Consider the following 57,671-nt stretch of genomic DNA (forward strand, 5'->3'; position numbering starts at 1 on the left):
GACCCAAGGCTACTACAATCTGGCCGGCACGGCGCTGTGGCAATATGCCAAGGAGTTCACGCTGGCCGACCATTTTTTCCAGGCGGCTTACGGCGGCTCGTTTTTAAATCATCAATGGCTGATCTGCGCCTGCACGCCGCGTTTCGAAAATGCGCCGGACGAGATGTTGCACTGGCAGGCAGACCCGGCCACCGGCAAGCCGGTCGGCGATCCCAGCGTCACCAGCGACGGCTACGCGGTCGGCACGATACAACCGTTTTTCCCACCGCACGACGACAAACACCCCGAACGGCGTCTGCCGATACAAACCGCGCCAACCATCGGCGATCGCCTGTCGGACAAGGGCGTGAGTTGGGCCTGGTATGCTGGCGGTTGGGACGACGCCGTGGCCGGCCGCGACCTTGGCGACAACTTTCAGTACCACCACCAACCCTTTATCTACTACGCCAACTACGCGCCGAACGGCGCCGGCCGCGCCGAGCATTTGCGCGACAAACAGCGCTTGTTCGCGGACCTGAAAACTGGCTTTCCGCAAGTCGCGTTTTACAAACCGGTCGGGCGCAGCAACCAACACCCCGGCTACTCCAGCATCCTGGAAGCCGACCGGGATGTTCGCGACGTGGTCGAAGCAATTCGCGCCAGCCCGATCTGGTCCTCCACCGCCATCGTCATCACCTACGACGAATACGGCGGTTTGTGGGATCACGTCGCCCCACCCGAGGGCGACCGTTGGGGACCCGGTACGCGGATTCCGGCCGTCGTGGTTTCGCCGTTCGCGAAAAAACACTACATCGACCACACCCGCTACGACACGACGGCCATCCTAAAGCTGATCGAAACCCGCTTCGGCCTGGCGCCGCTCGGCGAACGAGACGCCAACTCGGAAGGCTTGCTGGGCGCGTTCGAATGAATCGCCGGATTAATAGGCCCGAAGCAAAACTATCGCCGACCTCGTGCCGATCGCTCGTTGTCGCCCCCCTGGGTAGCCGCGGTCGCTTTACAGACGAACACGGCTTTTTATATGCGGCCGATATTTGCACTCCGTTTTCGAGTGGCTTAAGCTCTGCCGCGTCCAGCTGATTCAGGCTTGCCGCCAGTCCGGCGGCTCGCGGCTCGCCCCCGCCTGTCGATGTCAAGGTTCGGCCGTTTCCGGGACAGAGACGGCGAATTTCCGGTTTTCAGTTAGTATTTGCAATCGTACGCCACCAAGCAGGGAGACCCTCCGATGAATCAAGCCTATCCACGCCAACCCGCCGAAAAATGGCGTTTCGCCAAACTCGGCGGTTTCGACCAAGTGGAACTGAAGCGCGCCAGCGATTTACTGGCGCTGCCGGAACTCGATCAGAAATTGTGGGCGGCGCTGAGTTGTCCGACCCACGGTCTGTACTTCGACGAACGCACGTTACAACTGCTCGACAGCGACGGCGACGGCCGGATTCGGGTACCGGAGGTGCTGGCGGCGGTACGCTGGGTCGGCAAGGTCTTGAAAAACCCGGCCGATTTGCTGCAACAAAAAGCCAGCCTGCCGCTCGCGGCGATCAACGACCACGATGAGGACGGCAAGCAGCTGCTGGCTTGCGCCAAGGAAGTACTGAAAAATCTGGGCAAACCGCAAGCAAGCGAAATCACCGACGAAGATTTGGCCGACATGGCGAAAATCTTTGCCGAAACCCGTTTTAACGGCGACGGCATCGTCCCGGCCAAAGCCGCCGACGACGAAACCGGCCAAGCGGCTATTAGCGACATCATGGCCTGCCAAGGCGAGTTGATCGACCGTTGCGGCGAACCCGGCATCGACGCCGAAAAACTGACGCAATTCTTCGCGGACGCCCAGGTCTATTACGACTGGTGGCGGGAATGCGACCGGGAAGCCGCCCAGGTGCGCGGCAACATCGCCGATCCGGAATCGGCGGCAGCCTCGCTGGACAAAATCAAGGCCAAGATCGACGATTATTTCACCCGCTGCCGGCTGGCGGCCTTCGACGAACGCGCCGCCACGGCCCTGAATCCCAGCGACGCCCGCTACGAACAACTGGCCGGATTCGATCTGGCACCGGAGCTGGAAGCGGTGGCGCAACTGCCGTTGGCCACCATCGCGCCCAACCGCGATCTGCCGCTGGGCGGCGGGCTCAATCCGGCCTGGAGCGATGCGTTGGCGCAATTACGCGCCGACGTGCTGACGCCCTTACTCGGCACGCTGGAAAGTTTGAGCTACGCCCAATGGCGGGACGTACTCGGCCGGTTTGCCGACTACCGGGCCTGGCTGGCGCAAAAGCCGGCCAGCACGGCCGCCGGCCTGCCGATCGCCAGCGTCAAAACCTATCTGGAAAGCGGCACCCAAGCCAAGCTGGCGGCGTTGATCGAACAGGATCTGGCCCTGAAGGCCGAAGCCGACGCGATCGACGGCCTGAGCCGCTTGCTGCACTATCACCGCGACCTGTACCGGCTGCTGAACAACTTCGTCTCCTTCCGCGATTTTTACACCGCCGAGCCGCACGCGATCTTTCAGGCCGGTACCTTGTATCTGGACGGCCGGGCTTGCCGTCTGTGCGTTAAGGTCGACGACGTCGCCACCCACGGCAAACTGGCCGAACTGAGCAAGATATTTCTGGCGTACTGCGAATGCCGCCGCCAGGGCAGCAGCGAGAAACTGACGATTGCCGCCGCGTTCACCGACGGCGACAGCGACAATTTGCGGGTCGGCCGCAACGGCGTGTTTTACGACCGCGCCGGACAGGACTGGGACGCGACCGTCGTTAAGATTATCGAAAACCCGATCAGCATCCAGCAAGCCTTCTGGGCTCCCTATAAACGGGTGGCACGGATGATTAACGAACAATTGGAAAAAAGTGCCAGCGCCCGCGACAAGGCGGCCCACGAAGGCGCATTCAAGGGTATCAACGAAGCCGGCGCTCAGGCCGGCGAAGGCAAGGCGCCGGCCGCGACCGCTTTCGACGTCGGCAAGTTCGCCGGGATCTTCGCGGCCATCGGTCTGGCGATCGGCGCGATCGGCACCGCGCTGGCTTCGGTATTTAGCGGCTTTTTGGCCTTGCAATGGTGGCAAATGCCGTTGGTGATTGTCGGCATCATGATGGCGGTTTCCGGACCATCGATGTTCATCGCCTTTCTGAAACTGCGCCAACGCAATCTGGCGCCGTTGCTGGACGCCTGCGGCTGGGCGGTCAACGCCAAGGCCTACATCAACATTCCGTTCGGCCATTTGCTGACCGACGTCGCCAAACTACCCAAGGACGCCGAAACCCATCTGGCCGATCCGTTCGGCGAAAAACCCAGCCGCTGGCCCGCGCTGTTGTTGCTGCTCGCGTTGCTGGCCGGCGCCGGCTGGGCTTGGCGACAAGGCTATATCGGACCCGCTACCGCCCCGCCGACCGCTGACGAAACCCCGGCAACCGCACCGGCGCCGGCGAACGGGCCGATTGCACCGCCAGGGCCGGCAACCCCAACACCCGCGCCGGAAGCCGCGAAACCGGCCGCGAAACCCGCCAAGTAAAGGGCGGCAGGCGGCCGTCTCGGCGGTCGCCGGCTAAGGCGCGATCATGCCGTTATGCAAATAGCTTTCTTCGTAGTTGAAAACGACATTACCGTCCGGCAAGATCAACTCCTCGTCGCGACCCTTGTAATCCAGTCGCGACAATAAATCCTTGATAATGTTGACGCGCGCCGCCTGCTTGTCGTCGGCGCGCACCACGGTCCAAGGTGCCGATAAATGATGGGTCCGGGCGAACATGATGTTGCGCGCCTCGCTGTATTGGCGCCAATGCTTTTGGGCGGCTTTGTCGATCGGGCTGATCTTCCATTGTTTCAGCGGATCGTCCAGCCGCGCCTTCAGACGCTTTTTTTGCTCTTCCTTACTGATATCCAGATAGTACTTAAATAGCTTGATGCCGGAACGCACCAGCAATTGCTCATAATGCGCGACGGTTTCGATGAACTCGTGGTAATCGGCGTCGCTGCAAAATCCCATGACCCGTTCCACGCCGGCCCGGTTGTACCAACTGCGGTTGAACAGCACCATTTCTTGCGCGGCCGGCAGATGCTCGGTATAGCGCTGAAAATACCAGCTCCCCAGGTCGCGATCCGACGGTTTGCCCAAGGCCACCACTCGAGTCTCGCGCGGGCTCAGATGCTGAATGATGCGCTTGATGGTGCCGTCCTTGCCACCGGCGTCCCGGCCCTCGAACAGGATCAAAATCTTATCGCCGTGCTTGATGATATGGCTTTGCAGTTTGACCAGTTCTACCTGCAACTGCCGCAGCACGTCCTTGTAATTCGGTCGTTCGGATTTGTTTTTGCCCATGGCTGCATCCTCGAAAGTGAATTGGCTGACTACCAGTGTAGCGGTTTCGCGGCGGCGCGTGATCGCACCGCACCACAAGCGTGCAAAATGTCGTAAACCGTACCGATTGAGTGCAACTTTGATCTCACTTGGCCACACACCGACAAGCCACACCGACAACCGCGACCGACCGAACTCAAGTCATATTATTGATTTTTAATTAAATTATCGCAAAGCGACTCAGAAATATCGGTTTTGGCATCCGAATTGCTTTCGGGCTAACGTGGCTCCGCGATAGGAGCCGACTGAATTTAGGCTCGACGTAGAGCCGACAGACAAAGGCGTCTAACTCTCGTTTCGGTAACGAAACGGGGTAGACGCCTTTTTTTTGGCCTGACTTTTTCAAACCCACGGGAATCCGCCATGACTTATCGCACGACATTCGCTCCGAAATCTCTGATCGCGGCCTTGGCTACGCTGATCGCCGCCGGCCTGGCCGGTTCGGCCTGGGCGGCCGGCAAGCCGGAAAAAGAAGACTTGAAATTCGGCTTCATTAAACTGACCGACATGGCGCCGTTGGCCGTCGCCGCCGAGAAAGGCTTTTTCGAGGACGAAGGCCTGTTCGTGCAACTGGAAGCCCAAGCCAATTGGAAAGTGGTAATGGACCGGGTCGTCAACGGCGAACTGGACGGTTCGCACATGCTGGCGCCGGCGCCGCTGGCGGCCAGCATCGGCTTCGGCACCAAGGCCGACATCGTGACTGCCTTCAGCATGGGTTTTAACGGCAACGCCATCACCATTTCCAACGACATCTGGAAGCAAATGAAGCCCAACGTGCCGATGGACGGCGGCAAACCGGTTCACCCGATCAAAGCCGACGCGTTAAAACCGGTCGTGGACAAATACAAAACCGAAGGCAAGCCGTTCAACATGGCGATGACCTTCCCGGCCGGCTCGCACAATTTGAAACTACGCTACTGGCTGGCGGCCGGCGGCATCCATCCCGGTTACTACGCGCCGCCGCAGGATATTTCCGGTCAGGTCAACGCCGACGCACTGCTGTCGGTAACGCCGCCGCCGCAAATGCCGGCCACGCTGGAATCCGGCACCATCTTCGGCTATTGCGTCGGCGAACCATGGAATCAGCAAGCGGTATTCAAAGGGATTGGCGTGCCGGTGATCACCGACGAGGAACTGTGGAAAGACACGCCGGAAAAAGTCTTCGGCGTCACCAAGACCTGGGCCGATAAATACCCAAACACCTATCTGGCGGTGACCAAGGCGCTGATCCGCGCCTCGATCTGGCTGGACGCCGAGAACAACAAAAACCGCAAGGAAGCCATCGAAATGCTGTCGCAAAAACAATACGTCGGCGCCGACGTCGAGGTACTGGCGGCCAGCATGAACGGCAGCTTCGAGTACGAGAAAGGGGACAAGCGTTCGCTACCCGACTTCAACACCTTTTTCCGCCACGGCGCCAGCTATCCATCCTACGGCAGCGCGGTCTGGTATCTGACCCAATTGCGCCGCTGGGGCATGATCAACGAAGCCAAACCGGACAACTGGTATCTGGAAACCGCGAAAAATGTCTACCGCCCCGACATTTATCTGGCCGCGGCGAAGGAGCTCGTCGCCGAAGGCAAGGCCAAGGCCGAGGACTTTCCGGCCGACACCGCCATCAAGCCTTCGCAAAACTTCTTCATCGACAAAGTACCGTTCGACGCTAATAAGCCCAACGATTATTTGGCCAAGTTCGCGATCGGCTTGAAAGGCAAACAAACAGTTTCCGGCGGCAAGGTCGTCGACTAAGAACCTTTGGTGGGTGCTCAAAAGCAGGGACGCGATTTGATGCAGGGAGGCATCTTTTTTACCAACCGAAATTTTGCAGCAAGCGCAGGGTACGCACCGCGTACCTTGCCAACCGATCCGATTGTCAAGACCGAAAAAAGGTACGCGGTGCGTATCTACGACATCACATACAGAGGTATCCAGATGACTAACAAACTCATCAAATTCTTCAACATCACCGGCCTGACCTGGTTCGTGCCGCTGGTCAAAATAGCCGCCGGCGAAAACCCGGCTCAACAACTGCGGCAATTGTTCTTGGTGATGGGCGTGCCGATGATTGCCTTCGCGCTGTTCTTGGGGCTGTGGAGCGTGTCGGCGTCCGGTGTCAATACCAGCCTGGGCACGATTCCAGGTCCGGTCGCGGTGTGGGACGAAGTCGGCGGTCTGATAGCCGAACACACCGCCGAACAGACCAAGAAAGCCGAGTTCTACCAGCGCCAGGAACTGCGCAATAAGGAAAAACTGGCCGAAGACCCCAAGGCCGAGATTAAATCCCGGCCCTACACCGGTAAACCAACCTACCTCGACAAAATCCTGACCAGCTTGCGCACCGTGTTCGCCGGCTTCGTCATCGCGACCTTGATCGCGGTGCCGATCGGTATCCTGTGCGGCATGAGCCCGGTGCTCAATACCGCCTTCAATCCGTTGATCCAAATCTTCAAACCGGTATCACCGTTGGCCTGGCTACCGATCGTCACGCTGGTGGTCAGCGCCGCCTACGTGACGACCGACGACTCCTGGTTCGAGAAATCCTTCATCACCTCGGCGATTACCGTGACCTTGTGCTCGCTATGGCCGACGCTGATCAACACCGCCGTCGGCGTGTCGTCCATCGATCGCGACTTGGTCAACGTCGGCAAGGTATTGCGGCTGGACTGGATGACCCAGATCAAGCGCATCATTCTGCCGTCGGCCCTGCCCTTCATTTTCACCGGCATGCGCTTGTCGCTGGGCGTGGGCTGGATGGTGCTGATCGCCGCCGAAATGCTGGCGCAGAATCCGGGTCTGGGTAAGTTCGTTTGGGACGAGTTCCAAAACGGCAGTTCCAATTCGCTAAGCCGCATCATGGTGGCGGTGTTCACGATCGGCTTCATCGGCTTCGCGCTGGACCGCATCATGCACTCGTTGCAAAACCTATTCTCTTTCCAAAAAGTGTAAGGCCGCCGCCATGAATGCCCCCGCCAAAATCATCGAACTTTCCATGCAAAAAACCGCGACCAACCAACCCGCCAACGACGCGCGCGCGCCGCTGGTCGAATTGAAAAATGTCTGTAAATCCTACGGCGAGGGCCGGAGCAAGACCTCGATCCTGAAAGACATCAATCTGGACATACAAGAAGGCGAATTCATCGCCATCGTCGGCTTTTCCGGCAGCGGCAAAACCACGTTGGTGTCGCTGATCGCCGGCCTGATTCAGGCCGACGCCGGCGAGTTGCTGAAAAACGGCGCGGCGATCCGCGAACCCGGACCGGACCGGGGCGTGGTGTTTCAAAACTATTCGCTGATGCCGTGGCTGACCGTTTACGAAAACGTGGCGTTGGCCGTCGATGCGATCTTCAAGGACTGGACGCCGGCGCAACGCCGCGCCCACGCCGAAAAATACGTCAAGATGGTCAATCTGGGCCGAGCCATGGACAAGCGCCCGGCCGAACTGTCCGGCGGCATGCGCCAACGGGTCAATGTCGCCCGCGCCTTGGCAGCCAACCCCGATATTTTATTGCTGGACGAACCGCTCAGCGCGCTGGATGCGCTAACGCGCGGCAACTTGCAGGACGAGATTCTGCAAATCTGGGAGCAGGACAAGAAGACCGTCATTCTGATCACCAACGACGTCGACGAAGCCATCTACATGGCCGACCGGGTGATCCCGCTGAAACCCGGCCCTGACGCCACCTTCGGCCCGGATTTCGTCATCGATCTGGAACGGCCGCGCGATCGCGCCGCGTTGAACCACGATCCGGAGTTCAAACGTCTGCGTGCCGAAATCACCCGCTATCTGATGGACATCGGCCTGCAAAAAGCCCAAGCCGAAGTCGGCGACCGGGTCAAGCTGCCGGACGTGCGTCCGAACACCAGCAACGACTGGAAACTCGATACCTCGGCGCTCAAGCCCAGCCAAACCGATCTGGGTAAGGCCCGCTATCTGGAGTTCGCCAACCTGTCGAAAATCTATCCGACCCCGGACGGCAACAGCACCGTCAAGGTGGTCGACGGTTTTGACTTGCGGATGAAAAAAGGCGAGTTCGTGTCCATCATCGGCCATTCCGGTTGCGGTAAATCCACAGTGTTGTCGATGACCGCCGGCCTCAACGATATTTCCGAAGGCGGCATCATTCTGGATAACCGCGAAATCGACGGCGCCGGCCCGGATCGCGGCGTGGTGTTTCAGGCGCCGAGTTTGTTTCCGTGGCTGACCGCGTTCGACAACGTCATGCTCGGCGTCGATAAGGTTTATCCGCACGCCAGCCAGGACGAGCGCGACGACATCGTCGAATACTACTTAACCCGAGTGGGCCTGGCCGACTCGATGTTCAAGAAAGCCGCCGACCTGTCCAACGGCATGCGCCAACGAGTCGGCATTGCCAGGGCCTTCGCGCTGTCGCCGAAACTGCTGTTGCTCGACGAACCCTTCGGCATGCTGGATTCGCTGACCCGCTGGGAATTGCAGGAGGTGTTGATGGAAGTGTGGGAACGCACCCACGTCACCGCCATCGTCGTCACCCATGACGTCGACGAAGCGATTCTGCTGGCCGACCGGGTGGTGATGATGACCAATGGCCCGCACGCCAAGATCGGCAAGATACAAGACATCGATCTACCGCGGCCGCGCAGCCGCAAGGCGCTGCTGGAGCATCCGGACTACTACCGTTACCGGGAAAGCCTGCTGACCTTTCTGGCGGAGTGCGACCACACCCATTAGATATTGTTGGGTACGCATCCCGTACCTTTTCAAGCCATGAACAAACCGAATGCAACCAGGTACGCGCTGCGTACCCTACGACCTCTTTGTGCCGAAATTCCCGCCTTGCAGGCTTAGGCGGATGGCAAACCGACTTTCGACCGACCACAGACCAGGAGACATCATGTTCAAATCCACACACATCTTGCCGGCCGGCGTGCTGGCGATCGCCGGAGCCGGCACGCCGGCCCAAGCCGACATCACCAAGGAGGTGGAGGACGCGCTGAATTTTTACCACTACGGCAGTAACGGCGCCGTCAAAATGGATTTGAACTACCGCTGGGAAAACGTCGATCAGGACAAAGGCCCCATCATCCCCGGCAAGGCGCCGAAACGGGTGGAAACCGCGAACGCCAATACCGCCCGCTTGCGCTTGGGCCTGCTGTCGCCGACTTTTTACGATTTCCAAGCCTACGCCGAATACGAAGGCAATTACGCGCTACAGGAGGACTACGATCAGGGCGGCACGACGTTGAACCGTCACCGCGACTATTCGCTGATCGCCGACCCGGACCGTAGCGAGCTCAACCAGTTCTGGCTCAGTTACAAGGGCATCGCCGACACCTTAATCAAGGTCGGCCGGCAACGCATCAAATTCGACGACGACCGCTTCATCGGCAACGTCGGCTGGCGGCAAATGGAGTCGACCTACGACTCGGTGCTGGTTACTCACAACAACCAAACCCTGTTCGGGCTGACCGTCAACGCCGGTTACCTGGACCACGTGCAAAACATTTTCGGCGAAACCGACACCTTGAACGCGCCGGTGCTGAATCTGAATTACAAGGTCGGCGACTGGGGCAACCTGATCGGTTACGGCTACTGGCTGGACTTCCGCGAGCGCGCCAATTACGCCAAATCCTCGCAAACCTACGGCCTGCGCTTAGACGGCAAATCGCCGCAGTTCTTCGATACCGTGAATTTTCTGTACACCGCCGAATGGGGCAAGCAATCCAATTACGCCGACAACCCGAATCATTATCAAGCCGACCGCATCAACCTGATGGGCGGTCTATCGGCTTTCAACCTGACCTTGCAAGGCGCGATGGAACAGCTGAACGGTTACGGATTGAACAAGACCTTCAACACGCCGCTGGGCACCAACCACGCCTTCCAGGGCTGGGCCGATTTGTTCATCAATCCGTTGGGCAACGCCACCTTGGGCCAGGGTATCCGCGACGTGTTCGCCACCGCCAGCTATAAGGCGATGAACGATACATTGATCGTCACCGGCATGTACCACGATTTCTACGACGACACCGGCGGCGTCGAATACGGCAGCGAGTGGGATTTCTCGATTTTGAAGAAATTCGGCAAGCACTACTCGCTGCTGGCCAAGTACGCCAATTTCAACACCGAAAACGCCGCGTTTACCGATACCCAGAAAATCTGGCTGCAGGCCAACGTCAGTTTTTAACGACTTAGCACGGGAGCCGGCCGGTAGCGGCCGGCTCCCGTGGCGCAACGTTATCGAGGCAAGAACATGAAACCGAAACTCGTCGTCGTCGGCAACGGCATGGCCGGCATGCGGACCGTCGAACAACTGCTGCAAATCGCCCCCGACCTTTACGACATCACCGTATTCGGCGCCGAACCGCACGGCAACTACAACCGCATCATGCTGACGCCGGTGCTGTACGGCGCGAAAAACTTCGCCGACATCGTGATCCACGACTTCGACTGGTACCGGAGCCGCGCCATCACGCTACACTGCGGCCCCGCCAAAGCCGTGGTCGCCATCGACCGGACGCGACGCCAAGTCATCGCGCGCGACGGCACGACGGCGGACTACGATAAACTGCTGATCGCCACCGGTTCGCTACCGCTGCTGCTGGACATTCCGGGTCGCGACTGCGACGGCGTGATGGGCTTTCGCGACATCGCCGACGTCGAGACAATGATCGCCAAATCGGCCCGGCGCCGTCACGCGGTGGTGCTGGGCGGCGGCCTGCTGGGACTGGAAGCGGCCAACGGCTTGTTGAAACGCGGCATGCAAGTCACCGTGGTCAACCGCGCCGACCACTTGCTGAACCGGCAACTCGACGCCCAGGCCGGCGAATTCCTGCGCCGGCACCTGGCCGAAACCGGCATGGAATTCCAACTCGGCGCCACGATCGCGGCGATTGCCAGCCGCGCCGGCCACGTCGTCGAAGTCGAACTGGACAACGGCCAAAAACTACCCGCCGATTTGCTGGTGATGGCCACCGGCATCCGCCCTAATATCGCGTTGGCGGCGGCGGCTGGTCTGAGCTGCCGGCGCGGCATCGTTGTCGACGATGCGATGCAAACCAGCGATCCCTCCGTGTACTCGGTCGGCGAATGCATCGAACATCGCGGCGAATTGTTCGGCTTGGTGGCGCCGGTCTACGAACAAGCCAGAATCTGCGCCGACCAACTGGCCGGCGGCACGGGCAGCTATCGGACCGGTTTCGCCGCGACCATGTTGAAAGTCACCGGCATCGATTTATTTTCAGTCGGCGACTTCGACGGCGATGCCGACAGCGAAACCCTGCGCTTCGTCGATTATGGCCTCGGCATCTATAAAAAAGTGGTACTGCGCGGCGACGTGCCGATCGGCGTGATTCTGTACGGCGATACCGGCGATGCCAATGGCTATCTGCGCTTGGTCCGCGACGGCGTGCCGGTGAGCAACAGACGCCGGCGCTTACTGTTTGGCGGCGCGACAACCGCCGAGGCCGCCTGAGACAATAGCACCATGAGTCCAACCACCATCGTCAAGACCACTTGCCCTTACTGCGGTGTCGGCTGCGGCATCTCGGCCGAAATCGAGGATGCCGCCGGCCACCGCGTCCGGATTGCCGGCGATCCGGAGCATCCGGCCAATTTCGGCCGGTTATGTTCCAAGGGCGCCGCACTGGCCGACACCGTGTCCTTGGAAAACCGCCTGCTCTATCCGCGTATCGGCGGTGCCCGCACCGATTGGGACAGCGCGCTGGACCTGGTTGCCGAGCGTTTCCGAGCCGCGATCGCCGAGCACGGCCCGGATTCGGTGGCCTTCTACGTGTCCGGCCAATTGCTGACCGAGGATTACTACGTCGCCAACAAATTGATGAAGGGCTTCATCGGCTCGGCCAATATCGATACCAACTCGCGGCTGTGCATGTCGTCGGCGGTGGTTGGTTATAAACGGGCCTTCGGCGCCGACGCGGTGCCGTGCAATTACGAAGACCTGGAATTGGCCGATTTGATCGTGCTGGTCGGCTCCAACGCGGCTTGGTGTCACCCGGTCGCCTTCCAGCGCATCCGCAAGGCCAAGGAACGCAATCCGGCGTTGAAAATCGTCGTGGTCGATCCGCGCCGCACCGCCAGTTGCGACATCGCCGATCTGCATCTGCCGATTCAACCCGGCATGGACGCGCTGCTGTTCGACGGCCTGCTCGGTCATTTGGCGGCGATCGCCGCCACCGACGCCGCCTATATTGCCACTTATACCGAAGGCTTCGAGGCGGCCTTGGCGCAAGCGCGAAGCGCCGCGCCGAACATCGCCGCCACCGCCGAGAATTGCGGTCTGGCCGCCGCCGACGTCGGTTTGCTGTTCGACTGGTTCGCCGCGACCGAAAAAACCGTCACGGTGTACTCGCAAGGCATCAACCAATCCAGTTCCGGTTCGGACAAATGCAACGCCATCATCAACTGTCATCTGGCCACCGGCCGCATCGGCCGGCCCGGCATGGGGCCGTTTTCGTTCACCGGCCAACCCAACGCGATGGGCGGCCGCGAGGTCGGCGGCCTCGCCAACATGCTGGCCGCGCACATGGATTTGGACAATCCGGTCCATGTGGACCGAGTCGGCCGATTTTGGGGTAGCCAGCGGGTCGCCGACCGCCAGGGCCTGAAAGCGCTGGAACTGTTCGACGCGGTCGCGGCCGGCAAGATCAAGGCGATCTGGATCGTCGCCACCAATCCGGTCGCGTCGATGCCGGACGCCGACCGGGTCAGGCAGGCGTTGCAGGCTTGCGATTTCGTCGTGGTGTCCGATTGCATCGCCGATACCGACACCACTCGATTGGCGCACGTGCTGCTGCCGGCCACCGGCTGGAGCGAAAAAGACGGCAGCGTCACCAATCTGGAGCGGCGGATTTCCCGCCAACGCGCGTTGTTCGCGCCGTCCGGCGAGGCCCGCCACGACTGGTGGATCTTCAGCCAGGTGGCGCAACGCCTGGGCTTTGGCGAAGCCTTCGCCTACCGGTCCAGCGCCGAGATTTTCCGCGAACACGCCGCGCTGTCGGCCTTCGAAAACGATGCCGCTCACGGTCGTCGCGACTTCGATCTGTCCGGTCTGGCCGAGCTGAGCGATCCGGCCTATTCCAACCTGCAACCGCTACAATGGCCGGTGAGCGCAGCCGGCGGCACTGCCCGGCTGTTCGGCGACGGCCGGTTTTTCACGGCCAACGGCAAAGCCCACTTCGTGCCGGTGTCGCCCCGCCCTCCCCGCCACGTACCCGACACCAACTATCCGTTCACGCTGAATACCGGCCGCTTGCGCGACCAGTGGCACACGATGACCCGCACCGGCCTGGCCGCCAAACTGAATACCCACCAAGTCGAACCTTGCGTCGAAATCCATCCTGACGATGCCGCCCGCCTGCGGTTGCCGGCCGGTGCCATCGCCAAACTGACCAGCCGCTGGGGCGCGATGCTCGCCAAGATCGCGATCAGCGCCGAACAACGGCCCGGCAGCTTGTTCGTGCCGATGCACTGGACCGGCGTCAACAGCAGCCACGGCCGGATGGGCGCTTTGGTCAATCCGGTGGTCGATCCCTTGTCCGGTCAGCCGGAAAGCAAGCAAACGCCGGTCGCCATCGAAGCCTGGCCGGCCCGCTGGCATGCCGTACTGTTGTCGCGGCAAGCCTTGCCGCTATCGGACTGCGAATACCGGGTGGAGATGCGCGGCGACGGTTTTTACCGTTACCAACTGGCCGGCGGCCATACCGGCCGGGACTGGCGAACCTGGAGTCGCCACCGGCTGGCCGCCAATGCGGCCGAACGGTTGGACCGCCACTGGCTGGAATACAGCGATCCGCCATCCGGCGACTTTCGGACTGCTCTGATCACCGAAGCCGGCCTGCAAGCTTGTTTATTCGTCGGCGCCGGGCCGGAATTGCCGGAACCCGGCTGGATCGCGACCTTGTTCGGCAAAACGGCCTTGAGCCGGGGCGAACGCCTGAGTCTGTTGAGCGGCGCACCGCCCGCCGGCGAAGTCGATATTGGCCGAATCGTCTGTTCGTGTTTCAATGTAGGCGAGAAAACCATTCGGCAAGCGGTTCGCGACCGCAAGCTCGGCAATGTCGCCGAGATCGGCGCCTGCCTGGGGGCGGGTACCGGCTGCGGTTCCTGCCTGCCCGAGTTGAAGGTTTTTCTAGCGACCTGAACTAACAACGCGCATGCGAGCAGCCACCAGGGAACGATGCAAGCCAAACTACAGTTATTTCCGTATTTTCAACCTATCATTTCCACCGCCAGCGGCCAGATCGTCGGCTACGAGGCGCTGGCCCGCCAACACGACGCTAACGGCCGCGTGGTTTCGGCCGGCGCTTGGTTTTCCTCGGCCGACATCGACGCCAAGCAGCGAACCGAACTCGACCGCCAGGTGCGTTGGCAGGCCTTGCAAAAATTTGCCGAACACGCCGATCCCAATAGCTTTCTGGCCATCAATATCTCGGCGGCCTGGATAGACAATCTGCGCCAGCTGAACGCGGTGCCGACGGTGCGGATGCTGGAAGAACTGAATATCGACCGCGGCCGGGTCATCGTCGAAATCTCCGACGCACCGGCCGATCCGCAAAAGCTCAAGCAAATCGTCCAGCGCTACCGCAAACACGGCCTGAGCGTGGCGATCGGCGATTTCGGCGCCGGCTCCTCGCAACTCGAACGGCTGATCGCGGTCCAGCCCGACATCATCAAGATCGACATGCGCTTGTTCAAGCAAGCCGCCAAGGGCGGCATCGCCGGCGACATCATGCAAGTGTTGTCGCGACTGGGCAAGCGCACCGGCGCCCGGCTGACCTGCGAAGGGGTCGAAACCGACGAGGAATTCTGGTTCGGGTTGGACTGCGGCGCGCAATATATGCAGGGTTTTTTGTTCGGCAAGGCCGAGGCCGATTTCAAGCCTGCCCAGCAATATCAGCAACACATTGCCTCGCTGCGCGGCAAGTTTCTAAAACAAACCCTGGTCCGCGAAGAACGCAAAATCAACGCCATCAACACCCTCAAGAGCTTGGCCTATCGGCTGGCGGAGGCTTTGCAAGACGATTTCAATCTCAACGAACTGGTCAGTTGGAATTTCGCGGAAAGCGGCGTAATCCGCTTTTATCTGTGCAACAACCTGGGCGACCAGATTTCCCCCGACTTCAATTTCAGCGCCAACCGCTGGTTTACCGATCCGCGCAAAATCGGCTTCAATTGGTCGTGGCGACCTTATTTCTTTCAACTGTTGGCACTGGAACATTGCGGCGACCGCGACCGCATCGTCAGTTCCGAACGCTATCGCGATTTCGAGACCAACCTGCTCTGTAAAACGCTGGCATTACGGCTAGACGGCGACCGATTATTGCTGGTCGATACCGTCGCGGTCGATTAAGCGGTCTATACTCTTTCCAGCGGCGGCGCATCAGGAAGCGGTTTTAGGCCCGGGTCGGCGCTTTTCGTGCGTCCGTTCCCGCGATTGAAAGCATTCCGGGTTTTTTTAGGCGTGTAGGCGACCAAACCTCCCCGCGCCGAAAACCGGTGATCGCAACGCTTTACGGCGCGTACCTACCGAGCTTACGGAATGACCAAGCCATCGCGCATCCCCACTTCACTTTCATTCGCTATCCTGGCCGCGGGCCTGGGACTGTTGTTCCCACTGGGTACTAGCGCCTTTCTGTTGAATGGCGAGGACTTCCAGCTTGATCTGACCACTCTCGCCTCCTTGCACAGGCTCCACCCCGAACTGTGGGTCATCTGGGGCGCTCCGCTGGTTCTGGGACTAGCCGGCTATCTGCTGGGCCGTCAAAACGAAACACTGCAACAAAAAATGCGCAGTTTGGAGCGGCAAACCAGCCAACTGAACACAATTCTGGATACCGCGCCGAGCGCGATCATCACCATCGATCAAACCGGAGCGATCCGAAGTTTCAATCGCGGCGCGGAACGCATTTTCGGTTACTCCGCCGGACAAATGGTGGGCGAAAACGTCAAACGGCTGATGCCGGCCGACATTGCAAGCCGACACGACGGTTATTTGGCGCACTACATCGCGACACGGGAAAGCCGCGCCATGAACCAGCGCCGCGAGTTCCAGGGCCGCCGTGCCTCCGGCGAAATTTTTGCAGTGCAATTGCACATCAGCCCCATCGAAATCGACGGCGAGACGCTGTTTTGCGGCATCCTCGACGACGTCAGCGAAACCAAGGCACTGCAAACCCAACTGACCCAAGCTCAAAAACTGGAAGCCATCGGCCAACTGGCGTCCGGCGTGGCTCACGAAATCAACACGCCAATTCAATATATCGGCGACAACCTGGCCGCGTTGCAAAACTACTTCGCCGACCTGAGCGCCTGGCAGTCGGCGGTTTACCAACAAGCCGACCCGGCCTCGAAAACCCGGCTAGACGATCTCGGCGAGCAATTCGATCTGGCCTATATTCTGGACGACAGTCCCAAAGCCATCGGCCAAGCGCTGGAAGGCGTGACCAGGGTCGCCGAAATCGTCAAGGCCATGAAGACTTTTTCGCACGTCGAACCTAGCCAATCCCGGCAAGCGATCAACCTGAACGACACCGTCGCCGGCGCGATCACGATCAGCCGAAACGCCTGCAAATACATTGCCGACGTCGAAACCGACCTCGCCGCCGATTTGCCTGCCGTGCCCTGCTACGCCAACGAACTTAGCCAGGTCCTGCTCAACCTGATCATCAACGCCGCCCATGCCATCGAAGAAAAAGGCGGCGAACGCGGCGTGATCCAGATTGCCACCCGCAAGCTCGGCGATATGGCGGAAATCCGCATCCGCGACAATGGCGCGGGCATTCCGGCCGAGATTCGGGAGAAAGTCTTCAACCTGTTTTTCACGACCAAACCGGTCGGCAAGGGCACCGGCCAGGGGCTGAGCCTGGCCCACAACATTATCGTGGAGCGACACCGAGGCAGACTATACTTCGAATCCGAGGCGGGACTCGGCACCACCTTCCACGTACTGTTGCCGCTCGACCCGCAGGCACCGGTTACCGAAAATGACTAAGAAGCACATACTGTTTGTCGACGACCAGGAATTGGTTATTCAAGGCATACAACGCCAATTGCGGCCCTACCGCGAGCAATGGCGGCTGTATTTCGCGACGAGCGGCGCGCAAGCCCTAGCCATCATGGCGGCGGAGAAAATCGACTTGGTGGTTAGCGATATGATGATGCCGGGGATGCACGGCTACGAATTGCTGAAGACCGTCGCCGAGCGCTATCCCGGCGTGGTTAGAATCATGTTGAGCGGCTACACCGACGAAAACAACCTGAAACAGAGCCTGGAAGTCGCCCACCAGTATTTGAGCAAGCCTTGCAGCGCCGAAACCTTGCGGGAAGCGCTGAGCCAAATCTTCAAAATCCAAGATTGCATCAACGATCCGCTGATCGCCGGCACGCTCGGGGATGCCAACGCCCTGCCCAGCCTGCCCGCGATCTACCGGGAGTTGAACGCGGCGATCGCCGACGAAAACACCACCACCAAGGACATCGCCGACATTTTCGCCCGCGACATGGTGCTATCGGCCCGCTTGCTGCAACTGATCAACTCGCCCTATTTCGGACTGAACCGGGTGGTCTCCAGCCTGACCGACGCCATCAACCTGATCGGCATCAAGCGCCTGAACAATCTGGTCTTGTCGGTACATGTGAAGACTGCGTTTCCGATCGCCAGTCCGGAATTGGAGCGAAAAATGGAATATTTGTGGCAAAACGCCGGCCGGGTCGGCGAGTTGGCACGCCTGATCGCGCTAGCCGAACATCAGCGGGAAGACCGTCCGGACCAAGCCTACCTGGGCGGCTTGCTGCACAATATGGGCTTGCTGCTTTTTCTGTCGCGCGGCGGCGGCAAAACTCTGGAATTGTTGGCGCGCGCCAAACGCCACGAGCAACCGATAACGGCCTTGGAAACCGAGATTTTCGGCTTCAATCGCTGTCAGGCGGCGGCCTATGTGTTGAGCCTGTGGAAAATCCCGCCGCGCATCATCGAAGCGATTTTGTTGCATTACACCCCCAACGAGACCGATTACGACGGCGTCAACGCATTAACCGCCGTTCACGTCGCCGCTTGCCTGTTGCAGCCGGCGAATCCGAACGACTACAGCCATTTGTTCGAAATGCAATTGGACGAAGCCTATCTGCGGCGTTTGGGCAAATGGGAACGTCTTGCGGAATGGCGGGCGTTGGCGGAAAAAGTCGCGGAACAAGCCGGAGGCAGCCGATGACCTTACCCAGCAATCCGACCGCCGAGCCGGCCGCCTTACCCGAGATCAGCCGGAAAATCCTGTTCGTCGACGACGAAATCCTGCTGTTGGAGGGCATCAAGCGCCAATTGCGCCGCGATTTCGACCTGACCGTCGCCGACGGCGGCGCGGCCGGCTTGCGCATCCTGGCCGAGCAGGGACCGTTCGCGGTGGTGGTGTCCGATTACAACATGCCGGATATGGACGGCATCGCCTTTTTAAATGCGGTGTACCGGCAGTATCCCAATACGGTCTTGGTCATGTTGACCGGGCGGGCCGAATTGGACATCGCCGTCAACGCGCTACACAGCGCTCATATCGCCCGCTTTTTAAACAAACCCTGTCCGCCGGAAATTCTGCGCGAGACCTTGAACGACGGCCTGGAGCAATATCGCCTGAAAATGGCCGAGCAAATCCTGCAAAACCAATTGCAGCAAGCCAACCATCAACTCGGCCAACTCAACGCGCACCTCGAAGACTTGGTGGCCAAGAAAACCCGCGCCCTCGCCTTGCAATATCGCTACGTGGCCAACATGACCCGCTTGAACGACTCAAGAGGCGTGGTATCGGCACTGATCGCCACGTTGACCGAGCTGATCGGTAGCAATGCGATCGGTTTGTGGTTGAGTCCGGGGGCCGATCAACAGTTTCGCTGCTTCCATCCGCAAAACGGCGAACCGAACCAGTTCGCCGTCGCCGATCTGCCCGAGGGCGCGATTCGCCGCGCGATCGCCGAGAACCGGCGTTGGCAATTCGGTTCTCCTCTGGACGGCGGCGGCATCGCCTGGTTTACCGGCCAGCCGCTGGCCTGTCTGCCGATGGTCAGTTCTCGCGGCGTCATCGGCCTGGTCACACTGGCCGGCGACGGACCTTCCCTGACGGCCGACACCTTGTCGACATTGATCGGCATGCTGAACGTCACCGCCACCGCGTTACAAAGCCACTGGCACCGAGAAGCCTTTATCGAAGCTCAAGACGCCATCATCACCGCGTTGGCTAAACTGTCCGAATACCGCGATCCGGAAACCGGCTCGCACCTATTGCGTCTGAAGAAATATTGCGAGCTGATTTGCCGCCACATGAGCCGCACCGAGCGTTATGCCGCCAGCGTGACCGCCGAATTCACTCAGGATCTGGTGCGCTCGTCGCCGCTGCACGACATCGGCAAGGTCGGCATCCCCGACGCGATTTTGAAAAAGCCCGGCCGGCTGACGCCGGAAGAATTTCAGATCATGAAAACCCACGCGGCGATCGGCGGCGATACGCTGCGTTCGGTTTACGAGCAATATCCGTCGCAGGGCTTCATTAAATGCGGCATGGACGTCGCCTACGGCCACCACGAGCGCTGGGACGGCAGCGGCTATCCGCTGGGCTTGCGAGGCGAGGACATTCCACTGGCCGCCAGAATCCTAGCCTTGGTCGATGTATACGACGCGCTGACCAGCCGCCGGGTTTACAAAGCACCGATGCCGCGCGGCGAAGCGATGAACTTGATCGTCGAAGGTAACGGCAGCCACTTCGATCCCGACATCGTCGCGGCCTTCCAGGAACTCGAACCGCAATTTCATCGCATCGCCGAAACTTACGCCGACCACGTCGAGGTACTTGCACCCGACGACCAATAGCGGAGACAATGCCGACAACGCTAGCCACCGCCTCGAGGAACCGAGATGAATTATTGGTTGATGAAATCCGAACCGGACACTTTCGGCATCGACGACTTGCAACGCAAACCCGAACAAACCGAGCATTGGGACGGCGTCCGCAATTATCAGGCCCGCAATATGATGCGCGACGACATGCAGCCGGGCGACCTGGTGTTTTTCTACCATTCCAACTGCGCCGAACCGGGCATCGTCGGCATCATGCAGGTCGTCAAGGCCGGCTATCCGGACTTCACCGCCTTCGATCCGGACAATATCCATTTCGACCCGAAAAGCCGTCCGGACAATCCGACCTGGTTCATGGTGGACGTCAAATTCGTCCGCGAATTGGCGCGTAACATCACCCTCAAGGAGTTGAAGGAAAAGTCCGAACTGGCCGAATTGGCCTTGCTGCGCCGCGGCAACCGCTTGTCCGTGATGCCGGTCGGCGCCGCGCACTGGGACTTCATCCTCGGCCTGGAATAGCCGGCCGGCCGTGCCATGGCTGACATCACGGCATCCGGATCGGCGCCGCCGGCTTACGCCGAACTACCGGCCCTCGCCGAGGCGGTACGCATCATCCTAAACCTGACGGCTGCCGGCCAAGGGGAAGTCATGGATATCAACCTGCCGTTGGACGCCCGCTTGCAAGCCAGCTTGAACAAGGTCGCGGAGGAACTCCCCGAACTCAAGCTCAATCAATTGGTGGAAGCGAAAATCACGCTGGTGGATAGCCCAAACCAGGCCGTGACGGTGACAATCGGCGAGCGCAACCTGCTGTTGCAAAACCCCGCGCGAATGCCGGTCCAAGTCGGCCAGACCCTGCAACTCCAAGTCGTCAAATTGGCGCCGACCGCCGAACTGCGCCTGGTGGCGGTCAGTCAGCCGAATCGAAACGAATTTTTGCCGGTAGCCGGCGCTAGCAACGGCGGCGTTTTCAAACTGCCAACCGCGCCGGCGAATTTAGGCGCGGCGACCTCAGCGAACCCCGCCAGCTCGGCGACTTCCTCTCCCTCCGCGACCTTGGCGGCCGGGGCCGGCGGGGCGGTGCCCGCCTCTGCTCCGGCGAACTCGAACCCGGCCGCCAGCGTGACGGCGGTCGTGGTTAAGGCCGATGCCGGTCGATTGACCTTACAATTGCTGCCCGCCGCCAACCCGGCATCGCCGATGCCACCATCGCCAACGCCAACGCCACTGCTTTCGCCATCGCCATCGTTTTCGCCACCGCTTTCGGGCAATCCGACGGCCAGCCCGCCAAACCCGCGCGCCGATCTGATTACGCTGACCGACAAACAATGGACGTGGTCCCAGCCGGCCAGCAGCACCGGCAATGCGCCGACCAGCGTCTCCGCGCCACCCGCGCCGGGCCAAACCGTAACGCTACACATCGTTAAAAGCGCGGACGGACCGATGGTCGCGCTGTCGCCGCGCGGCGTGGATACCGAGGCCCTGATCGCCGCCGCCTACAAACAGCTGCTGCCGATGCAAATCCCGCCGGCCCAGTTCGCCGGCCACCTGGCGCGTCTGGTAACGACCGATTTCGCCGGCGCGAATGTCGGCGAAACCCTGAAACGCGCCGCCCTCAATCTGCTGGCCGCGATTCCGCCGCGCGCGGCCTTGCTCGAACCGGCGCCGCTGCGGCAAGCGATTCGTGGCTCCGGCCTGTTCATGGAAAGCGACTGGTTCGGCGGCCCGCATCCGCCGCCCGATCAAACGCCGCCGCCCGAGGACTTCAAGTTGAAGTTGAGCAAATTCGTCGCCTTGCTGCAGCGGGAACTGGCCGAACAAACCGCGCTACCCGCCGCCGAGCGCGAACCGCTCAGCGAAACGCTCCAAAAAGCCCAGGGCGGCCTAGCCAAATTGACGCTCGATCAACTGAATTCGCTACCCAGGGACGACGCGACCAAACAGGTCTGGTTTCTGGAACTACCCTTCTTCAACGCCGACCAAGCCGACAGCCTACGGCTGTGCATCGAACGCGACCAAACCGGCGGGAGCGAGGAACATAAGGATGCCTGGACCGTCAGCATTAGCCTTAGCCCGCCGCTTATTGGTACAATACATTGCAAAATTTCCTGCTACGACGGCAGCGTCAACACCCGCTTCTGGAGCGAGTCGCCCCGTACCGTCGAGCTGATCGACAGCCGCCTGCCCGAACTCAGGCAACAATTTGAACAAAAAGGATTAACGCCCGGATTTATGGACGCACAACAAGGCCGACCCGCCCAGCCCCAACCGCCCGCGTTACCGCCGCAAACGCTGTTAAGCGAAAAAGTTTGAACGCCCCGATGAAACCATTCCCGGCCACCCCTTCGCGCCGCGCGCCGACCGATTTCCGACCAACCATCGGTCGCGAGCAAGCGTTGCGCCTGAACACCTATTCGAATACCCGACGGAGAATCACCGCATGACCAACCAAGTCACCCTGACCCAGTTCATCATCGAACAGCAGCGCGGACTGCCGGAGGCCTCGGGTACCTTCACGCTGTTGCTGAACAACATCGTCACCGCCTGCAAGCAAATCTCCCACCGGGTCAATTGCGGCGCGTTGATCGGCGTGTTGGGCAGCGCGGAATCGGAAAACGTCCAGGGCGAAGTCCAAAAAAAGCTGGACATCATCACCAACGACATCATGGTCCGGGCGCTGGATTGGAGCGGTTCGCTGGGCGGCATGGCTTCCGAGGAAATCAACGACCCGATCCAGATTCCCAAGCAATATCCCAAGGGCAAATACCTGGTGTTGTTCGATCCGCTGGACGGCTCGTCCAACATCGACATCAATCTGACCGTCGGCACGATATTTTCGATCCTGCGCTGCCGGGAAGGCGTCGAGCCGGAACCCGAGGATTTTCTGCGCAAGGGTAGCGAACAAGTCTGCGCCGGCTTTGTGCTGTACGGCCCCTCGACGATGCTGGTGCTGACCACCGGCAACGGCGTCAACGGCTTTACCTTGGATCAGGACGTCGGCGAATTCATCCTGACCCACTGCAACATGAAGATACCCGAAGACGCCAGCGAATTCGCGATCAACATGTCCAACCAACGCTTCTGGGAAGCGCCGATCAAACGTTACGTCGACGAATGCGTCGCCGGCTCCGACGGCCCGCGCGAGCGCGACTTCAACATGCGCTGGGTGGCGTCGCTGGTCGCCGAGGTGTACCGGATTTTGAATCGCGGCGGCGTGTTCATGTACCCGTTCGACCTGCGCGACCCAGCCAAGCCCGGCAAGCTGCGGCTGCTGTACGAAGCCAATCCGATGGCCTTCATCATCGAGCAGGCCGGCGGCGCCTGCAGCACCGGCCGGGAACGGGTACTGGACCTCAAGCCCACCAGCATCCATCAACGGGTGCCGTTGATCCTAGGCTCGAAAAACGAGGTGGAACGCATCGTCGGCTACCACCGGGACATGGACGGAGCAGCCTAATGAACAACCTGCAACATTGCGACTCGGCCGGCAGCGACGCCAAGGTCGTCGCCCTTAACAAGCAAGTCAGTTGCGCTAATTGCAGCCTGGACAACATTTGCCTGCCGCGCGGCTTGTCGCAATCCGAGATCGCCAACATCAGCCAGGTAATCCGCGCCCGCAAAACCCTACAGCGCGGCGATTTCATCTACCGCGAGGGCGATAATTTTCGCGGCATTCTGGCGATCAAGTCAGGCAGCGCCAAACTGGTCGCCAACGACAACCACGGCAACGAACACATTCTGAATATCTTGTTGCCCGGCGAACTGCTCGGCTTCGACGGCCTGTCCGGCTCCAAGCACGGCTGCGCGGCGATCGCGCTGGAAACCATGAGTTTCTGCATCCTGCCGGCCGACAGCATGGAAGAATTGTTCCAAAACGTACCCAGCCTGACCCGCGAACTGTTCCGCCATACCGGCGAAAAAATGATAGAGGACAAGAACCAACTGGTCCTCAGCAAGCGTCCGGCCGAGGAAAGGTTGGCTTATTTCCTGATCAGCCTGTCCGAGCGCCTGAAGCGGCGCGGCTTCTCGTCGTCCGAATTCAAATTGTCGCTGACCCGCCAGGAAGTCGGCAATCACCTGGGTCTGGCGCTGGAAACCGTCAGCCGGATGCTGAAAAAATTTCAGGACGACGATCTGATCAGCGTGCAAAACCGTTTCATCGCCATCAAAAACCCGACCGCGCTCCGCAAACTGCTGCAATCGACCGATTGAGCCATCCCGCCGGCGGACCGCTCACCGCAGCCGCCACCGCCCGGCCTGATCCGCTCCGCGGGCCGGGCCGCGCCGGCTGGGTTCGCTACCGTGCCGGCTCAGGCCTGAACTCGGGCGCACCGGAAGCCAAGGAAGTTAACGCGGTAGTCGGGCTGGTCGCTGCTGCGACAAGCGCAGCGGCAGAAACTGGCGACGCTGTTCCACGAACCGCCGCGAACCACGCGGGCCGCGCCGGCTTCGCCGGACACCCAAGCACAGCCGTCAACCGGCGCACCGTTGTAATTCGGGTGCCAATCGTCTTGCACCCACTCCCAAACGTTGCCCAGCATGTCGTACAAGCCCCAGGCGTTGGGCCGTTTCAAGCCCACCTCGCGACTGCCGGATTTGGGGTTGGGATATTGCATGTCCTCCCAGCCTGTCGAGTCTTGGCCGTCCGCCAACTCGAAACCTTCGCCGCTGTTACCGCCGTACCAGGCAATGGCGTCCAGGGCCGGCGCGTGGTTTAAACCCATAATCTCGATCGGCCCCGAATACAGCGCGCTGTCGGTGTCGGCCCGGCAGGCGTATTCCCATCGAGCCTCGCTGGGCAGCGTCAAGTCCAGACCGGGAATCCGGGCGTTCAGGCGCTGGATGAACACTTGCACCTCGTCCCAACTGACTTGCTCGACCGGCCGGCGCGGGCTTTGGAATCGGCTGGGATTGCCGCCCATCACCGCCGTCCATAAGGCTTGCGTGCATGGGGTGTCGAACAACCAATAGCCCTGGCCGATCAGCACCGAATGGCGCGGCTGCTCGGCCTCGAACCAGGGCCGCTCGTAGTCTTTCCTAGCCAAGTCGCGGGTTTCGGACTCCGGCGAGCCCATCTCGAACCGCCCCGGCGGAATCCAGCGCAGGCGCTGGGTGACGTCGTCCAACGTAAAGGCGACCAACACGCCGTATCGGTCCTGCCCCCATTCGCTGGCCCAAGCCGGCGCACCGCCGTGAATCAACGGGTGCCAGGTGGGGTCGATGCCGCTGGAAATTTGCAGGGTTTTAGCCATGGATACCTTTCGCGCGTTAAATTGAGCCGCATCCGCTGTCTCGCCGGTCGGTGGCTGCCAAAAATCCAAATGTCGCTTGCCTTCCATGACCCCGGATGCCCGCTTCCCGGCGGGCGTGACGGCGCGGCTAAGCTGTAAACCAGCGGCGCCGCGATGACAGGCCTTGGACAAATACCGGCAAGCGGTGTCGGAGCGCCATCGATCGCGGCTGAAGCCGCTCCCACGCCCATCTTATGCGTTCGCCAGAACGAAAACCCGTTGACGACAATAGGCGTGACCAAGCAACGACGATGCGGCGGCAGCCACTGGCGACGGCGAGCTTGCCCGTGCCACCGCATACCGGCCACCGCCGCCCGGCCTGATCCGCTCCGCGGGCCGGGCCGCGCCGGCCGGTACGCTCCGCGCTTGGCCGGATTCACGCCTGAACTCGGGCGCACCGGAAGCCAAGGACGCTATCTCTGTCGCCTGGCTGGATACTGACGCGACAAGCGCAGCGGCAGTACCTGGCGTCGTAGAGCCACGAACCGCCGCGAATCACGCGGGCCGCGTCGGCTTCGCCCGACCCCCAAGCACTGCCATCGGCCGGCGCACCGACGTAATTGCCGTGCCAATCGTCTTGCAGCCATTCCCAAACATTACCCAGCATGTCGTAAAGTCCCCACGGATTGGCCGGCTTACCCTTGACCAAGCGGCTGCCGGCTTGGCGATTAGGGTACTGCATTTCCAGCCAATCCGAGGTGTCGTAGCCGTCCGTCAACTCGAAACCTTCGCCGCTGTTGCCGCCGTACCAGGCAATGGCGTCCAGGGCCGGCGCATTGCGTTCTCCCAGAATGTCAATCGGCCCGCTGTAAAGTGCGCTGTCGGTACCGGCCCGGCAGGCGTACTCCCATAGCGCCTCGCTGGGCAGCTCCAGCGCCAGACCGGGAATCCGGGCGTTCAGGCGCTGGATGAACGCCTGCACGTCGTTCCAACTGACTTGCTCGACCGGCCGGCGCGGGCTTTGGAATCGGCTGGGATTGTCGCCCATCACCGCTTGCCAGAGCGCCTGGGTACAGGGCGTATCGAACAGCCAATAGCCATCGCGTAGCGTGACCGTGTGTCGCGGACCTTCGTCGTTAAATCGGCCCGCTTCGTCGTCCGGAGACCCCATGCCGAAGCTACCCGGCGGAATCCAGCGCATGCGTTGCACGGTAGGCTGGCCTGGCCGGTCTTCGACGGTAAACTCCACCCACAGCCCGTAGCGGTCGCGGCCGATCGCGCTGGCCCAGCTCGGCTTGGCGGTTTGCTGAAACGTCAGCCGCGCGCGGTCGCTGACGATGCGCAAGCCGCCGCCGGTCGGCAATGCGATCGCGACCGGGTCGGCGCCGTCCTGACGCCACAGTCGCGGACGGCCGGCATCGGCCAACGGCTCGAACTGAACCAGGCCGTTCGCCGTGGTCAAATGCGCCAGCCAACTGCCCGCCGCCCGCTCCGCCGCGTCGGCTTCGAGCAGTTGCAGATTCGAACCGCTCTGTATCAGTTCCAGCCGCCGCTCCGGACGGTCCGGCGGCGGAGGAATGTCTCGGGGTTGAATGCCTTCCGGCAATTGTGCGCTCACCTCCAACAACAATTCGGCCAGGCGCACGCCGAACACTGGGTTGAAGCACAAATGCCGGGTGGCGCGGGCGGCGATGCGCGCCAGCCAGGCGCGGTCGTGGCCCGGCATCCTATCTAGCTCGCGCGCCGGGTTGAGGGCGCAGAACTCGGCGAAGTAGCGGCGGGCGTCGTCCAGGTCGTCGCGCAAATCCTGGTCGGCCGGTTCCCGCGGATCGCCGGCCACCGTGGCCGGATCGACATTGAGCAACTCGTCGAACCAGATTTCCGGCGGCAAATCGCCGCGCCAGGCCTTGATCGCGCGCAACAAACGGTGCCGCAACGCGGCCGGCTCGGTGTCCGCCAGTTCGGCGCGCAGGCGCTTGGCCTCGGCCGGATCCAGCGTCGCCCCGGCGGCGGAGTCGCCGATCAGTGCCGGGTGTTGCCAAACGTCGGCTTCGGTGCCGGCGTCGGCGGCCTCCGGCGGCAACAGCAAGCGGGCCGCCCGCAGCAGGCCGGGTTCGATTCTGGCGGCCGGCGACACCAGCCGCAACAGGCGCTCGGCCCGTTCCGCCGGGCTACGCCCGTCGTCGGCCAACCGGGGCCGCTCCCAGGCTATCACCCGCCAGACCGCCGCCAGCGCCGGCGGACAACGCATCGGCGGCGCCGGAAACAGCACCAACGGATGGCAACCGGCTTCCCGCAACGCCGTACCCAAGGCCAACCAACGTTGCCGGAGGCCGGCATCGCGCAGCGCCAGTCCGCCCAAGTCGCCCAGCACCAGCACCAGGCTGCCCGGCGGCGGCGGCCAGACTTCGGCATTGGCGGTCAACGGCAGCGGCAGCTCGGTTTGGTCGTCCATCAAGGCCCGCGCCAGGGCGTGCTCGGGCAGCAAGCGGCCGATGGCGTCGCGTATCAAACGCTTGTCGGCGCGATAGGGTATCAAGCGCCGGCTGTCGTCTTCGATCAGCAACAGGCTGGGACCCCATCGGCGGCGACGTTCGCGCGGAAAAGCCGGCAATACCTGGCCTTGGCCGATCAGGGTCAAGGTTTTGGCCAGGTCAATGCCGCGACCTTCCCGGTAATCCCCGAGCACCTGGCGCAGCCGGGGCGCCAGTTCCGCCCAGGTCGCCAGCGGCTGAACGCCGGGCGCCGCGCGCGGCCGGTTTCGCCAGACTTCGGTATCGGCGGTCGGATGAGTGAGCGGCACGGCCTCGGCCGATTCCGGCTCGCCCAAGCTTTCGTAGCCGGCCAAATACCAAAACAGCGCATCGCGCAACGGTTCGCGTGGCGTGTCGGCGGCCGCGCCGGAGTCTGATAGCGGTACGCCGGCCGGCGCCGGCCGCGCCGACTCCGGTTCCGTGCGTTGGGATTTGGGTGCTTTCCATTCCAGGCGCAGTTGGCCGGCCAGATAGGCCACGGCCGACGCAGGGTCCGCGCCGGCGGCTTGGGGCTGGGCAATCAGCGCATCCAGCAAATCGGCACGGCTCAATAGGCCGCGGCGCGGCGGGGTCATGTCGGCGGGTTTTCCAGAGCGGTCAAGCCGGCATCCTGCTCGCGGGCGGCATCGGGGTGCTTTTTCAATACAAACTGGCCGACTTGAGCAATCAAGGCTTGTTGAACTTCGAAATCGCCGCCGGCTTGCTTGACGACGCCTCTTACCAGGTCCAGATATTCGGCTTGCCCGGGCAGTGGCCGCCAATGCCGTTGCTCGGCGGCAGCGCGGTCGTCCGCCAGCATCTCGGCGGCGGCTTGCAGCACCTTCGGCGCGACGCCGGCGCCGAAGTGGGTTTGGCCGCGTTCGACCAGCTTGGCGATCAGTTCCGCGCGTTGGTCCGGCAGTTTCAGATGCAGCACCAGGCAACGCCGGACGAAGGCGTCCGGCAAGGCGCGTTCTTCGTTGGTGGTGATGATGACCAAGGGCGGCACGCCGACGGTTTTGACCGGCTCGTGGCAACCCTGCGGCGTAAAGCTGCCGGCGCCCAAGGCCTCCAGCAGGCCGTTGGGCACATCGGATTCGGCCTTGTCGATTTCGTCGATCAGCACCACGCAACCGTTGCGCGGGTCGCCGTTGTCGGTTTGCGGCGGCGGCGCCACGCCCACGTGATCGGCTTGGGTTTTGGCGCCAGGCCAGTCAAAGGCCCACCACAGCGCGCGCGGATGAATGAATTGCTTTAGCTCCAGGCGTTGGCGCAACGCGGCCAGCGCCAGTTCCGCCGGGTCGCGACCGTCCGGATGCGCCGGCGGCGGGCAGGCGACGTGCAAGGCGCCCAATACTTGCGCCTCGGCCAGCCGGCCGATGGCGTCGAAGTGCCAGAGCAGATCGCGGGATTCGGTCTTGGCATCCACCACACACTGCACGAAGGCCCGCCGCAGCGCCTTGGCGGCGGCGCGGGCCAGCTGGGTCTTGCCGATGCCTGGCTCGCCGCGCACCAGCAAGGGCCGGTTGGCGGACAGCGCGGCGTTGATCGCCATCAATTGGCGCGGCTCGAAATGGTGTTTGGGGCACGGATCGCCGTCGGCGGCGACGGGATCTTCGAGGGTCTCGACATGGTTCGAGCGTATTGGGAGGAAGTTCATGGGCGTGGTCCTGTGTTAGCGTACAACAGATCTCTGAGTAAGGAATAGTCCAGCAACTCCCGCCACATCGGATCGGGCGGCGCCAGGCGGATAAAGGCAATTTCGGGAAACCGCTCCGCCAATTCGCCCAGCACTTGGTTTTGGTCGGCCAGTTGGGCGGGGTCGGAATCCGCCGGTGTTTCGACTAAATAGTAATAGGTGTAACGGCGAACACCGTTGGCGCGCGCCTGACGTTTGGCATCGCGTGTCAAACCGTCGTTGATCCACGCAATCAGCGCTTCGTCGGTCGTCAGCGGCAAACCGGGGTCGGTAAAGCGGCCGCGCAAATAATCCACAAACTGATTCTTGAAACGGCCATCAATCCAAACTTCGGCTTTTTGCGCCAAATGCTCGGTAAAATCTCGTTGGAACTGCCGGCCGTCGACGTCGCGCCCCGCTTCCGGCGGGGTGGGTAAACAAGGCAAGGCGGACGGAAATTCGTTGGGGTGGCTGGGCTTGTGATAGGCGGCGGGCCTGCCGTCGGCCCTCGCCATCACCAATTCGGCCAGGGTTTTATGGCAAGCGCCGATTTCGTGCAATACGCCGGATTTGGCGGCGTGGTTCGAGCGGACGGCGTCGGCGTCGGCGGATTTGTGGAGCACAGGTAAAATCACTTGCACAAAGCGAGCGACGGCCTCGGCACCGGCGAAATCGCTATCCGCGAGCAACACATGTTGCGCGTCGACGGTAACATCGAATAATTCGTCCAATTCGGTGTTCAACGCCTTGCCTGCCACTTGCTCCCGACGCTGGTCGATGGTCCCGGTTGTGAACCCGAAACCCTCGGCCAGTTTTTCGGTCGCAGACCCGCAAGCTTGCAGCAATCGAACGATCAGATCATGGGCTGTTTTCAAGCGATCCGGCTCGCGGTCCAAACCCAAGCATTCGCAAAATGCCGAATCCAGACGCAAGCGGTAAGCCGGCACGGCCTGAAACTGCTCGGTCTTAAAGTATCTCGGCACGTCCTGGATAATGCCGACGATCTCGCTATTGACCAGAACCGGCATGCCGGATGCGCCGCTCCAGCCTTCCTCGCTATCGGTTTGAAACTCGTTCTTCAACTTGAACACGCTGTCGGCTGGTGTGGGGCCGCATACCGCGCCGAAGAAATCGCCGTGCTCGCGAAGTTTGGCTATGTTGGTAATCTTGGGAAACCCTCGGCTCAGCCATTTGGCGCCCTCCTGAGGTAGGGACGCCGAGATGGCGGGTTTGCGGATTTTTTGGGCGTCCGGATGGCTGGGGCAACGGAGCAGCACCGCATCCAAGCTGTCACCACCGTCCCAGGCGACGGCAGCAGTATCGTCTCGCTGCAAGTCAACCCAGCCGCTGTAGGGATCGGTACGATCGCAGAATTCGTACCAACGGACTTTGATCGGAAACTGCGCGTCGCGTCCGGCCTGCCGGACCACATGACGGGCAGTCAGAATCAACCCATCGCCGACCGCGATTCCGGTACCGATAGCGCCGGACCACTGATCGCGCCGCTCGCCGCTGGGTCCGACGGTTGGGGCCAGAATCGTCACAATCAGTCTCTTCGCCATTTATCCACCGTTGTGCCATCCATTGGACGGGGCAACGCCGCGTATTACCGGCCGATACCGCTGTCGTCGGCAACCAGCACCGGCCGTTCATTGCCGTCCGCGTCCACCTCAACCGGATTCAGCTTTAGATGCAGTTTCTGCACGGTCCCTTTGTCGCGCTTGGCCTTGCCGTCGGCGTTGACTACCCAAAACTTGACGCCGCCGCCGGCCTCGGCGCTTTTCGTGACGGTGACTTGCAGTTCCAAGTCTATCGACTCGACGCGAAAACGCAGCTTTTTGCCGTCTCCCTCCCGCTGCGCTTTATCGAGCTCGGCGCGCAAATCGATCAACATGTCGGCTAACGGTATCTGTTCCATATGGGTCTCCTCGTGGATGGTTGAGTCTAGCGATTGTACTATCGCGCTAGAACTTGGGACATCTCGGTCTTTGTAGCGTCCGCTCGGACTTGCCGATCTTGGCGGACCAAGCCCTAGGTTTTTATGCCGACGCCTTTGTGCAGCAACCATAGACTCAGGCTTATCAGCAGCGCGATGACGCCGGCCGTCATTTCGAAGGCCAGCAGGATGGGAACGTCGCTGACGCCTATCATGCCGTAGCGGAAGGCGTTGATCATGTACAGGATCGGATTGGCCCGAGCCACCTGTTGCCAGACCTCGGGTAACATCGCCACCGAATAGAACACGCCGCCCAGGTAGCTGAGCGGCGTCAGCACGAAGTTGGGGATGATCGAGATGTCGTCGAAGCTGTCGGCGAACACCGCGTTGATGAAGCCGGCCAGCGCGAACAAGGTCGCGGTCAACACGAACACCACGCAAACCACGTCCCAGTGCAATACTTGGATTTTTGTAAACAGCATCGAAATCCCCGCCACCACCAAGCCGACCAGCACGCCGCGGGCGATGCCGCCGCACACATAGCCGGCCAGTATCACGTAATTCGGCACCGGCGCCACCAGCAATTCCTCGATATGGTGTTGAAACTTGGTCGAATAAAACGACGACACCACGTTGGAATAGGAATGGCTGATCACCGACATCAAAATAATGCCCGGTACGATGTAATCCATGTAGCTGACGCCGTGCACCAAGCCGATGCGCTCGCCGATCAGCTTGCCGAAGATCAAAAAGTATAATGCGGTCGTGATCGCCGGCGGCAACAAGGTTTGCGGCCAGATGCGAGTGAAGCGGCGAATCTCCTTGCCCAGGATCGTCCAAAACGCGACGGAGTACGTCATTGCACCAGGTCCATAAACATTTGCTCCAAGCGGTTGGATTTGTTTCTAAGGCTCAGCACTTCGATGCCCCGCGCCGACAACTCCTGAAACAGGCGGTTCAGCCCCAGCGCCTTGGGTACCGAAACGTCCAGCACGCGCTCCCCGGCCAACGCGATCGCGCAACCGGCAATGGCCGGCGCCTCGCGGAGCGGCTCGGCAATATCCAGCACGAAATGGTCGGTATGCAGCTTGGCCAGCAGATCGCTCATCGCCGAATGCTCAACGATCCGGCCATCGTCGATGATGGCGATGTTGCGGCACAGGCTTTCGGCTTCTTCCAGATAATGGGTGGTCAGGATGATCGTCGTCCCCTGCTGGTTGACCTCTTGCATCATGTCCCACATCGCCCGGCGAATCTCAATGTCGACGCCGGCGGTGGGCTCGTCCAGGATTAGCAGACGCGGCTCGTGCACCATGGCTCTGGCGATCATCAGCCGCCGTTTCATGCCGCCCGACAAGCGCCGCGATACGGTATCGCGTTTGTCCCATAACTCCATTTGCCGCAAACAGATTTCGGTGCGCCTCAGGGCTTGCTTGCGGGGAATGCCGTAGTAGCCGGCTTGGTTCAACACCACGCCATGCGCCGTCTCGAATTGATTGAAATTGACTTCTTGCGGTACCAAGCCGATACAGCGCTTGGCGCCGGCCGTGTCGCGATCCAAGTCGTGACCGAAGATTTCGACGGTCCCGCTGGACTTGTTGACCAGCGAACTGACGATGCCGATCAACGTGGATTTGCCGGCGCCATTCGGGCCGAGCAATGCGAAAAAATCGCCGAGTTCCACGTCCAAGTCCACGCCGTTCAAGGCCTGGAAGCCATTGTTATAGGTTTTTTTTAGGTTGCGGATGGATAAAGCCGTCATGCTCTAGTTTATAATGCCCGGCGGTAGTGATGACGTTCCGGCGCGGATCGCCGGCCGTAAAAGCAGTCGATTCTATCAGAATTGGCATTTACTCAGCAGCCAGAACAGGAATACTACTTTGCCATTTCCGATACCGACCAGCGTTGCCGCCGTGGACCTGGGTTCGAACAGCTTCCACATGATTATCTGCAGCTTGATGAACGGCAAACTACAAACCGTGGACCGTTTAAAGGAGATGGTGCGTCTGGCGGCGGGTCTGGATCAAAACCGCAATCTGGAACCGGCCACCCAGGAACGGGCGCTGGCCTGCCTGGAGCGATTCGGCCAACGTATCCGCAATTTTCCGCCGCACAGCGTGGCGATCGTCGGCACCAACACGCTACGCATCGCCCGCAATTCCCAGCAATTCATCAACAAGGCCGAAAAAGCCCTGGGCCACCCGATCCACATCATTTCCGGCATCGAGGAAGCCCGTTTGATTTACCAGGGCGTCGCCCATAGCCTGGGCAGCGATGCCAACAACCGTTTCGTGATGGATATCGGCGGCAGCAGCACCGAATACATCATCGGCCGCGAAGATGTCGCCCATATCAAGGAAAGCCTGAACATGGGCTGCGTCACGGTCAGCCAAGCATTTTTCAAAAGCGGCAAAATCAACAAGAAAGCCTTTCGCAACGCGATGTTGTTTGCCGAACACCATTTGGAGCCGTTTCAGGACACCTTCAACCGCAAGCAATGGGACGAGGCAATCGGCGCTTCCGGCAGTCTGAAAGCAGTCAGTAACGTATTGCAAACCTCCGGCTGGAGCAACAACGGCATTACGATGGCGGGACTGGACGCGCTGGTCGAACACCTGTTGAAACTGAACGATATTGCCGAGATCGACTTTCCGGCGCTCAGCATCGAGCGCCGGCCGGTTTTCATCGGCGCGGTAGCCATCGTCTACGCGACTTTCAAGACGCTGAACATCGAACAAATGACCGTCGCGGACGGCGCGCTGCGGGAAGGTTTGGTTTACGATTTGTTGGGCCGAATCTACAACCACGATATTCGCGGCCAAACCTGCGAATTGATAACAGCCCGCTACCACACCGATCGCCGCCACAGCGAACAACTTAAGGCCACTTTGCGCTACATGGCCGAACAACTGAACGACCACCCCAGCTTTGCGGACAACCCGGCGACGCTACAGTTTTTGGAATGGGCCGCCGATTTACACGAAATCGGTTTCGAGATTGCACACAGCCAGTATCATAAACACAGCGCTTACATCATCGAGAATGGCGATCTGGCCGGTTTTTCCAAACAAGATCAATTGTTGCTGGCGTCGCTGGTCCGCAGCCACCGGAAGAAATTCAAGGCCTGCCGCTTCGAAGACCTGCCCATGCCTTGGCGCCAACACGCGCCGATCATGGCGATCTTGTTCAGACTGGCCACGCTACTGCATCGCAATCGGCATAGTCCGCGCCCTGACTTCAAACTGAACGTCGAAGATCGCGACATCCGGATCGATTTTCCGCAAGGCTGGCTCGAACAGGCGCCGTTAACCGACGCCGACCTTAGAAAAGAAATGCTGTATTTAAAGGAAAGCCGCTTCAATTTGATCTTCGATCAATGCTGAAACGCCTGCTCTATTCGCTACTGGGACTAGCGCTATCGATCACGATATTACTGTGTTTTGCATTGGATGACAGCCCATCGCCGCAAATCCAACAAAGCCTGAACCGCGACGACATCCAACGCGCCAAGCAATTGCTGAACGTTAGCGCCGATGAACGCGACTCTGTAAAAACAGTCAATTTAAACCAAAAAGACTTAAATATCGCGGTCAGCTATCTGCTTAACCACTTCGTCGAAAACACCACCCAAATTCAGTTGCTCAACGACCGCCTACAGGCGCAAATCGCGATTTTCGTACCGGAAAACCCGTGGGGCCGCTATTTGGACATCAACTTCAGCCTTCGGCAAGCCGACCGCGGTATCCGCATCAAATCCTTTAAAATCGGGGAAATATCCATCCCGGATCCGGCCGCGAATGTGCTGATACCCGCCATCGTGGAATACCCGCCCCTAAAAAAATATTGGCTGGTCGCCAGCCAATACGTGCAAAACGTCAGGATCACCCCGAACGCGCTGGAAATCAGTTATCTTGGCTCGGTGGTCGAATCGGCGAAGCAGTTGGCCATCCAAAAACATCGGGAATACCCCAATCTGCACCGCTATCAGCAGCAGATCAATACTATCGTCAGCCAACACGATCCGGCCTGGCGCTTGTCATTGATCGATCTGCTACAACCCTTGTTCGATTTTGCCTACCGCAATACCGAAGCAGCCGACGCGATTCGGGAAAACCGCGCGATCATTATCGCGGTCGGCAGTTACATTTATAAAAGCGAGCTACGCCGCTTTTTGCCGATCGGCTTGGTGTACAGCAAGGAACTTCCGGTCTACGCCTATAAACGCGTCGATATTCCGCAACATTTCATTGCATCGGCGCTACTGGCGGCGGTCGATGCCAAACTCTTAGGCGAACAACTTGGCGTGGACAAGGAATTGGGCGATGCGGAAAAAGGCAGCGGCTTTAGCTTTATCGACTTGAGCGCGGACCGGGCCGGTACCAAGTTCGGCACGCTGGCAATTTCGACTACCGAGCGGGCCAGGGAATTACAGAAAGTCCTCTCGCAAATCAAGGACTATTCCGCGATTATCCCCGACGTGCAAGACTTGCCCGAGCACATGGACGCCCAGACCTTCAAAAACCGTTACCAGACAGTTGGAAGTCCGAAATACGCCGCCACGGTAGCGGAAATCGACCGAAGGATTTCCGACTTACCGCTCTACCGCACCGACTAACGAAAAAACTCCGCTCCGATCCTGGCGAAGAGAACGAAACGTCCGCTACACCAGAATAACAAACGGGCAGTCGAGTTAATTAAAAATGGATTCGAACGAATAACCGTTGGTTTCCAGGATTTCTTTCAAGCGCTTTAAGCCATCCATCTGGATCTGTCTGACCCGCTCGCGAGTGACGCCCATTTCCAGCGCGACTTGTTCAAGGGTGGCGTTTTCGAAGCCGCACAGTCCGTACCGACGGCAAATCACTTCGCGTTGTTTTTCGCCTAGTTGATACACCCAATGGGTGACGTTGTTTTGAATGAAGTCTTCCTGCAGGATTTCCGCCGGACTGCGGCTCTCTTCCTCGGAAATGGTTTCCAATAAAGGCTTGTCGAAATCCTTACCGAACGATACGTCGACCGAAGTCACTCTCTCATTCAGTTTCAGCATTTTGCTGACGGTTTTCGCGGGTTTGTCCAAATGCTTGGCAATTTCGTCCACGGTGGGCTCGTGATCGAGTTGTTGCGCCAAACTGCGTTGAGCCTTCAGGTAAACGTTCATTTCCTTGACGATGTGAATCGGCAAGCGAATCGTGCGGGTCTGATTCATGATAGCCCGTTCTATCGTTTGCCTGATCCACCATGTCGCGTAGGTGGAAAACCTGAATCCGCGATCGGGATCGAATTTTTCGACTGCCCGAATCAAACCGAGATTGCCTTCCTCGATCAGATCCAGCAGCGGAAGGCCACGGTTTAAGTAGCGCCTGGAAATTTTCACAACCAGACGCAAATTGCTTTCAATCATGATTTTGCGGGCTTGAGTATCGCCTTGTTGCGTGCGCCGACCGTAAATTTTTTCTTCATCGGCGGTCAGCAGTTGGGATTTGCTAAGTTCGTTAAGATAGGCTCGGGTCGCGTCGAAAGTCCCTTCGTTTTGCGAGTCGCTGGTGTCGATTTCCGCTAGTTTGAACGTTTCCGCGGAATCGACCTCTTCGATTTCGTCCTCCACTTCATCGAAAGAAATGAAATCGGGCATATCCATGTCTTTTATTACATCTATCGCTTCTTCCATCATGATTAGTCTCCCAGGTATTTGGCTTGCTGATTCAGTTATTGTTCTGTTCGGGCCGTCCCTAATAGGGAATCGGCCTTCAATCTCAAATACGGATTAGAGTGCAATCCTTACGTCGCCTAGTCCGGCCCGATAGGACGGTCCGACCAACTGCAACCCTCATCTCCCTTTTTTTTCGCCTTAGCATAAACTCAGAAATTATCCCTGTTTACGGCGAGCGCCAGTATAACTTTAATTTTTTTATCCTATGAGTTGAATTTCCAGGTTTTTTTGTGGCTCACATCTCCTTTTTGGAATTGATCCGGCGACTGCAGAATATCGAAACCGCGACTATTTCACACTAAGTTCAAAATCAAAATCTGACTTCGATCAGATTTATCTTTCGTTCAGAGTGATGCGCTTCACATAAATTCGAAATTCAAACTCAATAGCGGTTTGGCACGATGCCGTCACGATCAGTTTTTCAGCAGCACCCGCTTCGCCAAATTAATCCGCGCGGCCAAATAGTCGGACCCGCCACGGTCGGGATGCACCCGCGAAATCAGCTTGCGATGGGCTTGCACAATGTCGGCCTGACTGGCGCCGATTTTCAGTCCCAAAACCTCCAGGGCTTCAGCCTCGCTCATTGCAGCGGTCTTACCGCCGCGCCCTTGCCCTGAGCCAGCCTGCCCCGACCGACCGGAATCGTGGCGACTGGTTTGAAACCAAAGCCACAAGCGCTGCAATTGCGGCGCCACTCTGATCAATATCGGTAAACCGCGCCAGACAAACGCCGCCGCCACACCCAGCGCGCCGAACAACCAACCCAGACGACCGCTCAACGCTAAAACCGCCAACAGTAGGACGCCGCCAATCGTCAACCATTGACGCAATTTGTCGCCCGATGGTTTAGCCGGCAACGCCATCCACCAACGTACCGCGAAAAACAAGCCGACCACCAGCAATAACAAAACGATGCGTATCACCCCACCTCCGGACCGCCACCCAAGGCTAGCCATAATACCTTAGAATACCCGGCTTTCTTGCGCTTCCGAGACCCGCGATGCTTCAGCCGCCGCCGCTGTTGGGATTCGCCGCCTACAGCGGCACCGGCAAAACCACGCTATTGACCCGTCTGTTGCCGCTGCTCAAGGCAAACCGGCTGAAGGTCGGCGTGATCAAGCACAGTCACCACGATTTCGAAATCGACCAACCCGGCAAGGACAGTTACCGGCTCAGACTAGCCGGCGCGACACCGGTCATGTTGGTATCTCGCTTCCGACGCGCGATCATCAGCGAATTGTCGGCCGCTACCGAGGTTACGCTAGCCGAGCAATTAGCGGCATTTCCTAGCGCCGGCCTAGACTTGATTTTGGTGGAAGGCTTTCGAGACGAACGCTATCCCAAAATCGAATTGCACCGATCGGCGCTGGGCAAACCGTTGCTGTATCCGAGCGATCCCAGCATTATCGCAATTGCCTGCGATACCCAACTGCGGCCAGAACCGCCGATACCCAAACTCGACCTCAACGACCCGTCGGCGATTGCCGACTTTATTCTCAACACCTATTTGAGCTCGCTATCGTGACCAACCTTTGTTACCCAAGCCATAAACCGTTACTCAGCGCCGAACAAGCCTTGGAGCGGATCGCCTCGGCAATAATCCCGCTATCGGAAACCGAAACCGTCGCGCTGTCGGACGCACTTGGCCGTGTGATCGCGGAAAGTCCGCAAGCGCCTCAAGATATTCCGCCGCAAGCCAACGCGGCGATGGACGGTTACGGTTTAAACAGCGCGCAGATATTGCCGAGTCAAACCTTCCGCTTGCGCGTCGTCGGTACTGCGTGGGCCGGCCAACCCTTCGTCGGCGAACTGGCGGATGGCGAATGCGTCAGAATATTCACCGGCGCGGTGGTACCCGACGGGGTCGATAGCGTGGTCCAGCAAGAGCAAGTCGATAGGGACGGCGAGTTTGTGCTGTTCGGCGCCGATTGTCCCGCCGGCAGAAACGTCCGCGCCATCGGTAGCGACGTGCATCGCGGCGATACCTTGATCAGCGCGCCGAAAAAATTGACCGCCAGCGATCTGGCCTTGTTGGCCGGCGCCGGCATCGCCGACATTCGCGCCCATCGCCGTTTGAATATCGGCTTTTTCTCGACTGGCGACGAATTGACACCGCTCGGAGAGCCATTGGGACACGGCAAAATCTACGACAGCAACCGCTATCTGCTATCCGGCCTGTTGGCCGACGCCAACCATCGAGTCGTCGATCTTGGCATCGTCAGAGACGATCCGGCTCTGCTCGAGCAAACCTTGCTCGACGCCGCCGATCGTTTCGATGTCGTCTTGTCCACCGGCGGCGCCTCGGTCGGCGACGCCGATTACGTTCAAGAAACCCTGGCCAAATGCGGCCAGGTCGAGTTCTGGAAATTGGCGATCAAACCCGGCAAGCCGCTAGCTTTCGGCAAAATCGGCGCCAGCTGGTTTTTCGGACTACCGGGCAACCCGGCCGCCGTATTGGTCACTTTCCGGAAGTTCGTGGCGCCGGCCTTGCGTCAACTGGCCGGCGAACCGGCCGCCGGGCCTTTGCAATTGCTGGCCCGTTGCGACAGCCGGCTGAAAAAATCGGCCGGCCGTCAGGAATATCAACGCGGCATCGTCAGCCAAATCGCGCCTGGCCAGTACGCAGTCAAGCTCGCGGGCGGCCAAGAGTCGCATCAATTGACAGTAGCCAGTCACGCCAACTGCTTCATTGTGCTGGACGCAGACTGTGCCGGCGTCAAACCGGGCGAGTCAGTCATCGTCGAGCCCTTCAGCACCAACTTGCCACCGCTCTGATTCTGACTCGGCCGCCGGCAACTTTTCAGCCCTGCAACGCATCCAACTCGTCCCAACGGCTGTAAGCGGCGGCCAGTTCGGTTTCCACCGCCTGCAATTCCGCCAGACTGGCCGCGACGGCCTCTTGCGATTGCTTGTAAAACTCGCCGCCGCCGATCGTCGCGGTCAGTTCGGCTTGGCGGCTTTCCAGTTGTTCGATGCGTTCCGGCAGTTGCTCCAGCTCGCGCTGTTCCTTGAAGCTAAGTTTCTTGGCCGGCGCGGTTTTGGGCTTGTCTTTCTTGGCCGCTGCGTCGGCGACTTTCGCCACCTCGGCTTGTTGTTTTTTATTGCGCTCTGACAGCGCAAACCAATCGGCGTAACCGCCGATGTATTCTTCAACCCTGCCCTCGCCCTCGAACACCAACACGCTGGTGACCACGTTATCCAGAAACTCGCGGTCGTGGCTGACCAGCAATAAGGTGCCCTGGTACTCGACCAGTTTTTCCTCGAGGATTTCCAGGGTTTCCAAATCCAGGTCGTTGGTCGGTTCGTCCATAACGATCAAATTGGCCGGCTTGGTAAACAAGCGCGCCAACAGCAAGCGGTTTTTCTCGCCGCCGGATAGACTCTTGACCGGCGAACGAGCCCGCGCCGGCGCGAACAGAAAGTCGGCCAGATAACTCATCACATGGCGCCGGCCGCCGGGCAGGTCGATGAATTCACCGCCGTCGAGCACGCTGTCGGCCACCGAGATTTCAGGGTCGAGCTGTTCGCGCAATTGGTCGAAATAGGCGATTTGCAGATTGGTACCCAGTTCGACCGTGCCTTGCGTCGGCTGCAACTGACCGAGCAACAGTTTCAGCAAGGTCGATTTGCCGGCGCCGTTGTTGCCGATCAAACCGATCTTGTCACCGCGATCGATGCGAATCGAGAAATCGCGGATGATAGTGCGGTCGCCATAGCTGAACTCGACATCGACCGCCTCGATGACCTTCTTGCCGGATACCTCGCCCTTATTCAACGATAGTTTGGCGGTGCCCTGGGTGTTGCGGCGCTCGGCGCGTTCGGCGCGCAATTTTTTCAGCGCCCGTACCCGGCCTTCGTTGCGGGTGCGTCTGGCCTTGATACCTTGGCGTATCCAGACCTCCTCCTTGGCCAGCTTCTTGTCGAATTCGGCATTCTGATTGGCTTCGTCTTCCAGTGCCGCCGCCTTGCGCACCAGGTAATCCTGATAATTGCCGGCCCACGACGTCAACTGACCGCGATCGAGATCGATAATGCGGGTCGCCAGTTTTTGCAAAAAAGCCCGGTCGTGGGTCACGAACAGCACCGCGCCGGCGAAGTTCAACAACTGTTCTTCCAGCCAGGTGATGCTTTCGAAATCCAGATGGTTGGTCGGTTCGTCGAGCAGCAACACCTCCGGATCAATCACCAAGGCCCGCGCCAAGGCCACTCGCCGCTTCCAGCCGCCGGACAGACTACTAACCTTAACATCGGCCGGCAATTGCAAGCGGCTCAATACCGCCTCGACCCGCTGTTGAAACTGCCAGCCGTTGGCGGCTTCCAATTTGTGCTGGACTTCGCCCAGCGCGTCCAACCCGGCTTCGCTGCCGTCCATGTGCGTCAACAACTCGTGGTAGCGGGCAATTAGTCCGCCCAATTCACCCAAACCGCCAGCCACGGCTTCGTAGATCGTATCGCCGTCATTCAGATTCGGCTGCTGCTCCAGCCAAGCCAGCCGCAATTCCGGCTGCTTCCAGATCTCGCCGCCGTCGGCGTGAATATCGCCGGCGATGATTTTCATCAAGGTCGATTTGCCCTCGCCGTTGCGACCCAACAGCCCGACCCGTTCGCCGGGGTCTAGTTGAAAATCGGCATGATCGAGCAAGGCATGAGTGCCGAAAGCAATAGAAACGTTGGTCAGGCGAATTAAGGGCATAACTTTTGTAAATAGCGGCGGAGTAAGTCCAGGGTCAGCCAGGCTGATTGGGTTTGTTTGGTGTTTGCGGTGCCGCCCAGGGTATGCTGTTTGCAATACCAGCCGTCCGGCGTCAGCAGGCCATTATAAAGGACGATGGTACTGTCGCGGTTGCGGTAATCGTCCGGTCCGCCTTGATAAAGCTGAACCAGGGCCAGATCGGCGCCTCGCGCTCGCAAGCTTTCGGCCAATTGTCGCACCGCCAATTCGAGAAGCTCGTTCTCGGTAGAAACCCCTAATTGCCGCCCGGCTTGAGCCGCATCGCGGCAAACTAAGGTTGAATCCAGCCAATCGTAAAACTGACATAGGGCCGCCAGCCGGCCGCCGCTGGCGGTTTCCAGTATCGCCACTCGACTATCGACCGGTAGCAATCGATCGACAACCGTCGGCAAATCGCCGCCAGCCACGCCCTCCAGGCCGTCGATCGCGAACACGCAGTCGCCGATCGCCGCGCGTACCCGGCCGGCCCAGTCGCGAATATCGGCCAGCGGAAAGTCGGCCGCAAACAGTAACTTGGTTTGCACCTCGTCCGGCGCGGCTCTAAACCCCAGTTGCACGCCGCCGGGTAATGGAATACCGGCCAAGGCTTGCTGTATCGCCGATTCGCCGATCCCAACGCTGCGCAACATCACTAAACGATCCGGCCGTAACCTAAAGCGTTGCTGCAACTGCCGCCCCACGTCGGCAAACAGCGTTTTCATTTCCATCGGTACGCCCGGCAAAAAGGCGAACCAACACCGACCGATTTGCAACGCAAAACCCGGCGCGGTGCCGACCGGATTATCGATGCGCACGGCGCCGCGCGGCAAATACGCCTGTTTGCGGTTGGCGGCCGGCATGACCCGCCGCCGATTGGCGTAATAGCGTTCGATATGGCTCAGGGCTTGTTCGTCCAGCACCAGCGGCAAATCGGCGGCGATGCTCACCGCTTCGGCGGTCAAATCGTCGACGGTGGGTCCCAGACCGCCGGTGCAGACGCAACAATCGGCGCGGCCGGCGATCTCTCGAACCAAGGCCACCAGATCGTCCAGTTTGTCGCCGACCGCGGTGTGCCGGGTCACGCTGAAACCCAGCTCCACCAAGTGTTGCGACAACCAGGCGGCGTTGCTGTCCACCACCTGGCCGGTGACGACTTCCTCGCCTTGCGAAAACACTTCGGCAATGGCCTTCATAACACCTCGAACCAAAACGGCAAACTAAACAAACTCAGTCCAGTCGTGACGGTCACCGCCGTGGCATACAACGAACTATCCAGTTGGTAGCGGTCGCACAGCACCACGCCCAACACCATGCTCGGCATCGCGATATCCAAAATCGCCGCCGCCCGAAACGGATTTTCGAGCTGCAAGACATCCGCGATGTAAATGCCGGCCCACGGAAACCACATTAATTTAATAAGCACCACCGGCGGGATATAGGGCAGATTGCGCCACCTTACCGCTCGCCAACTCAAGGCCAATCCCAACGAAAAGATCATCAGCGGCGCCACCGCGGCCGACAGCATCGTCAGCAATCCGGCCAACCACAACGGTGCGGGCAGGTGATTCAGATTCAAAACCACCGCCAGTAACGCCGCCCAAAACGGCGGCGCGTTAAAAAATCCCAGCCGGGACTTGGGCTGGTCTTTTTCGGCGGCGCCGTAGTGGCGCGCCAGCAGGATACCGACCGTGAACACCATCGGCGCCGCCGCGAACAAGTCCATCTGTATCACCACCGAGCGCGACCACCCGCCGTAGGCTTGCTCCAGCACCGGCAATCCCAGATAAGTCGTGTTCGGAAACGCCGCGGCAAGTATCATCGCACCGGTCTGGGGCCGCTGGAAACGGAGCAGCTTGGCGATCAACCCGCTGACGACAACCGCCAACAAGATGCTGGAACAACCCAACAGGCTGAATTTCAACGACTGCCAGCCGATGTCGGCCTTCCACAGCACCTCCAGCACCATGGCCGGCAATAAAAAATAATAAACGACGCTGGTCAACACCAGGCGGGTTTGATCGGCCGCGAGTTTATTCGGGCACAGGACTCTCCAGGCCGCGCCGCACAGCATTAGCACGGTCATCTGGATCAAAGTGGTCGTCATTTAGGGATTTAGTTCGATGGGCAATGCCGGCAGTATAGGCAAAAACCCCTTCCGAATCGAACGCCGCAGCAACTTGTCGCAAACCCGACATTTGTCGAGACCGCCACGCGCCGGCACCCGGCAAACCTCGGCAAATCGGCATTCCCGCGCTTGGTATCGCTCTTGCTTAATCGCTAATAATTTGTGTAGCCCCGGAATCGCCATGACAAACCGCCCAACTCACCGCCGCGCGACCACCTCGGAGCCTGGAGTTCGCCGATGAGCGCGACGCCGCTGCAAATCGCCGTCGCCACCAAGGACGGCATCTCTATCAACGAACATTTCGGTCACGCCAAACACTTTGCGATCTATCGTTTGACGCCGGACCATTGCGAGCACCTGGAAAGCCGCGACGTCGATCATTACTGCCACGGCCAACACGGCGATCAGAACGCGCTGGCCGGCATACTGGAAACCATCAAGGACTGCGACGCCGTGTTCGTGGCGCGCATCGGCGACGGCCCGACCGCCAAGGTGAACGCCATCGGCGTCGCGGCGGTCGCCGACTACGCCTATATGGCGGTCGAGGAGTCGTTACTCGATTACGCCAAGCGGCTGGCTGCCGGCGAGGCCGTCGGATGACGCCGGAAACCGTTGCCGCCTGGGTGGCGGCGCACCCGCTGACCCCGCTGCATGTCGATTGCGCAGTGACGGTGATGCTGAAAATCATCGACGGCAAATGCAAAATGCGCGCCGGCGAAAAAGTCGTGATGAGTTTGTTGTACGACCAAATCCGCGACCTGCCCGGTCAGTTGTTGGAGCCGGAGTTGCATGCATTGATCGCGACGGCCCGCGCCGCGCCGGACGACGAAGACCTAAAAAACCGAATCTACGAAAAGCGCTTGTTCGCCGAAACGGCGCTCTCCAGACCGGTGATGAAAGGCTTCAAGGCCATGCTTCGCGAGCAAGGGTTGTTGGAAAAACGCCAGAAAGACGAGGATGCGGACGCTTGATGCACCGAGCTTAACCCGGTTCTACCGTACCCGCCTCGAGCCTGCGCCATTGCCCGCAAGCCGCGCGACCAGCTTTCACTCGAAAAAGTCAAAACTCATCTGCCCGCCGGCCGCCGGCTTGCGGAATAAGTCGGTGCGGAGCGGCGGCAATCCGCGTTCCAGGCCGAGTTTTTTCCGGATTAACCCGAAGCGCTGCGCAATCAAATCGGCGTAGACACCCTCGCCGCGCAAACGCCGATGAAAGCTCGGGTCGTAGACCTTGCCGCCCCGGCTGTCGCGCACCCGGTTCATCACGTGCTCGGCCTTCAGCGGGTAATGCTCGCGCAACCATTCGTCGAATAAGTCGGCCACTTCCAGCGGCAGGCGCAGCAGAATGTATTCCGCGCTGATCGCTCCGGCCCGCTTCGCGGCCGACACGATGGCTTCCAATTCGTAATCGGTCAACACCGGAATCAACGGCGCAACCATCACGCCGACCGGCACGCCGGCTTCGCTCAAACGAGTCAGCGTTTCCAAGCGGCGCTCGGGCGCGGCGGCGCGGGGTTCCAGCGTCCGCGCCAAGCGGCGATCCAGGGTCGTGATCGACAAGCACACCGACGCCAAGCCCTGGCCGGCCATCTCGGCCAGGATGTCGATATCCCGTTCGATCAGCGCCGATTTGGTGACGATGCCGACCGGATGCCGGGTTTCCCGCAGCACTTCCAAAATGTCGCGCATGGTGCGCTGGCGGCGCTCCAACGGCTGATAGGGATCGGTATTGGTACCCAGCGCCAGCGGCGCGCAACGGTATTGGCGCTTGCCGAGTTCCGCGCGCAGCAACGTCGCGGCGTCGGGTTTGACTAAGATACGGCTTTCGAAATCCAACCCCGGCGAATAGCCAAGATACGCGTGGGTCGGCCGCGCGAAACAATACACGCAACCGTGTTCGCAACCCCGGTACGGGTTGACGGAACGGTCGAACGGAATATCCGGCGAATCGTTATAGGTGATCACCGATTTGCTGGCATCGACGATGATTTCGGTCGCCAGCGGAGGCAAGTCGACATCCAAGCTCCCCCAGCCGTCGTCCTCGGCCTGGCTTCGTTGTTTTTCGTAGCGGCCGGCGGCATTGCTGACGGCACCGCGACCTTTGTGAATCAGAGGCTTGGACATGACAAAAACCAAAGGAAGAAGCGCGTGCGCGCCCTTGGATTCCGGACGGCCGGTCGTCTAGCGCGGCAAACGCTCGGTTGGGCGACTTCCTCTATCTTGGCAAACTTCGAACCGGCGCGCAAAGCATTTTCGGCCATCGAACTTCCACAGCGCCTAGGTGCGATCCTCCGGGTAACCGTTTCGAATTTGCCTACCCAAACTGGATAGCGACTCAAAATGGTCTAAGCTAATCCGAGAAAAACCGTAAGCCCCGGCCAAACCATACCGTTTCGCGAAGCGCGGACAAATTTGATCGAACGCGCGCTACGGCCCGCCGCAGCGTTCCGCCCACATTTCCGACCTTCAACGACATCCACGGAGAAACCCCATGACTGTTAAACAGAGACTTTTACTCCTATCGTCGTCCGCCATGCTGGGCTTGGTCGGACTGGCGCTGTTAGGCTATATCCAGCTCGCGAAAGTTTACGACGCGGCGAGTTATGCCGGCGTTAACACGGTACCGACCTATCGGATATTTTTCGAGATTCGAAAACAACTGGCCGATTTGAGGGAATATTCGTTGTTTCACGTCATCATCACCGATCCGGCCGGCATGGCGACATTGGAGCCGAAAATCGCCGAAGCCCGCGCGAAATTGGACGACACGTTGAAGCGCTATACCTTGGACGCCTGCAACGGCGCCAGTTGCCTTTCGGACGCCAAGGAACAGGCCATGCTCGACAACGTTAAATCGCTATTGGCGGCGTACGATATTCCGCGTCTAAAAGTTTTCGATTTCTCTAGGCAAAACCGCACCAAAGAGGCCGAAGCGGCGGTCAGGGAAGAATTGATGCCGGCCATTAAAAAACTACAGGACGCCATCCAAACCGAGTTGGACTACAACTCCCAATTGGCCGACCAAGGGATGCTCGAAGCGAGCCGCATCCAGCAAAGCGCCACTAATATTTCGGTCGGCATCGCGGTACTGATCACACTGCTAGTTGGGATGATGAGCTGGATGATCATCCGCAATTTGATGCGCCAACTGGGCGGCGAACCGGACGCGGTCGCCGGACTGGCCAATCAAATCGCGGTCGGCGATCTCAGCGGCACCATCGTGTTACAAGCCGGCGATAACGCCAGCGTGATGGCCGCGATGAAACACATGAGCGACACCATCAAAACGCTACTCGCCGCCATGGACCACATGTCCAAGGAGCACGACAAAGGCGAAATCGACGCCGTCGTCGATGCCGCTAAGTTTCAAGGCAGTTTTAGAACCATGGCGCAAGGCGTCAACGACATGGTCGGCGCCCACATCGGCGTCAAGAAAAAAGCCATTGGCGTGTTCATGGCCTTCGGTAACGGCAACTTCGACGCCGACATCGAAAAACTGCCGGGCAAAAAGGTGTTTATCAACGAAGCCATAGATCTAGTTCGCGGCAATCTGAAAAGTTTTATCGCCGACATGAACCGTATGGCCGGGCAGCACGACGCCGGCGAAATCGATTTCAAGATCGATACCGGCAAATTCCAAGGCGAATTCGCGACGATGGCTAAAGGCGTCAACGACATGGTCGGCGCCCACATCGCCGTCAACCAAAAAGCCATCGCCTGCTTCGAGCAATTCGGCCAAGGCAACCTGGATGCCGATATTGAAAAACTTCCCGGCAAACTGATCTTTATCAATAACGCCATCGATAAAATCCGCGCCAATTTGCGCGCGGTCATTGCCGATACCGATACCTTGATCAAAGCCGCCGCCGAGGGCCGCCTGGACGTCCGCGCCGACGCTGGCAAGCACCAAGGCGACTTCCGCAGATTGGTGCAGGGCATCAACGACATCATCGACGGCATCGTGTTGCCGGTTAACGAAGCGGTGGAAGTGTTGGGTCTGGTCGAGCAAGGCGACCTGACGCGGATCGTCAAAGGCAACTATCAAGGCCAACTCGGCGAATTCAAGGACACCGTCAACAATACCATCGCCAAACTGTCCGAGACCATCGCCGAGGTCGTCTCCGCGACCAATCAGTTAAGCAACGCTTCCGAACAAATCCAATCCACGTCGCAATCGCTGTCGCAAGCCGCCAGCGAACAAGCCGCGGGCGTCGAGGAAACCAGCGCCAGCATCGAGGAAATGGCCGCCAGCATCGGCCAGAACGCCGAAAACGCCAAGGTCACCGACGGCATGGCCACCAAAGCCTCGCAGGAAGCGGTCGAGGGCGGCGCCGCCGTCAAGCAAACCGTCGAGGCGATGAAAAGCATCGCCGGCAAAATCGGCATCATCGACGACATTGCCTATCAAACCAATATGCTGGCCCTGAACGCCGCGATCGAGGCCGCCAGGGCCGGCGATCACGGCAAGGGCTTCGCGGTGGTCGCCGCCGAGGTGCGCAAACTGGCCGAGCGCAGTCAGATCGCCGCCCAGGAAATCGGCCAATTGGCCGAAACCAGCGTCAGCACCGCCGAAAGCGCCGGCCGCTTGCTGGATGCCATCGTGCCCAGCATCGCCAAAACCTCCGATCTGGTGCAGGAAATCGCCGCCGCCTCGCAGGAACAGTCGGCCGGCGTCAGCCAAGTCAATACCGCGATGAATCAGATGAACCAAATCACCCAGCAAAACGCCGCCGCCAGTGAAGAATTGGCTTCCACCGCCGAGGAAATGACCGGTCAGGCCGAACAATTGCAAGGCTTGATGAGTTTCTTCAAGATCAGCGGCGCGACGGGCAACACCGGCGGCGGGCAACGCCGAACCGCTCATTCTACAACCCAAGCCAAGATCAAACACGCACCCACCAACCCGAACGACCCGACCCACCTGGATTTGAATCTGCATCAATTCGAACGGTTCTAGGTTCGCCCGCGAATAAGTAAAACGCCGTTACAATGCGCTGCTTTTACCCCGGCACGGAAAGCCGGGGTAAAAGCCCCCCTCCGCTAGATTAATCACCTTACGATGAATGTCGTGAGGCACAACGTGCGGACATGCCGTTGTAGGAGCCGCCCATGATCGCGGCTAACGCCGCCCCCACGCACCGACTTACTTTTGGCGGCGGTTTCAAAATCGTTCGACCGGCAGCTCCGCTCAGCTAATCGCCAAGCGCGCTCGCGGCCTCGTATCTCCGAGGGTATTCGCTAAACCTCAGACGCCCCTGATCGATAGTCGGCGTCTAATTTATCAACTCCATCGCTAAACATAACAGCAAACTATACCGCGTAGAGTTAACGCTGGCCTCAAATTCCTCAACATCGAATACATTCGCCGGAAACGACAATAGCCCAACGCTGGACTCACTCAAATACCGAGGACACCGGCAACCCAATTTTTTCATCAACCACATGTAAAACAATTGATTTTTTTCATTAACGAAACTAGTTACTCCGAACAAACGCCGCACTTTCGCGGCACCGCGTGGAGCGCTCGGCAATGAGTAGCTCGCTAACTCACCGCACTTTAGCTAACGCGTAAAAAGATTATTTTTTTGAACACCATGGCATAGCGCATGATAATAGGCTATAGATATTTAGCGCAAAACAAGGCATTCTAAAATGCCGCACCCGACAAGCTATCCGGCGACCTCGGTCCAGCAGGCTCAAAGAACACGGGGTCCGTCATGGAACGGCCGGCCGAATCAAGTCAGGGAAGCTCAACATCGGGAGGTCCACATGTCCATCGTACAACGCATGTCGCTTTTGATCGGAATCGCTTTACTAGGCCTGTCCAGTCTGGCGGGCGTCAGTTATCAACAATTGGATAGTGTCTTTACGGCCGCCAACTACGCCAACGCCAATAGCGTGCCCTCGCTGATTGCGCTGAATCGCCAATTCAAAACCTTCGGCCAAGTTCGAGCCAGACTTTATCGGCACGTATCGAATACCGATCCGGACAAGATCGCCGAATTAAATCAATCGATAACCGAGGCACTCAGCGCATTCGAAACCAGCCTGAAGCAGTACGACGCTCTGGTATCCGACGCCGAGGACAAGCGCCTGTACACCGCTAACCTCGCGGCCTTCGAAAAATACCGGGCCGGCGTCGATACCGTCCTGGCGCTGTCCAAGCAAAACCGTAAGGACCAAGCGCTAGCGGCGCTGGAGCAAATGACTCCGCTAAGCGCGACACTCCAAGATGCACTCGAACAGCAAGGACAATATAACGGCAATCTGGCCGAACAAAGTGCCGGCCAAGCCAAGGACATCAAAGCCCACGCCTCGATATGGCTAGCGGTCATCGCACTACTGGCGTTGGCGACGATCGCACTATTGGGCTGGTTTGTGACCCGCAAACTGAGCCGCCAATTGGGCGGCGAACCGGACGAAGTCGCTCGATTGGCGGGCAGGATAGCCGTCGGCGATCTGAGCGGCGAGATTCGGATTGACGCCACCGATACCGCCAGCGTCATGGCTGCGATGAAACATATGAGCGACACGATTAAATCCCTGCTGGCCGACATGAACCGGATGGCCGCCGAACACGAGCAAGGCGATATCGACGCGGTCGTCGACAGCCAACGCTTTCAAGGCAGCTTTCGACAAATGGCGCAAGGCGTCAACGACATGGTATCGGGCCATATCGCCGTCAAGAAGAAAGCGATGGCGGTGTTCAAGGCCTTCGGCGAAGGCGATTTCGACGCCCCAATGGAGAAACTACCCGGCAAGAAAGCGTTTATCAACGACACGATAGAACTGGTGCGCGGCAATCTGAAAGGCTTTATCGCCGATATGAATCACATGAGCAAACAACACGAAGCCGGCGACATCGACGTGTTGATGAATACCCAAAAATTCCAAGGCGATTTCAGCGTCATGGCGCAAGGCGTCAACGACATGGTATCGGGCCATATCGCCGTCAAGAAGAAAGCGATGGCGGTGTTCAAGGCCTTCGGCGAAGGCGATTTCGACGCCCCGATGGAGCGCTTGCCCGGCAAGAAAGTCTTCATCAACGACACGATAGAACTGGTGCGCGGCAATCTGAAAGCCGTGATGGCGGACACCAATACGCTGATCAGCGCCGCCGCCGAAGGCCGATTGGACGCGCGCGCCGATGCCGGCCGGCATAAAGGCGACTTCAATAAACTGGTGCAAGGCATCAACCAAATCTTGGATGCCATTTTGATCCCGATCGGCGAAGGCAACCGCGTTCTTAGCCTGATTCGCGGCGGCGACCTGCGCCAACGCGTCGAGATCGCTTGCAAGGGCGACCACGACAAAATGAAACAAGCCGTCAACGGCGTGCATGCCTGGCTGTCCGATCTGATCGCCTACGTCACTAAACTGGCGAACGGCGACATGAGCGCGGAAATGGCGAAAGCCTCCAGCGACGATCAAATACACGAGTGGCTGATGCTACTCAAGCACAACATTCAGGCGCTGGTCACCGACGCCAACAAGCTATCTCAAGCCGCCGTCGAAGGCCGTTTGGCCACCCGCGCCGACGCCACCCGGCACCAAGGCGATTTCCGCAAGATCGTCGAAGGCGTCAACGACACGCTGGACGCGGTGATCGGCCCGCTCAACGTCGCCGCCGACTACGTCGATAACATCGCCAAGGGTAATATCCCGGCCAAAATCACCGACACCTATCACGGCGATTTCAACATTCTGAAAAACAACCTGAACACCTGCATAGACGCCGTGAACGCCTTAGTCGCGGATGCCAACAAACTGTCGCAAGCCGCCGTCGAAGGCCGCTTGGCGACCCGCGCCGACGCCACCCAGCACCAAGGCGATTTCCGTAAAATCGTCGAGGGCGTCAACCAAACCTTGGACGGCGTCATCCTGCCGATCAACGAAGTCGTCGAGGTGCTGCGGCTGGTCGAACAAGGCGACCTGACTCGTCCGGTCAAGGGCGATTACCAAGGTCAATTGGGCGAATTCAAGGATACCGTCAACAACACCATCGCGAAATTGTCGCAAACCATCGCCGAAGTGGTCGCCGCCGCCGAACAACTGGGTACCGCGTCCAAGCAAGTCAGCGCCACATCGCAGTCGCTGTCGCAAGCGTCCAGTGAACAAGCCGCCAGCGTCGAGGAAACCTGCGCCAGCATCGAACAAATGGCGTCCAGCATCAATCAGAATGCCGATAACGCCAAGGTCACCGACGGCATGGCCACCAAGGCCTCGCAAGAAGCCAACGAGGGCGGCGAGGCGGTCAAGCAAACCGTCGTGGCCATGCGAGACATCGCCAGTAAAATCGGCATCATCGACGACATTGCCTACCAAACCAACATGCTGGCGCTGAATGCCGCCATCGAAGCGGCCCGGGCCGGAGACCACGGTAAGGGCTTCGCGGTGGTCGCCGCCGAAGTACGCAAACTGGCGGAACGAAGTCAGATCGCGGCCCAGGAAATCGGCAAGCTCGCCGAAACCAGCGTCAATACCGCGGAAAGTGCCGGTAAGCTGCTGGATTCCATTGTACCCAGCATCGCCAAAACCTCCGATTTGGTGCAGGAAATCGCCGCCGCCTCGCAGGAACAATCGGCCGGCGTTAGCCAAGTCAATACCGCGATGAATCAGATGAACCAAATCACCCAACAGAACGCCTCCGCCAGCGAGGAGCTGGCCTCCACTGCCGAGGAGATGACCAGCCAATCCTTACAACTGCAAAATCTGATGAGTTTTTTCAAAATTGCCCGCGCCGCCGGACAAATTAACCCAGTCCGCGCGCCGGAACATCGCAAATCGAGCATGCCGCGCGACCTCCCCGAACACGCCGCGAGCGGCACCGTGGATTTGCACCAATTTCAGCACTTTTAAACGACCAAACGCTTAATCCAGCCTAACCGTGAACGCTGGACTGCCCGCCGCCTATCCCGCGGCGGGCCATCGTTCGATTCCATCACGTGCTCGCGACGGTCTCACCAACACGCAGACCTGGTAAAGCGGGCTAGAGCCCGGTTTGATAACCATCGACAGCTCGGACTCAACACCCATCTGCTCCGCTAAAACGACCTCCGGATACTAGCGTATGACCATTCCGGGGACTTTCAAACGCCCCTCCGAGTCCAGCCTCGAAGCCGCGAATCACCGAATCGTCAGCCACAAGCCCCCGCTCGCGTAGGCTTGGCGGAGGCTTAGATACCAGCCGACAGGCCGCCTTTGGCAACCCTACGTTCGGCGACGTTTCCAGCGCCAGCCGATTTGCGGCAAATTCCGTTCTACACTTATGGAATTACCGATCAAGCCCCTTCTACGCCTGACCGACAGGCTGGAAGACCGGCTTACTCCGGCGGCTTTCAAACCGAGCCCGCCATCCATACCAGGAGACATTCCACATGCCATTGCCCACCCTCGCCAAGCTGAATGCAACCGCTTTCACGGTACCGCCAGCCCTGGGCACCGCGTTTGCCGTGGCGCCATCAGCACGATCGCGAGCGCGGGCGTCGTCCCGGCGCTACGCGGCAAACGCGCTGCTCGCCTTGGCGTTGTCAGCCTGCGGTAGCGGCGGACAGCGACCGGCGCCGCCAAAATTGATCGACACCGGCAAACCGGCCCTGCACGCCATCGACAGCCAAGACCTGCGGCAGTCGATGCAACGCATGCATAACTTGATGTACGAACGCAATTTGACCGAGCACGAGATGGACAACCAACGCCGCGAAGCCCTCTCTCGCGTGCAACAAGCGGCGGAAGGCGTCGAGCACGCTCTGGCGGCGATGCGTCTAGCCATGCCAAACCTGCATCTTGAATCGGACGAACAAAAAGTCTTCGCTTCGCTGGCGGATAAGCTGCTGATCCAGGCCGGGCAACTGAAATCCCAAGCGCAAACCTTGCAGATCGACGCGATTCCAACCACGTTGGAAGCCATTTCGGCAACCTGTACGTCCTGCCACGAGTTGTTCCGCGACTTCAAGAAACCGGGAGGCCAATAATGCGTAGCCATCCTCGCCTGCTCCTCACCATCGCCTCCGGCGTATTTCCGCTAGCCGCGACGGCTACCGACGATGTGCGCGCCTTGTTGCGGCAACTCGGCGACCAAGTCGCCGAACTCAAGCAACACGCCAATCAAGCCGATGCCAGAATCCGCGATCTGGAAACCCGCTTGGCCGCCGAGCAACAAAAAAACCGGCAATTGACGACTCAGGCCTCGCCGGCGACGAATGGCGTCGTCGCCGTTTCGGCCAGTCCCGCCGCCAACCCGACCGAAGCGAAACCGGAAACCAAGCCGCCAGTCACGTTGGGCGATACCAAAGGCACCTTTAAGATACCCGGCACCGACACCTCGCTGGGCTTCGGCGGCTTTGTAAAATTGGACGTCAACGAAAGCAGCGTCAGCGCGCCCTCGTTCGGCGACCAATTCCTGTCCGTTTCGAATATTCCGGTATCGCATCGCGGCGAGGACAGTCAACTAGCGTTCAACGCCAGGGAAAGCCGCTTCTGGTTCAAATCGTTCACACCCAGCGCGTGGGGCGATATCAACACCTACCTGGAACTGGATCTGTACGGGGCCGCCGCCAGCTATACGCCCAGATTGCGCCATGCCTACGGATCGTTCGGCAATTTCCTGGCCGGCCAAACCTGGACCACGTTTTTAAACGAATTGGCGGCGCCGGACACTTTGGATAATGCCGGCCCGGTCGGTCTCGCTAAATTTCGCCAACCGCTAGTGCGTTGGACCCAGCCGTTTAAATTCGCTGGCGAGAGCTTGGATTTGCAACTGGCGGCCGAATCCCCCAACAGCACGCTGTGGACCGGCAGCGGCTGGAGTCCGGCGCTCGGTACGCTGACCTACGACAATCTCACCGCCACCGGCGACGATCGCTATCCGGACCTGATCGCCAAACTGGTCTACAAACCGGACTGGGGCAATCTATCGTTGGCGGCGATGGGCCGGCAGATTCGCAATGCCAACAATATCAGCGGCGCGGCACGGGAAGCTTGGGGCGGCGGCGTCAGCCTAGCCGGCAAAATCAATGTCTTCGAACTCGACAATATCCGCTTCACGCTGAATTACGGCAACGCGATAGGCCGTTATTCTTCGGTCAACCGTCTGGAAGACGCCGCGCTGGATTCGGCCGGCAATCTGCATTTGGTCAATGTCTACAGCGCCGTGACGGCCTACCAACATTGGTGGAGCAACACCTGGCGCAGCAGCTTCGCCTACGGTTTCGAGCAAGCCGACCAGCCCGATTTCGTGGCCGCGACGATGACTCGCCAAGCCCAATCGGTACACGCCAACTTGCTGTGGAGTCCGTTGCCGCAAGCCACCTTGGGCATTGAATACCTGTACGGCAGCCGCGAATTGATCGACGGCCGCAACGGTAACATCAGCCGGGCCATGTTCTCGGCCAAATACAATTTTTAAACTTTGCCGGATACGGGCAAAGTTAGCGGTTTCGCTCCGCTAATTCCTTGCTTTTCGTCTAGGCTTAGATTAACCGGGATCGTCGTGCGGATTTAGCCGACAAGCCAATTCGCTCGACGTCATCGAACACTCGTTCGCCGAAGGTTTCAAATTCGGCGTCAACAAAACCGACATGTCGATTCAATCTTTACGGAGGGTCCAATGTTTAACAACATGAAAATCGCAGTAAAACTGGGACTTAGCTTTGGAGTCGTGTTGCTCCTGCTGGGCGCTATCGTGTGGGTAGGGATCGCCAATATGGGCAATTTGGCCGAGACCACCCGATCCATTGTGGAAGAAGATTTCGTCAAGGTGAAATACACCAGCGACATGATCGAAAACACGCTGGATAACGGCCGGCTGATGCGCAATATGTTACTGACCGACGATGAAAGCAAACTTCAGGAAATGAAGCGGGACCTTCAAGTCAATCGCGACGATAACAAGGCCATACTCGCCAAATTGGATGCCTTGATCCAATCCGAGAAGGGCCGCGCATTGCTCGACGCCGCCGGCAATCAACGCAACTTGCTCGGGCCGAAATACGATACCTTTTACAGTTTGCTAGCCGACAAAACCAAGGGTAAGGTCGCCGCCACCGAGTTTCTGTTGAAAGACTGGGCGCCCAACAATACCGCTTACGTAACCAGTCTGAAAGCAATCAACGATTTCCAAAACGAAAGGATGAAACAGGCCTATAAAGATGCCGACGACTTGTACGACAGCAGCAAAACCATCATGTTTGGCGTCGCGCTGGTCGCGTTGCTGGTTAGCCTACTGATTGCCTGGTTTGTGACGAGAGGATTGATTCGCCAACTGGGCGGCGAACCGGGCGATGTGGCCGCGCTGGCCAACCGAGTCGCGATCGGCGATCTTAGCAGTGAAATCCGCTTGGCCGCCGGCGATACCACTAGCGTGATGGCCGCGATGAAGCATATGAGCGACACCATCAAAGTCCTACTGACCGACATGGACCATATGGCTCGCGAACACGACAAGGGCGAAATCGACGCCGTGGTGGACGGCGGCAAGTTTCAAGGCAGTTTTAGGACCATGGCCCAAGGCGTCAACGACATGGTCGGCGCCCATATCGCGGTCAAGAAAAAAGCCATGGCGGTATTCAAAGAGTTCGGCAACGGCAATTTCGAAGCCGACATCGAAAAACTACCCGGCAAAAAAGCGTTTATCAACGAAGCCGTCGATCTGGTGCGCACTAATTTGAAGGCCGTCATCGCCGATACCGATACCTTGATCAAAGCCGCCGCCGAGGGCCGCCTGGGCGTCCGCGCCGACGCCGGCAAGCACCAAGGCGACTTCCGCAGATTGGTGCAGGGCATCAACGACATCATCGACGGCATCGTGTTGCCGGTTAACGAAGCGGTGGAAGTGTTGGGTCTGGTCGAGCAAGGCGACCTGACGCGGATCGTCAAAGGCAACTATCAAGGCCAACTCGGCGAATTCAAGGACACCGTCAACAATACCATCGCCAAACTGTCCGAGACCATCGCCGAGGTCGTCTCCGCGACCAATCAGTTAAGCAACGCTTCCGAACAAATCCAATCCACGTCGCAATCGCTGTCGCAAGCGTCCAGCGAACAAGCCGCCGGCGTCGAGGAAACCAGCGCCAGCATCGAGGAAATGGCCGCCAGCATCGGCCAGAACGCCGAAAACGCCAAGGTCACCGACGGCATGGCCACCAAGGCCTCGCAGGAAGCGGTCGAGGGCGGCGCCGCCGTCAAGCAAACCGTCGAGGCGATGAAAAGCATCGCCGGCAAAATCGGCATCATCGACGACATCGCCTATCAAACCAATATGCTGGCCCTGAACGCCGCCATCGAGGCCGCTAGGGCCGGCGATCACGGCAAGGGCTTCGCGGTGGTCGCCGCCGAGGTGCGCAAACTGGCCGAGCGCAGTCAGATCGCCGCCCAGGAAATCGGCCAATTGGCCGAAACCAGCGTCAGCACCGCCGAAAGCGCCGGCCGCTTGCTGGACGCCATCGTGCCCAGCATCGCCAAAACCTCCGATCTGGTGCAGGAAATCGCCGCCGCCTCGCAGGAACAATCAGCCGGCGTCAGCCAAGTCAATACCGCGATGAATCAGATGAACCAAATCACTCAGCAAAATGCCGC

41 protein-coding genes (2 of these 41 only partly in view) are annotated in these 57,671 nt (G+C 59.6%); 27 read left to right on the forward strand and 14 right to left on the reverse strand.

Going from position 1 to position 57,671, the window contains the following annotated elements; translation table 11 throughout:
* Together ACQE3E_RS14565 and ACQE3E_RS14570 are read left to right on the forward strand one after the other, a co-directional pair.
* Window positions 1-910, forward strand: the 3' portion of a protein-coding gene (locus ACQE3E_RS14565; protein WP_427500702.1) for an alkaline phosphatase family protein. It extends 413 nt beyond the left edge of the window; only the last 910 of its 1,323 coding nucleotides appear in the window; the start codon falls outside the window, past its left edge; its stop codon occupies window positions 908-910.
* A 315-nt stretch (window positions 911-1,225) separates the two neighbouring features.
* Complete coding sequence (locus tag ACQE3E_RS14570) at window positions 1,226-3,511, forward strand: hypothetical protein (protein WP_427500703.1); 2,286 nt, start codon at window positions 1,226-1,228, stop codon at window positions 3,509-3,511.
* Window positions 3,512-3,544: 33 nt separating this feature from the next.
* Here ACQE3E_RS14570 and ppk2 read toward each other — a convergent pair whose 3' ends face one another.
* Complete coding sequence (gene ppk2, locus ACQE3E_RS14575) at window positions 3,545-4,318, reverse strand: polyphosphate kinase 2 (protein ID WP_313729913.1); 774 nt, start codon at window positions 4,316-4,318, stop codon at window positions 3,545-3,547.
* A gap of 402 nt (window positions 4,319-4,720) precedes the next feature.
* On the opposite strand from ppk2, the gene ACQE3E_RS14580 reads away from it, so the two are divergent.
* The 14 genes from ACQE3E_RS14580 to ACQE3E_RS14645 all read left to right on the forward strand — a co-directional run bounded on the left by ACQE3E_RS14580 (window position 4,721) and on the right by ACQE3E_RS14645 (window position 24,405).
* Window positions 4,721-6,106 carry a CmpA/NrtA family ABC transporter substrate-binding protein gene (locus ACQE3E_RS14580; RefSeq protein WP_313729912.1) on the forward strand — a complete coding sequence of 462 codons (1,386 nt, stop codon included), beginning with the start codon at window positions 4,721-4,723 and terminating at the stop codon, window positions 6,104-6,106.
* Between the two features lie 183 nt (window positions 6,107-6,289).
* The gene (locus ACQE3E_RS14585) at window positions 6,290-7,303 is read left to right on the forward strand and encodes an ABC transporter permease (protein WP_168029609.1); all 1,014 of its coding nucleotides are present in this window, start codon (window positions 6,290-6,292) and stop codon (window positions 7,301-7,303) included.
* A 10-nt stretch (window positions 7,304-7,313) separates the two neighbouring features.
* Entirely contained in the window at window positions 7,314-9,065 is a 1,752-nt protein-coding gene (locus ACQE3E_RS14590) for an ABC transporter ATP-binding protein (RefSeq protein WP_064028686.1), read from the forward strand.
* 163 nt (window positions 9,066-9,228) lie between these two features.
* The gene (locus ACQE3E_RS14595; protein ID WP_313729911.1) at window positions 9,229-10,521 is read left to right on the forward strand and encodes an alginate export family protein; all 1,293 of its coding nucleotides are present in this window, start codon (window positions 9,229-9,231) and stop codon (window positions 10,519-10,521) included.
* 66 nt (window positions 10,522-10,587) lie between these two features.
* A complete protein-coding gene (locus ACQE3E_RS14600) occupies window positions 10,588-11,808 on the forward strand; it encodes an NAD(P)/FAD-dependent oxidoreductase (RefSeq protein WP_313729910.1) in 1,221 nt (406 codons plus the stop codon).
* Between the two features lie 12 nt (window positions 11,809-11,820).
* Window positions 11,821-14,496, forward strand: a complete 2,676-nt coding sequence (locus ACQE3E_RS14605; RefSeq protein WP_313729909.1) for a molybdopterin-dependent oxidoreductase — start codon at window positions 11,821-11,823, stop codon at window positions 14,494-14,496.
* Window positions 14,497-14,532: 36 nt separating this feature from the next.
* Complete coding sequence (locus tag ACQE3E_RS14610) at window positions 14,533-15,705, forward strand: EAL domain-containing protein (RefSeq protein WP_064028671.1); 1,173 nt, start codon at window positions 14,533-14,535, stop codon at window positions 15,703-15,705.
* Between the two features lie 189 nt (window positions 15,706-15,894).
* Window positions 15,895-17,346 (forward strand): two-component system sensor histidine kinase NtrB, encoded by a 1,452-nt coding sequence (locus ACQE3E_RS14615; RefSeq protein ID WP_427500704.1) that lies wholly within the window; start codon window positions 15,895-15,897, stop codon window positions 17,344-17,346.
* The gene (locus ACQE3E_RS14620) at window positions 17,339-18,565 is read left to right on the forward strand and encodes a response regulator (RefSeq protein ID WP_168029617.1); all 1,227 of its coding nucleotides are present in this window, start codon (window positions 17,339-17,341) and stop codon (window positions 18,563-18,565) included. The genes ACQE3E_RS14615 and ACQE3E_RS14620 overlap by 8 nt, the downstream gene beginning before the upstream one ends.
* On the forward strand, window positions 18,562-20,208 hold the full coding sequence (locus ACQE3E_RS14625) for an HD domain-containing phosphohydrolase (protein WP_427500705.1): 1,647 nt from the start codon (window positions 18,562-18,564) through the stop codon (window positions 20,206-20,208). Before ACQE3E_RS14620 ends, ACQE3E_RS14625 begins: the two co-directional genes overlap by 4 nt.
* A gap of 45 nt (window positions 20,209-20,253) precedes the next feature.
* Window positions 20,254-20,712: an EVE domain-containing protein gene (locus tag ACQE3E_RS14630; RefSeq protein ID WP_064028663.1), complete on the forward strand. Its 459-nt coding sequence runs from the start codon at window positions 20,254-20,256 to the stop codon at window positions 20,710-20,712.
* Between the two features lie 15 nt (window positions 20,713-20,727).
* Window positions 20,728-22,506, forward strand: coding sequence for a flagellar hook-length control protein FliK (locus ACQE3E_RS14635; protein WP_427500706.1), 1,779 nt, complete (start codon window positions 20,728-20,730; stop codon window positions 22,504-22,506).
* A 127-nt stretch (window positions 22,507-22,633) separates the two neighbouring features.
* On the forward strand, window positions 22,634-23,650 hold the full coding sequence (locus ACQE3E_RS14640; RefSeq protein WP_427500707.1) for a class 1 fructose-bisphosphatase: 1,017 nt from the start codon (window positions 22,634-22,636) through the stop codon (window positions 23,648-23,650).
* Window positions 23,650-24,405: a helix-turn-helix domain-containing protein gene (locus tag ACQE3E_RS14645; RefSeq protein WP_427500708.1), complete on the forward strand. Its 756-nt coding sequence runs from the start codon at window positions 23,650-23,652 to the stop codon at window positions 24,403-24,405. The genes ACQE3E_RS14640 and ACQE3E_RS14645 overlap by 1 nt, the downstream gene beginning before the upstream one ends.
* Window positions 24,406-24,503: 98 nt before the next feature.
* Here the strand turns inward: ACQE3E_RS14645 and ACQE3E_RS14650 are convergent, their stop codons facing one another.
* From ACQE3E_RS14650 to ACQE3E_RS14680, 7 genes are all read right to left on the reverse strand, one after another.
* Window positions 24,504-25,445 (reverse strand): formylglycine-generating enzyme family protein, encoded by a 942-nt coding sequence (locus ACQE3E_RS14650; RefSeq protein ID WP_427500709.1) that lies wholly within the window; start codon window positions 25,443-25,445, stop codon window positions 24,504-24,506.
* A gap of 415 nt (window positions 25,446-25,860) precedes the next feature.
* Window positions 25,861-28,533 (reverse strand): SUMF1/EgtB/PvdO family nonheme iron enzyme, encoded by a 2,673-nt coding sequence (locus tag ACQE3E_RS14655; protein WP_427500710.1) that lies wholly within the window; start codon window positions 28,531-28,533, stop codon window positions 25,861-25,863.
* Window positions 28,530-29,597: an AAA family ATPase gene (locus tag ACQE3E_RS14660; RefSeq protein WP_313729899.1), complete on the reverse strand. Its 1,068-nt coding sequence runs from the start codon at window positions 29,595-29,597 to the stop codon at window positions 28,530-28,532. The genes ACQE3E_RS14655 and ACQE3E_RS14660 overlap by 4 nt, the downstream gene beginning before the upstream one ends.
* Window positions 29,594-31,177, reverse strand: a complete 1,584-nt coding sequence (locus ACQE3E_RS14665; protein WP_313729898.1) for a S1 family peptidase — start codon at window positions 31,175-31,177, stop codon at window positions 29,594-29,596. The genes ACQE3E_RS14660 and ACQE3E_RS14665 overlap by 4 nt, the downstream gene beginning before the upstream one ends.
* Before the next feature lie 44 nt (window positions 31,178-31,221).
* A complete protein-coding gene (locus ACQE3E_RS14670) occupies window positions 31,222-31,533 on the reverse strand; it encodes a trypco2 family protein (RefSeq protein WP_313729897.1) in 312 nt (103 codons plus the stop codon).
* A 113-nt stretch (window positions 31,534-31,646) separates the two neighbouring features.
* Window positions 31,647-32,411 (reverse strand): ABC transporter permease, encoded by a 765-nt coding sequence (locus tag ACQE3E_RS14675; protein ID WP_313729896.1) that lies wholly within the window; start codon window positions 32,409-32,411, stop codon window positions 31,647-31,649.
* Complete coding sequence (locus ACQE3E_RS14680) at window positions 32,408-33,313, reverse strand: ABC transporter ATP-binding protein (protein WP_064028653.1); 906 nt, start codon at window positions 33,311-33,313, stop codon at window positions 32,408-32,410. The genes ACQE3E_RS14675 and ACQE3E_RS14680 overlap by 4 nt, the downstream gene beginning before the upstream one ends.
* A gap of 118 nt (window positions 33,314-33,431) precedes the next feature.
* Here ACQE3E_RS14680 and ppx point away from each other — a divergent pair, with 118 nt between their 5' ends.
* Window positions 33,432-34,934 carry an exopolyphosphatase gene (ppx, locus tag ACQE3E_RS14685; protein WP_064028707.1) on the forward strand — a complete coding sequence of 501 codons (1,503 nt, stop codon included), beginning with the start codon at window positions 33,432-33,434 and terminating at the stop codon, window positions 34,932-34,934.
* On the forward strand, window positions 34,928-36,166 hold the full coding sequence (locus tag ACQE3E_RS14690; protein WP_064028651.1) for a hypothetical protein: 1,239 nt from the start codon (window positions 34,928-34,930) through the stop codon (window positions 36,164-36,166). The genes ppx and ACQE3E_RS14690 overlap by 7 nt, the downstream gene beginning before the upstream one ends.
* Window positions 36,167-36,241: 75 nt before the next feature.
* Here ACQE3E_RS14690 and rpoS read toward each other — a convergent pair whose 3' ends face one another.
* Both rpoS and ACQE3E_RS14700 read right to left on the reverse strand, forming a co-directional pair.
* Window positions 36,242-37,222, reverse strand: coding sequence for an RNA polymerase sigma factor RpoS (gene rpoS / locus ACQE3E_RS14695; protein WP_313729895.1), 981 nt, complete (start codon window positions 37,220-37,222; stop codon window positions 36,242-36,244).
* 452 nt (window positions 37,223-37,674) lie between these two features.
* Window positions 37,675-38,184 (reverse strand): molecular chaperone DnaJ, encoded by a 510-nt coding sequence (locus ACQE3E_RS14700; protein WP_313729894.1) that lies wholly within the window; start codon window positions 38,182-38,184, stop codon window positions 37,675-37,677.
* A 77-nt stretch (window positions 38,185-38,261) separates the two neighbouring features.
* Between ACQE3E_RS14700 and mobB the strand changes: the two genes are divergently transcribed.
* Together mobB and moeA are read left to right on the forward strand one after the other, a co-directional pair.
* Window positions 38,262-38,786, forward strand: coding sequence for a molybdopterin-guanine dinucleotide biosynthesis protein B (gene mobB, locus ACQE3E_RS14705; protein WP_313729893.1), 525 nt, complete (start codon window positions 38,262-38,264; stop codon window positions 38,784-38,786).
* Window positions 38,783-40,036, forward strand: coding sequence for a molybdopterin molybdotransferase MoeA (gene moeA / locus ACQE3E_RS14710; RefSeq protein ID WP_313729892.1), 1,254 nt, complete (start codon window positions 38,783-38,785; stop codon window positions 40,034-40,036). The genes mobB and moeA overlap by 4 nt, the downstream gene beginning before the upstream one ends.
* Before the next feature lie 25 nt (window positions 40,037-40,061).
* Here moeA and ACQE3E_RS14715 read toward each other — a convergent pair whose 3' ends face one another.
* The 3 genes from ACQE3E_RS14715 to ACQE3E_RS14725 are packed head-to-tail and all read right to left on the reverse strand — an operon-like array spanning window position 40,062 to window position 44,076.
* On the reverse strand, window positions 40,062-41,954 hold the full coding sequence (locus tag ACQE3E_RS14715; protein ID WP_313729891.1) for an ATP-binding cassette domain-containing protein: 1,893 nt from the start codon (window positions 41,952-41,954) through the stop codon (window positions 40,062-40,064).
* Window positions 41,945-43,165: a competence/damage-inducible protein A gene (locus tag ACQE3E_RS14720; protein WP_313729890.1), complete on the reverse strand. Its 1,221-nt coding sequence runs from the start codon at window positions 43,163-43,165 to the stop codon at window positions 41,945-41,947. The genes ACQE3E_RS14715 and ACQE3E_RS14720 overlap by 10 nt, the downstream gene beginning before the upstream one ends.
* On the reverse strand, window positions 43,162-44,076 hold the full coding sequence (locus tag ACQE3E_RS14725; protein ID WP_281020744.1) for an AEC family transporter: 915 nt from the start codon (window positions 44,074-44,076) through the stop codon (window positions 43,162-43,164). Before ACQE3E_RS14725 ends, ACQE3E_RS14720 begins: the two co-directional genes overlap by 4 nt.
* A 258-nt stretch (window positions 44,077-44,334) precedes the next feature.
* On the opposite strand from ACQE3E_RS14725, the gene ACQE3E_RS14730 reads away from it, so the two are divergent.
* Complete coding sequence (locus ACQE3E_RS14730) at window positions 44,335-44,697, forward strand: NifB/NifX family molybdenum-iron cluster-binding protein (protein WP_064028632.1); 363 nt, start codon at window positions 44,335-44,337, stop codon at window positions 44,695-44,697.
* Entirely contained in the window at window positions 44,694-45,068 is a 375-nt protein-coding gene (locus ACQE3E_RS14735; RefSeq protein WP_313729889.1) for a hypothetical protein, read from the forward strand. Before ACQE3E_RS14730 ends, ACQE3E_RS14735 begins: the two co-directional genes overlap by 4 nt.
* Window positions 45,069-45,143: 75 nt before the next feature.
* Here ACQE3E_RS14735 and ACQE3E_RS14740 read toward each other — a convergent pair whose 3' ends face one another.
* Window positions 45,144-46,220, reverse strand: coding sequence for a PA0069 family radical SAM protein (locus ACQE3E_RS14740; protein WP_313729888.1), 1,077 nt, complete (start codon window positions 46,218-46,220; stop codon window positions 45,144-45,146).
* Between the two features lie 367 nt (window positions 46,221-46,587).
* Between ACQE3E_RS14740 and ACQE3E_RS14745 the strand changes: the two genes are divergently transcribed.
* From ACQE3E_RS14745 to ACQE3E_RS14765, 5 genes are all read left to right on the forward strand, one after another.
* Window positions 46,588-49,053 (forward strand): methyl-accepting chemotaxis protein, encoded by a 2,466-nt coding sequence (locus ACQE3E_RS14745; RefSeq protein ID WP_313729887.1) that lies wholly within the window; start codon window positions 46,588-46,590, stop codon window positions 49,051-49,053.
* 812 nt (window positions 49,054-49,865) lie between these two features.
* Entirely contained in the window at window positions 49,866-52,955 is a 3,090-nt protein-coding gene (locus ACQE3E_RS14750; protein ID WP_313729886.1) for a methyl-accepting chemotaxis protein, read from the forward strand.
* Between the two features lie 518 nt (window positions 52,956-53,473).
* Entirely contained in the window at window positions 53,474-54,070 is a 597-nt protein-coding gene (locus ACQE3E_RS14755) for a cytochrome c (protein WP_064026802.1), read from the forward strand.
* Complete coding sequence (locus ACQE3E_RS14760; protein ID WP_427500711.1) at window positions 54,070-55,503, forward strand: DcaP family trimeric outer membrane transporter; 1,434 nt, start codon at window positions 54,070-54,072, stop codon at window positions 55,501-55,503. The genes ACQE3E_RS14755 and ACQE3E_RS14760 overlap by 1 nt, the downstream gene beginning before the upstream one ends.
* Before the next feature lie 213 nt (window positions 55,504-55,716).
* Window positions 55,717-57,671, forward strand: partial view of a methyl-accepting chemotaxis protein gene (locus ACQE3E_RS14765; protein ID WP_427500712.1) — the 5' portion only. It continues 238 nt past the right edge of the window; only the first 1,955 of its 2,193 coding nucleotides appear in the window; it begins with the start codon at window positions 55,717-55,719; the stop codon falls past the right edge of the window.

Origin of the sequence: Methylomonas sp. MED-D (assembly GCF_050276835.1) — a bacterium.
Taxonomy (GTDB): domain Bacteria; phylum Pseudomonadota; class Gammaproteobacteria; order Methylococcales; family Methylomonadaceae; genus Methylomonas; species Methylomonas koyamae_A.

Excerpts from the sequence above, each read along its gene's own strand:
- ACQE3E_RS14570 (WP_427500703.1), top strand. The coding sequence starts at position 1,226 with ATGAATCAAGCCTATCCACGCCAACCCGCCGAAAAATGGCGTTTCGCC.
- ppk2 (WP_313729913.1), bottom strand. The coding sequence starts at position 4,318 with ATGGGCAAAAACAAATCCGAACGACCGAATTACAAGGACGTGCTGCGG.
- ACQE3E_RS14580 (WP_313729912.1), top strand. The coding sequence starts at position 4,721 with ATGACTTATCGCACGACATTCGCTCCGAAATCTCTGATCGCGGCCTTG.
- ACQE3E_RS14585 (WP_168029609.1), top strand. The coding sequence starts at position 6,290 with ATGACTAACAAACTCATCAAATTCTTCAACATCACCGGCCTGACCTGG.
- ACQE3E_RS14590 (WP_064028686.1), top strand. The coding sequence starts at position 7,314 with ATGAATGCCCCCGCCAAAATCATCGAACTTTCCATGCAAAAAACCGCG.
- ACQE3E_RS14595 (WP_313729911.1), top strand. The coding sequence starts at position 9,229 with ATGTTCAAATCCACACACATCTTGCCGGCCGGCGTGCTGGCGATCGCC.
- ACQE3E_RS14600 (WP_313729910.1), top strand. The coding sequence starts at position 10,588 with ATGAAACCGAAACTCGTCGTCGTCGGCAACGGCATGGCCGGCATGCGG.
- ACQE3E_RS14605 (WP_313729909.1), top strand. The coding sequence starts at position 11,821 with ATGAGTCCAACCACCATCGTCAAGACCACTTGCCCTTACTGCGGTGTC.
- ACQE3E_RS14610 (WP_064028671.1), top strand. The coding sequence starts at position 14,533 with ATGCAAGCCAAACTACAGTTATTTCCGTATTTTCAACCTATCATTTCC.
- ACQE3E_RS14615 (WP_427500704.1), top strand. The coding sequence starts at position 15,895 with ATGACCAAGCCATCGCGCATCCCCACTTCACTTTCATTCGCTATCCTG.
- ACQE3E_RS14620 (WP_168029617.1), top strand. The coding sequence starts at position 17,339 with ATGACTAAGAAGCACATACTGTTTGTCGACGACCAGGAATTGGTTATT.
- ACQE3E_RS14625 (WP_427500705.1), top strand. The coding sequence starts at position 18,562 with ATGACCTTACCCAGCAATCCGACCGCCGAGCCGGCCGCCTTACCCGAG.
- ACQE3E_RS14630 (WP_064028663.1), top strand. The coding sequence starts at position 20,254 with ATGAATTATTGGTTGATGAAATCCGAACCGGACACTTTCGGCATCGAC.
- ACQE3E_RS14635 (WP_427500706.1), top strand. The coding sequence starts at position 20,728 with ATGGCTGACATCACGGCATCCGGATCGGCGCCGCCGGCTTACGCCGAA.
- ACQE3E_RS14640 (WP_427500707.1), top strand. The coding sequence starts at position 22,634 with ATGACCAACCAAGTCACCCTGACCCAGTTCATCATCGAACAGCAGCGC.
- ACQE3E_RS14645 (WP_427500708.1), top strand. The coding sequence starts at position 23,650 with ATGAACAACCTGCAACATTGCGACTCGGCCGGCAGCGACGCCAAGGTC.
- ACQE3E_RS14650 (WP_427500709.1), bottom strand. The coding sequence starts at position 25,445 with ATGGCTAAAACCCTGCAAATTTCCAGCGGCATCGACCCCACCTGGCAC.
- ACQE3E_RS14655 (WP_427500710.1), bottom strand. The coding sequence starts at position 28,533 with ATGACCCCGCCGCGCCGCGGCCTATTGAGCCGTGCCGATTTGCTGGAT.
- ACQE3E_RS14660 (WP_313729899.1), bottom strand. The coding sequence starts at position 29,597 with ATGAACTTCCTCCCAATACGCTCGAACCATGTCGAGACCCTCGAAGAT.
- ACQE3E_RS14665 (WP_313729898.1), bottom strand. The coding sequence starts at position 31,177 with ATGGCGAAGAGACTGATTGTGACGATTCTGGCCCCAACCGTCGGACCC.
- ACQE3E_RS14670 (WP_313729897.1), bottom strand. The coding sequence starts at position 31,533 with ATGGAACAGATACCGTTAGCCGACATGTTGATCGATTTGCGCGCCGAG.
- ACQE3E_RS14675 (WP_313729896.1), bottom strand. The coding sequence starts at position 32,411 with ATGACGTACTCCGTCGCGTTTTGGACGATCCTGGGCAAGGAGATTCGC.
- ACQE3E_RS14680 (WP_064028653.1), bottom strand. The coding sequence starts at position 33,313 with ATGACGGCTTTATCCATCCGCAACCTAAAAAAAACCTATAACAATGGC.
- ACQE3E_RS14690 (WP_064028651.1), top strand. The coding sequence starts at position 34,928 with ATGCTGAAACGCCTGCTCTATTCGCTACTGGGACTAGCGCTATCGATC.
- rpoS (WP_313729895.1), bottom strand. The coding sequence starts at position 37,222 with ATGATGGAAGAAGCGATAGATGTAATAAAAGACATGGATATGCCCGAT.
- mobB (WP_313729893.1), top strand. The coding sequence starts at position 38,262 with ATGCTTCAGCCGCCGCCGCTGTTGGGATTCGCCGCCTACAGCGGCACC.
- ACQE3E_RS14715 (WP_313729891.1), bottom strand. The coding sequence starts at position 41,954 with ATGCCCTTAATTCGCCTGACCAACGTTTCTATTGCTTTCGGCACTCAT.
- ACQE3E_RS14720 (WP_313729890.1), bottom strand. The coding sequence starts at position 43,165 with ATGAAGGCCATTGCCGAAGTGTTTTCGCAAGGCGAGGAAGTCGTCACC.
- ACQE3E_RS14725 (WP_281020744.1), bottom strand. The coding sequence starts at position 44,076 with ATGACGACCACTTTGATCCAGATGACCGTGCTAATGCTGTGCGGCGCG.
- ACQE3E_RS14730 (WP_064028632.1), top strand. The coding sequence starts at position 44,335 with ATGAGCGCGACGCCGCTGCAAATCGCCGTCGCCACCAAGGACGGCATC.
- ACQE3E_RS14735 (WP_313729889.1), top strand. The coding sequence starts at position 44,694 with ATGACGCCGGAAACCGTTGCCGCCTGGGTGGCGGCGCACCCGCTGACC.
- ACQE3E_RS14740 (WP_313729888.1), bottom strand. The coding sequence starts at position 46,220 with ATGTCCAAGCCTCTGATTCACAAAGGTCGCGGTGCCGTCAGCAATGCC.
- ACQE3E_RS14745 (WP_313729887.1), top strand. The coding sequence starts at position 46,588 with ATGACTGTTAAACAGAGACTTTTACTCCTATCGTCGTCCGCCATGCTG.
- ACQE3E_RS14750 (WP_313729886.1), top strand. The coding sequence starts at position 49,866 with ATGTCCATCGTACAACGCATGTCGCTTTTGATCGGAATCGCTTTACTA.
- ACQE3E_RS14755 (WP_064026802.1), top strand. The coding sequence starts at position 53,474 with ATGCCATTGCCCACCCTCGCCAAGCTGAATGCAACCGCTTTCACGGTA.
- ACQE3E_RS14760 (WP_427500711.1), top strand. The coding sequence starts at position 54,070 with ATGCGTAGCCATCCTCGCCTGCTCCTCACCATCGCCTCCGGCGTATTT.